This is a genomic window from Streptomyces sp. NPDC040589 (assembly GCF_055594445.1).
In genome coordinates this window covers 438,250-494,666 of record NZ_JBVIWP010000003.1, presented here as the reverse complement: position 1 = coordinate 494,666, position 56,417 = coordinate 438,250, and the positions used below count along the sequence as shown (strand labels likewise).

The 56,417-nt window shown below is 70.9% G+C and carries 48 protein-coding genes (2 of these 48 only partly in view); 22 read left to right on the top strand and 26 right to left on the bottom strand.

Translation table 11 applies throughout. The annotated features are described in order from the left end of the window. The 7 genes from ACZ58V_RS14765 to ACZ58V_RS14735 all read right to left on the bottom strand — a co-directional run. A protein-coding gene (locus ACZ58V_RS14765) for a DUF6508 domain-containing protein (RefSeq protein WP_471290267.1) crosses the window boundary here: on the bottom strand, positions 1-1,053 show its 5' portion. 147 nt of this gene lie to the left of the window's left edge; only the first 1,053 of its 1,200 coding nucleotides appear in the window; the start codon lies at positions 1,051-1,053; its stop codon lies beyond the left edge, outside the window. Positions 1,054-1,079: 26 nt separating this feature from the next. Further along, positions 1,080-1,478 (bottom strand): hypothetical protein, encoded by a 399-nt coding sequence (locus tag ACZ58V_RS14760; protein WP_471290265.1) that lies wholly within the window; start codon positions 1,476-1,478, stop codon positions 1,080-1,082. A gap of 55 nt (positions 1,479-1,533) precedes the next feature. Beyond that, on the bottom strand, positions 1,534-4,164 hold the full coding sequence (locus tag ACZ58V_RS14755; RefSeq protein ID WP_471290264.1) for an ADP-ribosyltransferase: 2,631 nt from the start codon (positions 4,162-4,164) through the stop codon (positions 1,534-1,536). Next, positions 4,161-4,550 carry a DUF6507 family protein gene (locus ACZ58V_RS14750; RefSeq protein WP_391097534.1) on the bottom strand — a complete coding sequence of 130 codons (390 nt, stop codon included), beginning with the start codon at positions 4,548-4,550 and terminating at the stop codon, positions 4,161-4,163. Before ACZ58V_RS14750 ends, ACZ58V_RS14755 begins: the two co-directional genes overlap by 4 nt. 65 nt (positions 4,551-4,615) lie before the next feature. Beyond that, positions 4,616-4,930 carry a pore-forming ESAT-6 family protein gene (locus ACZ58V_RS14745; RefSeq protein WP_328413977.1) on the bottom strand — a complete coding sequence of 105 codons (315 nt, stop codon included), beginning with the start codon at positions 4,928-4,930 and terminating at the stop codon, positions 4,616-4,618. Positions 4,931-4,988: 58 nt separating this feature from the next. Further along, positions 4,989-5,315 carry a hypothetical protein gene (locus ACZ58V_RS14740; RefSeq protein ID WP_471290262.1) on the bottom strand — a complete coding sequence of 109 codons (327 nt, stop codon included), beginning with the start codon at positions 5,313-5,315 and terminating at the stop codon, positions 4,989-4,991. Positions 5,316-5,482: 167 nt separating this feature from the next. Then, positions 5,483-6,661, bottom strand: coding sequence for a SpoIIE family protein phosphatase (locus ACZ58V_RS14735; protein WP_471290260.1), 1,179 nt, complete (start codon positions 6,659-6,661; stop codon positions 5,483-5,485). Between the two features lie 162 nt (positions 6,662-6,823). On the opposite strand from ACZ58V_RS14735, the gene ACZ58V_RS14730 reads away from it, so the two are divergent. After that, positions 6,824-8,086, top strand: a complete 1,263-nt coding sequence (locus ACZ58V_RS14730) for a GNAT family N-acetyltransferase (protein WP_471290259.1) — start codon at positions 6,824-6,826, stop codon at positions 8,084-8,086. A gap of 33 nt (positions 8,087-8,119) precedes the next feature. Here ACZ58V_RS14730 and ACZ58V_RS14725 read toward each other — a convergent pair whose 3' ends face one another. Both ACZ58V_RS14725 and ACZ58V_RS14720 read right to left on the bottom strand, forming a co-directional pair. Next, positions 8,120-8,932, bottom strand: coding sequence for an Fpg/Nei family DNA glycosylase (locus tag ACZ58V_RS14725; RefSeq protein WP_471290258.1), 813 nt, complete (start codon positions 8,930-8,932; stop codon positions 8,120-8,122). A 720-nt stretch (positions 8,933-9,652) separates the two neighbouring features. After that, positions 9,653-10,150, bottom strand: a complete 498-nt coding sequence (locus tag ACZ58V_RS14720; RefSeq protein ID WP_468189748.1) for a ribose-5-phosphate isomerase — start codon at positions 10,148-10,150, stop codon at positions 9,653-9,655. Between the two features lie 279 nt (positions 10,151-10,429). On the opposite strand from ACZ58V_RS14720, the gene ACZ58V_RS14715 reads away from it, so the two are divergent. Next, positions 10,430-11,929, top strand: a complete 1,500-nt coding sequence (locus ACZ58V_RS14715; RefSeq protein ID WP_468189751.1) for an amino acid permease — start codon at positions 10,430-10,432, stop codon at positions 11,927-11,929. A gap of 95 nt (positions 11,930-12,024) precedes the next feature. Here the strand turns inward: ACZ58V_RS14715 and ACZ58V_RS14710 are convergent, their stop codons facing one another. Beyond that, complete coding sequence (locus tag ACZ58V_RS14710) at positions 12,025-14,238, bottom strand: serine/threonine-protein kinase (RefSeq protein WP_471290256.1); 2,214 nt, start codon at positions 14,236-14,238, stop codon at positions 12,025-12,027. Positions 14,239-14,478: 240 nt separating this feature from the next. Here ACZ58V_RS14710 and ACZ58V_RS14705 point away from each other — a divergent pair, with 240 nt between their 5' ends. Next, complete coding sequence (locus ACZ58V_RS14705) at positions 14,479-15,201, top strand: hypothetical protein (protein ID WP_471290254.1); 723 nt, start codon at positions 14,479-14,481, stop codon at positions 15,199-15,201. A gap of 125 nt (positions 15,202-15,326) precedes the next feature. Here the strand turns inward: ACZ58V_RS14705 and ACZ58V_RS14700 are convergent, their stop codons facing one another. Next, entirely contained in the window at positions 15,327-15,941 is a 615-nt protein-coding gene (locus tag ACZ58V_RS14700) for a biotin transporter BioY (protein ID WP_471290253.1), read from the bottom strand. A 403-nt stretch (positions 15,942-16,344) separates the two neighbouring features. Between ACZ58V_RS14700 and ACZ58V_RS14695 the strand changes: the two genes are divergently transcribed. Together ACZ58V_RS14695 and ACZ58V_RS14690 are read left to right on the top strand one after the other, a co-directional pair. Next, the gene (locus tag ACZ58V_RS14695) at positions 16,345-17,724 is read left to right on the top strand and encodes an amino acid permease (RefSeq protein WP_468189761.1); all 1,380 of its coding nucleotides are present in this window, start codon (positions 16,345-16,347) and stop codon (positions 17,722-17,724) included. Positions 17,725-17,855: 131 nt separating this feature from the next. Beyond that, on the top strand, positions 17,856-18,503 hold the full coding sequence (locus ACZ58V_RS14690) for a superoxide dismutase (protein WP_468189763.1): 648 nt from the start codon (positions 17,856-17,858) through the stop codon (positions 18,501-18,503). 116 nt (positions 18,504-18,619) lie between these two features. On the opposite strand, the gene ACZ58V_RS14685 is transcribed toward ACZ58V_RS14690, so the two are convergent. The 3 genes from ACZ58V_RS14685 to ACZ58V_RS14675 all read right to left on the bottom strand — a co-directional run bounded on the left by ACZ58V_RS14685 (position 18,620) and on the right by ACZ58V_RS14675 (position 22,035). Beyond that, positions 18,620-19,396: an SAM-dependent methyltransferase gene (locus ACZ58V_RS14685; protein ID WP_471290251.1), complete on the bottom strand. Its 777-nt coding sequence runs from the start codon at positions 19,394-19,396 to the stop codon at positions 18,620-18,622. Positions 19,397-19,408: 12 nt separating this feature from the next. Further along, positions 19,409-20,032, bottom strand: a complete 624-nt coding sequence (locus ACZ58V_RS14680; protein ID WP_471290249.1) for a histidine phosphatase family protein — start codon at positions 20,030-20,032, stop codon at positions 19,409-19,411. A gap of 509 nt (positions 20,033-20,541) precedes the next feature. Beyond that, complete coding sequence (locus tag ACZ58V_RS14675) at positions 20,542-22,035, bottom strand: FGGY-family carbohydrate kinase (protein WP_471290248.1); 1,494 nt, start codon at positions 22,033-22,035, stop codon at positions 20,542-20,544. A gap of 156 nt (positions 22,036-22,191) precedes the next feature. On the opposite strand from ACZ58V_RS14675, the gene ACZ58V_RS14670 reads away from it, so the two are divergent. From ACZ58V_RS14670 to ACZ58V_RS14625, 10 genes are read left to right on the top strand one after another with little or no spacing between them, the layout of a single operon-like run. Further along, positions 22,192-23,613: an ABC transporter substrate-binding protein gene (locus ACZ58V_RS14670; protein WP_471290246.1), complete on the top strand. Its 1,422-nt coding sequence runs from the start codon at positions 22,192-22,194 to the stop codon at positions 23,611-23,613. A 3-nt stretch (positions 23,614-23,616) separates the two neighbouring features. After that, positions 23,617-24,495, top strand: coding sequence for a carbohydrate ABC transporter permease (locus ACZ58V_RS14665; RefSeq protein ID WP_468189773.1), 879 nt, complete (start codon positions 23,617-23,619; stop codon positions 24,493-24,495). After that, a complete protein-coding gene (locus tag ACZ58V_RS14660; RefSeq protein ID WP_468189775.1) occupies positions 24,492-25,316 on the top strand; it encodes a carbohydrate ABC transporter permease in 825 nt (274 codons plus the stop codon). The genes ACZ58V_RS14665 and ACZ58V_RS14660 overlap by 4 nt, the downstream gene beginning before the upstream one ends. Then, on the top strand, positions 25,313-26,401 hold the full coding sequence (locus ACZ58V_RS14655; protein WP_471290244.1) for an ABC transporter ATP-binding protein: 1,089 nt from the start codon (positions 25,313-25,315) through the stop codon (positions 26,399-26,401). The genes ACZ58V_RS14660 and ACZ58V_RS14655 overlap by 4 nt, the downstream gene beginning before the upstream one ends. Then, a complete protein-coding gene (locus ACZ58V_RS14650; RefSeq protein WP_468189785.1) occupies positions 26,398-27,237 on the top strand; it encodes a DeoR/GlpR family DNA-binding transcription regulator in 840 nt (279 codons plus the stop codon). Before ACZ58V_RS14655 ends, ACZ58V_RS14650 begins: the two co-directional genes overlap by 4 nt. Then, positions 27,209-28,303 (top strand): ABC transporter ATP-binding protein, encoded by a 1,095-nt coding sequence (locus ACZ58V_RS14645; protein ID WP_471290242.1) that lies wholly within the window; start codon positions 27,209-27,211, stop codon positions 28,301-28,303. The genes ACZ58V_RS14650 and ACZ58V_RS14645 overlap by 29 nt, the downstream gene beginning before the upstream one ends. Beyond that, positions 28,300-29,331 (top strand): 2-hydroxyacid dehydrogenase, encoded by a 1,032-nt coding sequence (locus tag ACZ58V_RS14640; protein WP_468189789.1) that lies wholly within the window; start codon positions 28,300-28,302, stop codon positions 29,329-29,331. The genes ACZ58V_RS14645 and ACZ58V_RS14640 overlap by 4 nt, the downstream gene beginning before the upstream one ends. Before the next feature lie 19 nt (positions 29,332-29,350). Beyond that, a complete protein-coding gene (locus ACZ58V_RS14635) occupies positions 29,351-30,775 on the top strand; it encodes an FGGY family carbohydrate kinase (RefSeq protein WP_468189791.1) in 1,425 nt (474 codons plus the stop codon). Between the two features lie 26 nt (positions 30,776-30,801). Next, complete coding sequence (locus ACZ58V_RS14630; protein WP_471290241.1) at positions 30,802-31,830, top strand: glycerophosphodiester phosphodiesterase family protein; 1,029 nt, start codon at positions 30,802-30,804, stop codon at positions 31,828-31,830. After that, a complete protein-coding gene (locus ACZ58V_RS14625) occupies positions 31,830-32,051 on the top strand; it encodes a hypothetical protein (RefSeq protein WP_468189795.1) in 222 nt (73 codons plus the stop codon). Before ACZ58V_RS14630 ends, ACZ58V_RS14625 begins: the two co-directional genes overlap by 1 nt. Before the next feature lie 3 nt (positions 32,052-32,054). Here ACZ58V_RS14625 and ACZ58V_RS14620 read toward each other — a convergent pair whose 3' ends face one another. Continuing rightward, positions 32,055-32,693, bottom strand: coding sequence for a mycothiol-dependent nitroreductase Rv2466c family protein (locus ACZ58V_RS14620; protein WP_471290239.1), 639 nt, complete (start codon positions 32,691-32,693; stop codon positions 32,055-32,057). A 137-nt stretch (positions 32,694-32,830) separates the two neighbouring features. On the opposite strand from ACZ58V_RS14620, the gene pepN reads away from it, so the two are divergent. The 4 genes from pepN to ACZ58V_RS14600 all read left to right on the top strand — a co-directional run bounded on the left by pepN (position 32,831) and on the right by ACZ58V_RS14600 (position 38,270). Continuing rightward, positions 32,831-35,407 (top strand): aminopeptidase N, encoded by a 2,577-nt coding sequence (gene pepN, locus ACZ58V_RS14615; RefSeq protein ID WP_471290237.1) that lies wholly within the window; start codon positions 32,831-32,833, stop codon positions 35,405-35,407. 210 nt (positions 35,408-35,617) lie between these two features. Next, a complete protein-coding gene (locus ACZ58V_RS14610; protein ID WP_468189801.1) occupies positions 35,618-36,658 on the top strand; it encodes a hypothetical protein in 1,041 nt (346 codons plus the stop codon). A gap of 266 nt (positions 36,659-36,924) precedes the next feature. Then, positions 36,925-37,536: an ECF RNA polymerase sigma factor SigK gene (sigK, locus tag ACZ58V_RS14605; RefSeq protein ID WP_468189803.1), complete on the top strand. Its 612-nt coding sequence runs from the start codon at positions 36,925-36,927 to the stop codon at positions 37,534-37,536. Then, positions 37,533-38,270, top strand: a complete 738-nt coding sequence (locus tag ACZ58V_RS14600) for an anti-sigma factor (protein ID WP_471290235.1) — start codon at positions 37,533-37,535, stop codon at positions 38,268-38,270. Before sigK ends, ACZ58V_RS14600 begins: the two co-directional genes overlap by 4 nt. A gap of 20 nt (positions 38,271-38,290) precedes the next feature. Here the strand turns inward: ACZ58V_RS14600 and ACZ58V_RS14595 are convergent, their stop codons facing one another. The 7 genes from ACZ58V_RS14595 to ACZ58V_RS14565 all read right to left on the bottom strand — a co-directional run bounded on the left by ACZ58V_RS14595 (position 38,291) and on the right by ACZ58V_RS14565 (position 47,727). Further along, positions 38,291-39,013, bottom strand: coding sequence for a 4'-phosphopantetheinyl transferase family protein (locus tag ACZ58V_RS14595; RefSeq protein ID WP_471290233.1), 723 nt, complete (start codon positions 39,011-39,013; stop codon positions 38,291-38,293). A gap of 17 nt (positions 39,014-39,030) precedes the next feature. Next, positions 39,031-40,014: a 2,3-diaminopropionate biosynthesis protein SbnA gene (sbnA, locus tag ACZ58V_RS14590; protein WP_468189810.1), complete on the bottom strand. Its 984-nt coding sequence runs from the start codon at positions 40,012-40,014 to the stop codon at positions 39,031-39,033. 44 nt (positions 40,015-40,058) lie between these two features. Then, positions 40,059-41,135 carry a 2,3-diaminopropionate biosynthesis protein SbnB gene (gene sbnB, locus ACZ58V_RS14585; RefSeq protein WP_471290232.1) on the bottom strand — a complete coding sequence of 359 codons (1,077 nt, stop codon included), beginning with the start codon at positions 41,133-41,135 and terminating at the stop codon, positions 40,059-40,061. Further along, the gene (locus tag ACZ58V_RS14580; RefSeq protein ID WP_468189814.1) at positions 41,132-42,157 is read right to left on the bottom strand and encodes a TauD/TfdA family dioxygenase; all 1,026 of its coding nucleotides are present in this window, start codon (positions 42,155-42,157) and stop codon (positions 41,132-41,134) included. Before ACZ58V_RS14580 ends, sbnB begins: the two co-directional genes overlap by 4 nt. Before the next feature lie 38 nt (positions 42,158-42,195). Further along, complete coding sequence (locus tag ACZ58V_RS14575) at positions 42,196-44,679, bottom strand: non-ribosomal peptide synthetase (RefSeq protein WP_471290230.1); 2,484 nt, start codon at positions 44,677-44,679, stop codon at positions 42,196-42,198. Further along, a complete protein-coding gene (locus ACZ58V_RS14570; protein WP_471290228.1) occupies positions 44,679-47,225 on the bottom strand; it encodes a Pls/PosA family non-ribosomal peptide synthetase in 2,547 nt (848 codons plus the stop codon). The genes ACZ58V_RS14575 and ACZ58V_RS14570 overlap by 1 nt, the downstream gene beginning before the upstream one ends. 244 nt (positions 47,226-47,469) lie before the next feature. Further along, a complete protein-coding gene (locus ACZ58V_RS14565; protein WP_468189820.1) occupies positions 47,470-47,727 on the bottom strand; it encodes an ATP-binding protein in 258 nt (85 codons plus the stop codon). On the opposite strand from ACZ58V_RS14565, the gene ACZ58V_RS14560 reads away from it, so the two are divergent. Both ACZ58V_RS14560 and ACZ58V_RS14555 read left to right on the top strand, forming a co-directional pair. Beyond that, positions 47,696-48,586: a helix-turn-helix domain-containing protein gene (locus ACZ58V_RS14560; RefSeq protein ID WP_471290227.1), complete on the top strand. Its 891-nt coding sequence runs from the start codon at positions 47,696-47,698 to the stop codon at positions 48,584-48,586. The two genes, ACZ58V_RS14565 and ACZ58V_RS14560, sit on opposite strands and share 32 nt — an antisense overlap. Positions 48,587-48,589: 3 nt before the next feature. Continuing rightward, positions 48,590-48,811 (top strand): DUF397 domain-containing protein, encoded by a 222-nt coding sequence (locus ACZ58V_RS14555; RefSeq protein ID WP_471290226.1) that lies wholly within the window; start codon positions 48,590-48,592, stop codon positions 48,809-48,811. Between the two features lie 6 nt (positions 48,812-48,817). Here the strand turns inward: ACZ58V_RS14555 and ACZ58V_RS14550 are convergent, their stop codons facing one another. From ACZ58V_RS14550 to ACZ58V_RS14540, 3 genes are all read right to left on the bottom strand, one after another. Continuing rightward, the gene (locus ACZ58V_RS14550) at positions 48,818-49,966 is read right to left on the bottom strand and encodes a serine hydrolase domain-containing protein (protein WP_471290224.1); all 1,149 of its coding nucleotides are present in this window, start codon (positions 49,964-49,966) and stop codon (positions 48,818-48,820) included. A gap of 94 nt (positions 49,967-50,060) precedes the next feature. Continuing rightward, complete coding sequence (locus ACZ58V_RS14545; RefSeq protein ID WP_468189828.1) at positions 50,061-51,824, bottom strand: TIGR03767 family metallophosphoesterase; 1,764 nt, start codon at positions 51,822-51,824, stop codon at positions 50,061-50,063. A gap of 231 nt (positions 51,825-52,055) precedes the next feature. Then, the gene (locus ACZ58V_RS14540) at positions 52,056-52,514 is read right to left on the bottom strand and encodes an NUDIX hydrolase (protein ID WP_468189830.1); all 459 of its coding nucleotides are present in this window, start codon (positions 52,512-52,514) and stop codon (positions 52,056-52,058) included. A 219-nt stretch (positions 52,515-52,733) separates the two neighbouring features. Here ACZ58V_RS14540 and ACZ58V_RS14535 point away from each other — a divergent pair, with 219 nt between their 5' ends. Continuing rightward, positions 52,734-56,027: a S8 family serine peptidase gene (locus tag ACZ58V_RS14535; protein WP_471290223.1), complete on the top strand. Its 3,294-nt coding sequence runs from the start codon at positions 52,734-52,736 to the stop codon at positions 56,025-56,027. Between the two features lie 62 nt (positions 56,028-56,089). On the opposite strand, the gene ACZ58V_RS14530 is transcribed toward ACZ58V_RS14535, so the two are convergent. Continuing rightward, positions 56,090-56,417: the final stretch of a hypothetical protein gene (locus tag ACZ58V_RS14530; RefSeq protein WP_471290222.1), read on the bottom strand. 707 nt of this gene lie beyond the right edge of the window; the window shows 328 of its 1,035 coding nt (coding positions 708-1,035); the start codon falls outside the window, past its right edge — the gene reads right to left on this strand; the stop codon is at positions 56,090-56,092.

Here is a 56,417-nt window from a genome sequence, read left to right as displayed (position 1 = left end):
TCGCACCTTGCGTACGGCCAGGACGTTGCGGATCAGCGTCAACGGTGCGAAGACGAAGAGGGACAGGGGGCTCCACCAGCCCCAGGCGAGGGTGTGGGTGGTCAGCGCGCGGTACACGGCCAGCCCGCAGGTCAGGCACATCGGACCGTCCGTCTTGCGGAATCCCATGACGACGAGGAGGCCCCGGTGCGCGCGGAACGCGATGTCCGCGGCGGGAGAACCTCCGCAGAACCTGCACATGAGGGAGGACGGATCCGGGGGTTCCGGGAGGTCCTGATCAGGGAGGCGGCGGGCCTGGCCGTTGTCGGGTCGGGCGTCGGCCGGCGCATATGGGGGCTGCACGGCGGAAGGGTCGGCGTACCAGGCACGGAGTGATGCGACGACGGCGTCCAGGAGGCCGCTCTTCAGAGCATTGCCGATGGACCCGTCGCAGAACTTCTCCCCACGGATCACGGCGGTGGCGGCCCGGACGGCGTCGGCGGGCCGCAGCGTCCCCTCCGGCGAGGGCGTCGGCATGGGGTTGTCCATCCACCGGTGCTCGGGCGTGACGGCACCGACGCGGCGGAGGGCGTCGACGGCCCGGTGCACCCCCTTGCTGTACATGGGGAACGGTACGTGGATGACCCCGCTCGGCGACTTCTGCCCACCGCCCCACCGCACGTCCCGGTCCTCGTCCGTGAGCCCGTCGAAGGCTTCGGCGAGCTCTCGCCACGCCTCGGGGTTGTCACGGTCGAGCTGGTCGAGGAGACGCTGGTCGTCGGCCGGGGTGACGATACGGGCGAGTTCCTCGACGGCATCGGCGCCGATGGCCTCGGTGACGGGGCCGACACCGGGTTCGTGGCTGAGCAGGTGGAGGACGCCGAGAGGGGTGAGGCCACGGTCGCGGGCTTCACGTATCCGGCTGTACCACGCCGTGCTCGCCTTGTAGGCGCTGACGCTGCTCGCCTTCCGCTGGATCCACTCGACGTCATCGGAGTTGGCCTCCGCCCAGGCGTATCCGATCACCTCGCCGTCGGGGGCGGTGACGGTGATGTAGTGCACGGGGTTGGTCATGCTGACGGCGTCCTCAGCAGCCGGACTCAGCCACCAGACGCCCGCTCCTTGAGAACAGCAAGCGTCGGCGCCTCAGCGAGAGAGCTTGGAACTGCGTGGCTCTGCTTGCCGTCGTTCACGCCGCGCGCCAGCTCGGCAAGGAGGGCAGTGGGAGCGAGCTGCCGGTCCTTCCCTGAGCGCAGAGCCCGTACCCACCTACCGCCGGCGTTCACGGCGTTGGCCGACAGACCTGGCGGCACGACCCAGCCAGCCGCATCGTCCTCGTCGTTCGCCCATACGTAACCGATGACGGTGCCTGTTTGGTCGGCGACGCTCAAGTACATGACGGGCCTGTCCGTGGTGACGCTGTACGTCTCCGGGCCTGCCACCTGCTTGAATTGCAGGTTCTCCTCGAAGCGTGACGTGATCGGCTTCTCACTGCTCATGAAGTTCATTCTCCTGTGTTTCGGCACGGCGACAACGTCTCTCCGGAGGCGGGCGCTAAGGCCGCCTCGGCATGACCTCTGCATAGACGTGCCACTTGTCGGCCGTGTCCTGGAAGACGCGCGTCACCTTGTACTGCGAACCGCGAGCGAGCAACAACTCCCGCTCACCCTTGTTGAGGGAGATGTGGTCGATCCAGAGGGCCGGTGTGCCCTTCGGTACGCGGAGGTGCATGATCATCGGCTGGTGCTCGAAGGCTGCGGTCTTGCCGAGCGACGTGGAGGTGAACCCGTCGTCCGTGAACGTTCTGCCCTCCATGTCCAGTACCGAATTCACTTCCTTGAGGATGTGGTCGTATTCCGTCCCTCGGACGACCATGACGTCCTCGGGGACTGGGCGGCCACCCATGACCCGGTCCATATCGTCGACGAGCTCCCGCACCTGTGGTTTCAGGGGCTCGTCGATGTTCCGCAACTGGCCATTGATGCTCTTGTAGTAGAAGCTGCTGTACCTCTCCAGCGCCCCCTTGGCCTTGGGGTCGAGGTTGTCCAGGAAGTCGTTCCAGTGCGTGTCGCCGTACGCCTTACCCGCTTCGTCGCTGCTGCTGGGGTAGGGGTTGGTGCCCCGCTCCAGCTCCGCTGTGGCCACCGCATGCCGCTCCGCGTCGGTGGCCAGGTCGTCGAAGTCGTCCGCCGACATGATCGGCTTGTACTCGAACGGCTGAGCAGCCGTGCTGCCCGGCACATCCGCGCCCTGACCGCCCGGAGCGATCGGGGCGTCGTTGCCGTGATGTGCGGCGGCATCCGCCAGACCATGTCCGAGGTCCGCATGCCCACCGGCGTGCGCGGCATCGTCCACGTGGTGACCGGCATCGGCGTCACCGGGTCCGGCACTGTGAGAGGCATCGTCGGCATGCCCAGCTCCCGGGAAGCCGTCGCCCGGGGCATGGGGCATGCCAGGACCATGCTCTCCGTGGTGCGGCATGGTCGGCGCATCGTGGACCGGGTTGGACCCCGCGCCCTGGCTGTACCACGGTGTCCCGGAGCCGGGATGTCCGCCAGCGTGGGGCGCGGTGGGCGGGGCCGTATCGTGCGCCGACGGCGACGGCGCGTGGTCGTAGGCCGACGGCGTCGGTGCATGCCCGTAGGGAGAGCCGGCAGGCGCATGTCCGTACGGAGACCCCAGCGGAGGGTGCCCGTACGAGTCCGGTGATGACGGCACCTGGCCATACGGGGACGGGGCCGGAGTCGGGTCGAAGGCGCCCCCCGGGGTGTGGATCGGGGCTGTGGGCGGCGTGTTGTAGTGCCCACCACCGGCCGCGTTGTCGACCGTGTGCGCGGCACCGTCGACGCCTGCGTGCGCCCCGGCGTACGACGGTGTGGAAGCACCTTGCGTCGTCCAGTGGGCGGGCAGGGTCGGAGTGGTGCCGTGCGGGGCGGTCGGGCCCGCGCCGTGCGGCACCGGCGTCGCGTCGATGGTGCCGGTGGGCGCGACGAGGTTGCCGTTCGGGGCCAGTTGGTGGCCGTCGGGGAGGTGGACCGAGCCGTCGGGAAGGGTGGGGATGTCGATGTTGCCGACGCCCTTCAGGCCCTTGGTGATGTCGCCGATCTTCGACAGGCCCGCGCCCGCGCCCTTGGCGATGTAGGTCATCGGGTCGATGACCCGGCCCGCCTTGCCCGCCACCGAGAGGGCCTTGGCGACCGCGCCCGCCTTGCCCGCACCCGCCGCCGCACCACCCGCACCACCGGTGAAGACAGTGGTCAGCACATTGAAGGTGACCGCACCGGCCGCACGGGCGGGGTTCTTGCCCCACTCGTCCCACGCCACCAGCGCCTTGCCGGTCTCCTTCATCGCCGTGCGCGAGTCACGCAGCCAGGACGGCAGCTCCTTGTCCGACGCCGTCCAGAAGGCGGCGTTCGCCCCGGGGATCGCGGTGATGACCAGGCCGGTCGCAAGCTGCGCCAGGCCCTTCCAGGCCTGCTTCATCGCATCCCAGCCGCCGAAGCCGACCAGTGTGCCCAAGCCCTTGATCGTGCCCCAGACACCGTCGACGATCAGGCCGTCCCACACGAAGGACTTCACCCAGTGGCCGACGTCGTACCAGTGGTGCTTCTCCTCCACCGGGTCGCCCCAGGGAAGCTTCGCGTTCTTCATGTCCCCGGCGTTGAAGCCGTACTGGTTCTTCTTCTTCGAACCGTCCCCGGCCACCATCTGCGTCCCGCCCCACAGGGCGGTGATCTTGTTGTGGCAGGTCCGCTCCGCCGTCCAGAACGCCGCCACCGTGGCGGTGATGTCGTCGCGCAGCTGATTGTGCTCGTCGACCTTGTCCTCGTCGTACTCCCACTCGTCGTCGTCCTTCACCGAGGCGACGAAGGCCGCGGCGTCCGTCTTCAACCGCTTCAGCTTCGCCACCAGCGGCCGGACTTCCGTGGCGTACGACGACAGCGCGCCCGACACGGTCTCCAGATCGTCGGCGAACGCGTCCGCCTTCTCCTTCACCGGCTTCGTCGTGGCGAACAGCCGCTCCGCCTCCGGAGCCGTGTAGAACGCCGACAGGCCCTGGAACCGGGAATGGACGTCGGCACCGGTATCCCGGATATGACCCGCGTCCTTCTTCAGATCCGCGTAATCCGTCTCCAGCTGCTCCAAGTTTCCCGTGAACTGCGGGATCTTCTCCGGCTGAATCACTTCTTACCGACTCCCGGCAGATCCACCGGGGGCGCCTTCAGCGTGTTGCGCTGCGCCTCCGCCGCCATCTCCTCGTCACCGTTCAGATATGCCGTGGTCGCATCCACCGCGCCCTGCAACGACTTACCCGTCCGTGCCGCGACGAACTTCAGATCCTTCGCCGCGTGTTCCGCGAACTGCGACAACGCGAGAGCCACCAGCCCGCCCTGCGCCTTCTCGCCGCCCTCACCGCCGCCCTCGGCGGAAACCGTGCCCGCGCTGGACGCCGCCGACGTCAGATGCTCCCCGAACGACGTTGCGTACTTCTCCAGCTTCGACGCCGCGTCACCCGTCGTCGTCAGCACATGAGAAATCCCCTGCGGCTTCAAATCCCAGCCGGGCACCACAAACCCCCGTCACACACCACTACCGACTACACCGAACAGAAAACGGACACGAAACCAGCGGCGCTTCAGCCGATGTTGTCCACGGCCGCCTTCGCCCGCTGAATCGTCGACTGCGCCGTGCCGTCGTTCTTCTCCAGCGTCGACTTCAGCAGATGAATGATGTTCTTCACCTCTTGCGAGGCGTTGTTCCACCGCTTTTCCTTGCCGTGGTACTCATCCGCCACACCATCCGCCGTGAAGTCCGCCATCGCCGCCTTCACCTGCTTGTCACGCTGGGCGATCAACGATTCCAGACGGCCGATCACCACCTGAATGTTGGACTGTGCATCCGTCGACGCACCCAGGTCATACGACCGACGATCCGAACCCGCGCCTGCCATCACAGACCACTCCCCGAAAAACGAACAGACAGAACCAAGCAGAGAAAGAAGAGACGGGTCAGCGGAAGCGCGCGGCGTCGAAGTTCGCCGCCGACATCTGCTGACGCGCGTTGTCCCCCTGCTCCTGGTCACCCGAGGAGAACGCCGAGTCCATGCCGGACTGACCGCCCAGAATCGCCGACAGCGACGAGTTCAGATCCGACGCGATCCGGTCCGCCCTCGTCTTGAACTGGTCGAACGTCACCCGACCAGCACCGTTGAACTTGCCCTCCAGCGGCTGCGCCGCCGCCACCAACTGCCGGACCAGACCACCCAGGTCATCCGTCGAACCACGTGTGTCACGCTGCAACGACGACAGTGTCTGCGCACCCATGTCGAACTTCATCCTGCTGGCTCGCCTCCCCCGTATGGGCCCCAACGGCAGCCCTCAAAGCCACCTCAAGTCTCTCTGTAATCTCTATCAACACGACAGTTGCCAATGCAATCTGGGTCCGAGCCGCTCACAGAAGCGGCACGGAACCATGACCAAGTGTTGGTTTGCAGTGCCGGGCGTCAGCGGGCGGACGCCGCCGTCGGGCCCTCTCGGCAGATCAGCAGGAGGGCGCGGTCGTCGTTGACGTCCTTGGCGACCGCTTCGATGAGGTGCCAGGCCGCGCCGTGGAAGCCGCCGGCGACGTAGCGGTCGGCCTCGCCGGTGAGGCGGTCGATGCCCTCGACGATGTCGCGGTCGGAGGTCTCCACCAGGCCGTCCGTGAACAGCATCAGTACGTCGCCCGGGCGCAGCGAGCCCTTCACGGGGTCGAACTGGGCGCCGTCGTACACACCGAGGAGCGGGCCCTCGGCGGCCTTCTCCTCCCAGCGTCCGGTGCCCGCGCTGAGCTGCAGGCCCGGCGGATGGCCTGCGGAGTAGAGCTCGTAGTCGCCGGAGTCCAGGTCGAGGACCAGGTGGATGGAGGTGGCGAAGCCCTCGTCCCAGTCCTGGCGGAGCAGATAGCCGTTCGCGGCGGGGAGGAAGGCGTGCGGCGGGAGGGAGCCCAGCAGGCCGCCGAACGCGCCGGACAGCAGCAGGGCACGGGAGCCCGCGTCCATGCCCTTGCCGGAGACGTCGGTGAGGACGACCTCGAGCGTACGGCCGCCGTTGGTGCGGGCCGCGACGACGAAGTCGCCCGAGAAGGACTGGCCGCCCGCCGGGCGCAGCGCCATCTCCTGGTGCCAGCCGCCCGGCAGGTCGGGCAGCTGGCTCTGCACCCGGATGCGTTCGCGCAGGTCGAAGAGCATGGTGCCGCCGCGCCGCCAGGGCACACCGACCCGGCTGCGGAACTGGGCCAGCAGCAGCCCGAAGAAACCGCAGGCCGCGACCACCAGCACGATGCCCGGAGTGACCCTGGAGGGCCCCTCCGTGTACGGGCCCAGTTGCACCGACTCCACGATCAGCGCCGTGGCCGCCGCCGCGTACAGGCCGAGCAGGCTGGCCGGGCGCAGCACCAGGCCGCCCACGACGACGGGCAGGACGAGCGCGGCCGGCGAGAACCACACCGAGTTCCCCAGCGTCGCCGCCGCGATCAGCGGGACGGTCAGGAGCAGACCGGCCAGGGCGATCCAGTCCGAGCCGTCACCGCGGAAGTAGTCCACGGCGGCTCGGCGCACGCCGACGCGGGCCCGGTGCCACTGCTTCTTCAACCGGGCCGTGAACGTGTCGGCTTCCGCGCGCCGCTCTCGTCCTGATGCCATTAGTTCGGGACCCTATCCATCGGACCAGCCGCTTGGCACGGGAGGTCCCACTTGTCCCCCGTCCGAGGGCCGACTTCACAGTGAACTTCACCGCGCGCCGCCCCGCCGCCACCTGAGAGAAATTTGCTCGCTCGTCCCGCATTGCCCTGGTAGGCATGGTCCATGGCGACTGACGCGACCGGCTCCGCGACCGAACTGCGGGTGCTGCGGCGGGATGATTGGGACAAGTGGTACGACACCCTGATCCGGGGCTTCGGCGGGGTGCCGGAGTCCGCGGAGGAACGGGAGTTGTGGAACTCGCTGACCGAGCTCGACCGTTCGCTGGGTGTCTGGGACGGGGACGAGTGCGTGGGGACGGCCGGGGCGTTCAGCTTCCGGCTCACGGTGCCCGGCGGCGCCTCGGTGCCGGCCGCGGGCGTCACCATGGTCAGCGTGGCCGCGACGCATCGCCGGCGCGGGGTTCTGACGTCGATGATGCGGCGGCAACTGGACGACGTCCGTGCCTGGGGTGAGCCGCTGGCCGTTCTCACGGCCTCCGAGCCGGCGATCTACGGCCGGTTCGGATACGGAAGCGCCACCTTCCAGTTGAACGCCGAGATCGACACGACCCGGGTGCGGCTCACGTCGCTGCCGGCGGGCACGGATGACGTACGCGTGCGGTACGCCGTTCCGGCCGATGTCCTCGACGCGTGCGAGGCGGTCTACGCCCGGCTGGTTCCGTCGCGGCCCGGGATGCTCGCCCGGCAGCCCGGCTGGGAGCGGCTCTCGCTGCTCGATCCGGAGGGCGAGCGGGAGGGGGCGTCGCCGCTGCAGTGCGTCCTCGCCGAGCGGGACGGCGAGACGGTCGGGTACGCGCGGTATCGCGTCAAGCCGAGCTGGGAGACCGCCGGGCCCGACGGCACGGTGATTCTGGAGGACTCGGCCGCGCTGGACCCCGCGGCGGACGCGGCGCTGTGGCGGTTCCTGTTCGGCATCGACCTGACGTCGTCGCTGGTGGTGCGGGGGCGGGGGCGGCCGGTGGACGACGCGTGGCGGCACTGGGTGTCCGACATCCGGCGGTGTCGGCCGCGGTTGGGGGATTCGCTGTACCTACGGCCCGTGGAGCTGGGGGCCGCGCTGGAGGCGCGGACGTATCAGGCGCCGGTGGATGTGGTGTTCGAGGTGGAGGACGCGTTCTGCCCCTGGAACGCCGGGCGTTGGCGGCTCAGCGGGGATGCGAAGGGGGCGTCCTGCGAGCGTACGGCGGATGCGGCGGATGTCGCCCTGTCCGTACGGGAGTTGAGTTCCGCGTATCTCGGGGGCGTGTCGCTGGCCTCGTTGGGGGCGGCGGGGCGGGTGCGGGAGATACGGCGGGGGGCGTTGGCGGAGGCCTCGCTGGGGTTCGGGGCGGCCGGTCTGGCGCCGTGGTTGCCGTACGGCTTCTGAGGCCGGGGTTGCCGTACGGCTTCCGGGGGTTCCTCAGGGGCGGACTTGGCAGGTCGGGCACCAGAAGAGGTTGCGGGCGGCGAGGTCGGCGGTGCGGATCTCGGTGCCGCAGAGGTGGCAGGGCTGGTTGGCCCTGCGGTAGACGTACACCTCGCCGCCGTGGTCGTCCACGCGGGGTGGGCGGCCCATCGCCTCCGGGGTGTGTTCCGGGCGGACGGTGTCGATGCGGTTGTTGCGGACGCCCTCGTGCATGAGCTCGACCAGATCGGTCCAGATCGCGTGCCACTCGGGTGGGGTGAGGTCCTTGCCGGGGCGGTACGGGTCGATGCGGTGCCGGAAGAGGACCTCCGCGCGGTAGACGTTTCCTACGCCTGCGATGATCTTCTGGTCCATGAGGAGGGCGGCGATCGTCGTACGGCTGCGGGCGATACGGCGGTACGCGGTGTCCGGGTCGGCGTCCTCGCGGAGGGGGTCGGGGCCGAGGCGGTCGTGTATCGCCTGCTTCTCCGGGGGTGTGATCAGGGCGCAGGTGGTGGGGCCTCGGAGGTCTACGTACGCGGTGTTGTTCGCGAGGCGGAGGCGGACGGTGTCGGTGGGTGGGGGTGCGGGGGCCGGGCCGAAGGTGACCTTGCCGAAGAGGCCGAGGTGGATGTGGATCCAGTCGGTGTCGCGGAAGCCGAGGAAGAGGTGCTTGCCGTGGGCTTCCGTGTGGGTGAGTTCCGTGCCGGTGAGGATTGTGGCGGCGTCGGTGAACTTGCCCTGGGGGCTGGTGGTTTCGGGGGTTGTGCCGAGGAAGGCGGCGGCGTAGTCCTGGGCCAGGCGGTGGATGGTGTGGCCTTCTGGCACGGGTTCTCCCTGTGATCGTTGCCTTTGCCCACCCACCCGCCCGACTCGGCCGGTCAAGAGGCCGGACTCGAACAGCCTCGGGGCTCCGCCTCGGACGGGGCTTTCCCACCCACCCACCCGAAGCAGTTCGTTGAGGGGTTGCGGTCGAAGTGGTCAGTCGGGGACCAGGGCCGCATCGGTTCGGTCAGAGGACTGGAGCGAGACCCTCGGGGCTCCGCCCCAGACCCCGGCAGGGAGTGCGTCCCCCGCACCCCTCGCGGGGCTCCGCCCCCACACCCCGCCAGGGGCTGCGCCCCTTGGACCCCCTGGGCCGGGGCTCGGACACTGGGCCCGCGTCCGACTCGGCACTGGGCCGACTCCAACTCACCGCTGACCTGGGTCCGACTCTTCTACTGGCCTGCGCCAGACTCGGCACTGGCCCGACGGTGGGCCCGGCGCTGGACCCTCGGCGGGCTCGGGCCCCGGATCTGCGGCCGACTCGGCCCTGAACCTGCGGCGGGCTCGGACACTGAGCCTGCGTCCGACTCGACCCTGAACCCGTAGCGGGCTTGGGCCGTGTCCGGGTCGGGGCGGGGTGGAGCCGTGGGGCTTGGCCGAAGGCGCGGGGCGGGCGCTGGGTCCGCGGCGGGCTCGGGCTGAACCCCGCTGGGGCGTTGCGCCCTCGTGCCCGTGTGCCGCGAGCCCGGCCCCGGCCCGGCTCACATGGTCGGTCTCAGCAGCTCAGGCGTCCGGGCCCTGCTGGGGGTGGTGCGGCGGGATCGGGGGGAGGGCCGACGTCGTTTCGTACTCGTTGAGCATGTCGATGCGGCGCATGTGACGTTCGTCACCGGAGAACGGTGTCGCGAGGAACGTCTCGATGAAGGCCGTCGCCTCGTCCCGCGAGTGCATGCGCGCGCCCACGGCGACGACGTTGGCGTTGTTGTGCTGGCGGCCGAGAGCCGCCGTCTCCTCGCTCCAGGCGAGGGCCGCGCGGACGCCCTTGACCTTGTTCGCGGCGATCTGCTCGCCGTTGCCTGAACCGCCGATGACGATGCCGAGGGCGTCGGGATCCGCGGCCGTGCGCTCCGCCGCGCGGAGGCAGAAGGGCGGGTAGTCGTCCTGGGCGTCGTAGATGTGCGGGCCACAGTCGACGGGGTCGTGACCCGCCGCCTTCAGCCAGTCGACGAGGTGGTTCTTGAGTTCGTAGCCGGCATGGTCCGAGCCGAGGTACACGCGCATGGGATGAGTGTGACACGGGTGTTTCGGGGAAGGCGCGCGGGGTGGCGCTCATGAAAACGTGAGGCGAATGTGAGCCGCATTACGGAACCTCAGGAAAATCTCAAGTAACAATCCGGATTCAAAGGTTCTCGAAAACGTTCGCCTCCGATTCACTGGACCGGCTCGTACACCCGCTCGTACGAGGACCCGTACACCGTCATGCCGCGACACACCCCGTTCGTACGGCTGGTGCGGCCCCGTACGGAAGAACAACTCCCCGGCGCAAAGGAAATCCGTTCCATGACCTCGCAGCCGACACTGAAGACGACCGGAAACGACCCCGGAGGCCCCGGAGAACCCAGCGGGCCGGAGGGCAACTCCGGACTGCAGGCCGGGCTCAAGAACCGGCATCTGTCGATGATCGCCATCGGTGGCGTCATCGGAGCCGGGCTCTTCGTGGGGTCCAGTTCCGGTATCGCCACCGCAGGCCCCGGCATTCTCCTGTCGTACGCCCTCGTCGGCACGCTCGTGGTGCTGGTGATGCGGATGCTCGGTGAGATGTCGGCCGCCAACCCGACCTCGGGTTCCTTCTCCGCGCACGCCGACCGGGCGCTCGGCCCCTGGGCCGGTTTCTCCATCGGCTGGCTGTACTGGTTCTTCTGGGTCGTGGTGCTCGCGGTCGAGGCCACCGCCGGTGCCGTGATCCTGGAGGGCTGGATCCCGGCCGTGCCGCAATGGGCCTGGGCCCTGATCGTGATGCTGGTGCTCACCGCGACCAACCTGGTGTCCGTCGGGTCGTACGGCGAGTTCGAGTTCTGGTTCGCCGGGATCAAGGTCGTCGCGATCGCCGCGTTCATCGTCATCGGTGGGCTTGCCGTCTTCGGGCTGCTGCCCGGCGTGGACAGTGAGCAGGCCGGGCTGAGCAACCTCACCCAGCACGGCGGCTTCCTTCCCCATGGCGCGGGCGCCATCCTCACCGGTGTGCTCCTGGTCGTCTTCTCCTTCATGGGCAGCGAGATCGCCACCCTGGCCGCCGGTGAGTCCGAGAACCCGCAGCAGGCCGTCACCAAGGCCACCAACAGCATCATCTGGCGAGTCGGCGTCTTCTACCTCGGTTCGATCTTCGTCGTGGTGGCCCTGCTGCCGTGGGACAGCAAGTCCATCACCGACGACGGCTCCTACGTCGCCGCGCTCGACTCCCTGGGCATTCCGCACGCCGGTCAGATCATGAACTTCATCGTGCTGACCTCGGTGCTGTCCTGTCTCAACTCCGGTCTCTACACCGCCTCCCGCATGGCCTTCTCCCTCGGCCGGCGCGGCGACGCGCCGAAGTCCTTCGCCCGCACGACCGGCAACGGCGTGCCGCGGACCGCGATCCTCGCGTCCGTCGCGTTCGGCTTCGTCGCCGTCTTCTTCAACTACAAGTTCCCGGACTCCGTCTTCCTCTTCCTCGTGAACTCCAGTGGCGCGGTCGCCCTGTTCGTGTGGCTGGTGATCTGCTTCTCCCAGCTGCGGATGCGGAAGATCATCCAGGCGGAGGCGCCGGAGAAGCTCGTCGTCAAGATGTGGCTGTACCCGTATCTGACCTGGGCGACGGCCGGACTGATCGTGTTCATCCTCGGTTACATGCTCACCGACACCGAGCACGACGGGCGCCAGACCATCCTGCTGTCGCTGCTCGTCGCGGCCGTGGTGCTCGTCATCGCCTTCGTGAAGCAGAGGGGCCGCGGTCGGCGGGGCGCCGACGCCGCGCGGGTCGAGGTTCCGGACGAGGGCCGGGACGAGGTCTCGGCCGGCTGACGCTGACCGGCGGGCTCTCGCCTCTTGATCGTGTGAGGCCTGCGGTGCGTGTTCTGGCTTTCAGGACGCGCACCGCAGGCCTCTTTTTGCGCCCTCTACAGCACTGTGAAGCTGTCCTTGACCTTCTCGTACGTGCTCAGGGCCTCCTCCTCGATCCCTGCCTGGTACCAGGTGTTGACCTGGTACGACTTGCCGCCCACGTTGAAGCCGAGCAGACGGGCGTGCCAGCGGACGCCCTCCAGCGTGAAGGTGTACTCCCAGACCACCGCCGGGTGGCCGCGGAACGTCGTCTCCTCCAGGCGGATCTTGCTGTAGTCCTGGCCCTGGTGGGCGTTGCGTTCCGAGGTCTGCCAGGTCTCCAGGAGGTCGCCGTGCGCCAGGGCGGACTTGCCGACCAGTTCCTGGGTGCCGTCCGGGGAGGTGTAGTGCACCTCCGCGCCCGTCTTCACGTCCCGCCGCCAGCCCTCCGGTGTCGCCCAGGCGAACCCACCGGCCTCCCGGTGCGTACCCGGCGGCAGGCTCTGCGGCCGGGCTGTGCCCTCGACGGTGGATGTGGATGTGGGTGTGGCCGTGGGTGTCGGGGTGGGGCCTGTGGTGGGGGGTGCGGAGGCCGAGGAGCCTGCTCGGGGGGCGTCGTCGCCCGGTGAGCCGGACGATGTCGCCAGGATGATTCCCGCGACGGCACCGGCCGTCGCGACCGTGGCCGCCGCGGCGGCGAGCATCCTACGGCGGTGGCCTGCGCGGGGGCGGGACAGGGCCGGGACCGCGGGGCCGGGGAGTTCGCCCGGCGGCATCGGGGAGGGTGGCGGCGTGGGGCGGGGGCGGCACTCGGTTGCTGCCTGTGCGCGGGTGAGGGAGACGGGGCTCGGGCGGGGGGTGGTGGTGGCACGGCTGTCGGGAAGGGGCGTGTTCGGCTGCGCCTTCGCGGCGGCTGCCGTGGTGGGAGCGGTGGTGGCCGTGGCCGAGGGGTGGTGGTCGAGGGTCGGGAGTGGTGTCGCGTCCAGGACGGGGGCGGGTTGGCGGGGGTCCTGGGGCGCGGCTTGCGCGTGGGCCGGGGTGGGTGGTTGCTGTGGGGTGAGGGCTGTGAGGGGTGGCGGCGCCGTCGTAAGGGCCGGTGTCCGGGGTTCCGGTTCAGGGGTGGGTTGCTGGTTCTTCTCGGGGGCCGGTTCCGGAGCGCGTTGCTTTTCCGGGTCCGGGATGCGTTGCGGTTCCCTGTCCGTGTCCAGGTCCGGCCTCGGTCCCGGTCCCGGCTCCCCCTCGGTGTCCAAGTCCGGCCTCGGTCCCGGTCCCGGCTCCCCCTCCGTGTCCAAGTCCGGCCTCGCTCCCGGTCCCGGCTCCGGTTCCAGGTCCGGGGTACGTTGCCGATCCGGTTCCGGTTCCGGTTGCGTGTGTAGGTCCGGCTCCGGCCGTCCCTCCTCAAATCCCCCTCCCCCCAGGGTTTCCTCGAGGCCGACCGCCCCCCACCCCACCGACACCGTCGGCGTGGGAACCGGGAACGCCACCGCTTCCAGGGCCGTTTCCAGGTCCTCCAGGTTCGGGCGGGTCGACGGGTCCTTTTCCAGGAGGGATGTGAGGATGTCGCGCAACGGGCCGGAGGCGGCGGGGAGTTCGGGTTCCTCGTAGAGGACCGCGTGCAGGGTCGCCAGCGTGGTGTCGCGGGCGAAGGGGGAGCGGCCGCCCAGGGCCGCGCAGAGGGTCGCGCCGAGGGACCAGTTGTCGGAGGGCGGGCCCTGTGGGCGGCCGGAGATGCGCTCGGGGGCCATGTAGTCGGGCGAGCCGACCAGCATCCCGACCATCGTGAGGGCCTTGGCGTCCTGGATCGCGGCGATGCCGAAGTCCGTGAGGACGACGCGCCGTTCAGGGGAGCCGGGTCCCGGGCGCCGGCCGGAACCCGGGCCGCCGCGGCGTCCTGATCCGGCCGGCCCGGCCGCGTTCTCCACCAGGACGTTCCCGGGCTTGATGTCCCGGTGCAGGACGCCCCGCGCATGCACCTGCCGTAGCGCCGCGACCAGGCCGAGCCCGATCCGGGCCGTCTCGCCGGGGCTCAGGGGGCCGTCCTCCGCGAGGATCCGTTCCAGGGAGCGGCCGGCCACCAACTCCATGACGATCCACAGGCGTTCGCCCTCGTCGACCACGTCGTAGACCCGTACGACGTTGGGGTGGTCGATCCGGGCCGTGGCCCTGGCCTCGCGCAGGGTGCGTTCGCGGCGCGTCCTGTTGTCCTCCGCGTCGATACCGTCGATCCGCATTTCCTTGACGGCGACCGGCCGGTCGAGCATTTCGTCGGCGGCTCGCCACACCCGCCCCATTCCCCCCTGGCCGATACTTTCGACCAACCGATAGCGCCCCGTCACCAATATCCCTGGAACACCGCCGCTATTCACATTCCCCGGCAATCCGCTGCACCCCCTCCACGACGCCGCGACCGCCTCCAGTGAAACACAACGGTCACACTTCACGCCGTACCAGGATAGTGCGACGAAATCTTGTGGTACCTCTTTCAGTGCTGCGAATTCAGGCGCAGCCAGGGGGACGCAAGGGGGGCGAACATGAGTTCTCGTCGTACGGCCGTGGTCGTGGGGCCGCTGGTCGCGGCATCATTCTCGGCGGTGCTGATCCTTTCCGGCACTGCCGGCGCGGAGGACGGAGGGCCCGCAAGCGGCAAGGGAGGAAAGGCAGTCGACGAAGCACCGGCCGGGGTGAAGCTCACCACGCTGCTGCCCGAGAAGATCTCGGTCGACAACGGTTCGAAAAAGACGGCGATTACCGCCACCGTGAAGAACGAGGGGAGCAAGGACAGCGGGAAGATCAGGCTGCTGGTCGTCGGATTCGACGGGCTTGTGGTCAAGAGCGTCGAGGGCTGTTCCGCGATACCCGAGAACGGCCTTCCGGAGGGTTCGAACAGCGGTTTCGCCTGCGCCGTCGACAATCTCGCGGCCGGTAAGTCGAAGTCCTATGCCGTGGACGCGACGTACGACCTGAGCAAGGCCGGAAAGATCTGTCTGCCCGTCCAGACCGCCGACGGGAAGAAGACGTTCTGGCAGCAGGGCCCGGTGCCGTTCGGCACGACCAACCCGTCGCCGGACGCCCCGGCCACTCCCCTGCTGCTCGGTACCGACAACAAGCCGGTGTCCCCGGGCGGCAAGGAGCTGGCGGAGACCGGTCCGGTACGTGATCTGCTGCCGTTGGGCGCGGCCGGGGCCTCGCTGCTCGCGGCGGGCGCGGCCGGAATGTGGTGGTCCAGGCGGCAGTCGGGGCCGCAGGCGGACTGAGACCCCGGCCTCAGGCGGTCTGAACCCGCCGCGCAGCGCCACGACGCACGAGAGGCTCGCCGGGCTGAGGGAAACCCCCGGCGAGCCTCTCGTGCGCGACCGATACGTCAGCCGCGACCGTCGCGTCAGCGCTTGTCGGCGAGCTTCCAGGCCATCGGCAGCGCACCCATCGCCAGCGCCGCCTTCAGCGCGTCGCCGATCAGGAACGGCGTGAGGCCGGCCGCGATGGCGGCGGTGGCGGACATGCCGGTGGCCAGGGCCAGGTAGGGCACGCCGACGGCGTAAATGATGGCCTCGCCCACCAGCATCGTGCCCGCCATGCGCAGCATCGAGCGGTCGGCACCGCGGCGGGCCAGGGCGCCCACGACGGTGGAGGCGAGGATCATGCCGAGGATGTAGCCGAAGGAGGGGAGGATGCCCGAGGTGCCCTGCGCGAACCACGGCACGCCCGCGATGCCCGCCACGGCGTACAGCGCGAGCGCGATGAGGCCGCGGCCGGCGCCGAGGGACGTGCCGACGAGCAGCGCGGCGAAGGTCTGGCCGGTCACCGGCACCGGGGAGCCCGGCACGGGCACCGAGATCTGGGCGGCGAGGCCGGTGAGCGCGGCGCCGCCGAGCACGAGGGCCGCGTCCCGGACACGAGAGGCGGGGAGCAGGTCGGCGAGGACCTGTCCGATGGGGGTCCCCCCGCTCGAGCCCTTTCGAGAGTGGGGGAGGGCGGGGACGGCAGCGGTGCTCATGGGGACTCCGCGAGGGTGAGGGTGGGTCGGGACACGGTGACGCTATCCCAGCGTCCTCGCCCTGATCACCGTCAGCGCTCGACAAAGGGGCGAACGCGCGGTTGGTTGGCTCCGGACAAAAGGTGGGCGTTACACCAAGCATGACGTGATGCCGGTCACGGTGGCAGCGAGGCTTCGGTCACGGACCCGGCGGAGAAGCGGACTGTAGGGTTTCGCCAAATAGCCTCCAGGACGGGTGCCCGTGGCTTCCGCGACGGGCGTCCACCCTCCGTTCCCGGGGCCTCACGGCGTGCGTTCCATATGTCCGCATGCTGGACACCCCTCCCTCCTGGGCGAAGGGACCACCCAGACTGGCGGCGTTTTTGCCCTCTCTCGCCTCTCACGCATTGGACGAGCCGCGCCCATGCCCAGCACCACCACCGGGACGCCGCCCAGCACGGACGACGCCTCCCTCTCCCATGGCCTGAAACAGCGACACCTGTCGATGATCGCCCTCGGCGGGGTGATCGGCGCCGGTCTGTTCGTCGGCTCCGGCGCGGGTATCGCCGCGGCCGGTCCGTCGATCGTGGTCGCCTACGCCCTCTCCGGTCTCCTCGTGATGCTGGTGATGCGGATGCTCGGCGAGATGTCGGCCGCGTATCCCTCGTCGGGGTCGTTCTCGGCCCACGCGGAGCGGGCGATCGGCCCCTGGGCCGGGTTCACCGCCGGGTGGGCGTTCTGGGTCCTGCTCTGTACGGCCGTCGGCCTGGAGGGCATCGGGGCCGCGAAGATCGTCAGCGGCTGGCTGCCGGGCACCCCGGAGTGGGCGTGGGTGGCGCTGTTCATGGTCGTCTTCTGCGGCACGAACCTCGCGGCCGTGAAGAACTTCGGCGAGTTCGAGTTCTGGTTCGCGGCTCTGAAGGTCGGTGCGATCACCCTGTTCCTGGCGCTCGGCGTCCTGGCGATCCTCGGCGTCCTGCCCGGCACGGACTCGCCGGGCACGAGCCACCTCACCGACTTCATGCCGAACGGCGGTGAGGGCCTCGTCATCGGCCTGCTCGCCTCGGTCTTCGCCTACGGCGGCCTGGAGACGGTCACCATCGCGGCGGCCGAGTCGGAGAACCCCGTCAAGGGCGTGGCGAGCGCGGTCCGTACGGCGATGTGGCGCATCGCGCTGTTCTACGTCGGCTCGATGGCCGTCATCGTCACCCTGGTGCCGTGGGACTCCAAGGAGGTCGTCGAGAAGGGCCCGTACGTCGCCGCCCTGGACGAGCTGGGCATCCCCGGCGCCGGGCAGCTGATGAACGTGGTCGTGCTGGTCGCCCTGTTGTCCGCCATGAACGCCAACGTCTACGGCGCCTCGCGCATCGGCTACTCGCTCGTGCAGCGCGGCCAGGGCCCGAAGGTGCTGGGCCGGGTCTCGGGCGGGGTGCCGCGGATCGCCGTACTGGCGTCCTCCGTCTTCGGGTTCCTGTGCGTGCTGCTGAGCTACTGGCGGCCGAACGACGTCTTCGCCTGGCTGCTGAACATGATCGGCGCGGTGATCCTGGTCGTCTGGATCTTCATCGCCGTCTCGCAACTGCGCCTGCGCCGCCGCCTGGAGCGCGAGACGCCGGAGAAGCTGGCCGTACGGATGTGGGCGTACCCCTGGCTGACCTGGGTCGCCCTGGCCGGCATGGCCGCGGTCTTCGTCCTGATGGCCCGGGAGCCGGACACGCGGGTGCAGTTGTACTCGACGGGCGGGATGACACTGGTGCTGGCGGCTGTCGGGTACGCGTGGCAGAAGGCGCGCGCCAGGCAGTAGGAATCTCATCGTGAAGGCCCCCGCGACACACGCGGGGGCCTTTTCGTGCGCCCGGGCACCCACCGTCGCCATCCTGCTGCTAGCGTGCAGTTGCAAGCTAATTGCAATAAGAGGTTCGAAGGGGTCCCGCCTTGCCCGTCTACACGTTGCCCGAGCTCCCGTACGACTACTCCGCGCTCGCCCCCGTGATCAGTCCCGAGATCATCGAGCTGCACCACGACAAGCACCACGCGGCCTATGTGAAGGGTGCCAACGACACGCTGGAGCAGCTCGCGGAGGCGCGGGACAAGGAGACGTGGGGGGCGATCAACGGGCTGGAGAAGAATCTGGCCTTCCATCTGTCCGGGCACATCCTGCACAGCATCTACTGGCAGAACATGACCGGCCCGAAGGACGGTGGCGGGGAGCCGCTGGCCGCCGACGGTGTGGGGGAACTCGCGGACGCGATCGCCGAGTCCTTCGGTTCCTACGCGAACTTCAAGGCGCAGCTGACCAAGGCCTCCGCGACCACGCAGGGCTCGGGCTGGGGTGTGCTCGCCTATGAGCCGCTGAGCGGGCGGCTGATCGTGGAGCAGGTCTACGACCATCAGGGCAACGTCGGCCAGGGCGCCACCCCGATCCTCGTGTTCGACGCCTGGGAGCACGCCTTCTACCTGCAGTACAAGAACCAGAAGGTCGACTTCATCGAGGCCATGTGGCAGGTCGTCAACTGGCAGGATGTGGCCCGGCGTTACGAGGCCGCCAAGTCCCGCGCGGACGTGCTGCTGCTGGCGCCCTGACGGCGTGCCGTCGAGTCGTCCTGCCTCGTGATCGTCTTCTCACCCTTCACGGCGGCAGGCGGAAAGAAGGAAGCCCCCGCGAGGACCTGACTCGCGGGGGCTTTCCCGTGCGTGGGCTACGGCTTGCGGCCCAGGCCGCCGTGCTGGCCGATCGCCTCCGTGGACGCGCCCGGCTCGGGGCGCCACAGCGGTACCGAGACCACGCCCGGTTCCACCAGCTCCAGGCCCTCGAAGAAGGCCTCGATCCGCTCGACCGGCCGCAGGAAGTAGGGGACCGCGCCGGTCTCGTTGTAGGCGTCCTGGGCCTGTTCGTAGGCCGGGTCGGTGCCGCGGGAGCCCTCGTTCAGGGAGAGGTGGCTGCCTGCGGGCAGGCCGGCCAGGAGGCGGCAGACGAGGTCGCGGGCCTGTTCGTAGTCGGCCACGTGCCCCAGGATGCCGCTGAGGATCAGGGCGGTGGGGCGGGTGAGGTCGAGGGTCTTCCCGGCCGCCTCGATGATGCGCTCCGGCTCGTAGAGGCTGATGGGCTCGTACGCCGTCGCGCCCTCGGGCGTGGAGGTGAGCAGGGCGCGGGCGTGCGCGAGGACCAGGGGGTCGTTGTCGACGTAGACGACGCGCGACTCGGGGGCGAGGCGCTGGGCCACCTCGTGGGTGTTGTCGACGGTCGGCAGGCCGGTGCCGACGTCGAGGAACTGCCGTACGCCCGCCTCCTGGACGAGGTGGCGGATGGTGCGGCCGAGGAAGGCGCGGCTGCCGCGGGCGATGGTGACGATGCCGGGGAACACGGCGGTGTAGGCGTCACCGGCCGCCTCGTCCACCGGGTAGTTGTCCTTGCCGCCCAGCCAGTAGTTCCAGATCCGGGCCGAGTGCGGCACCGAGGTGTCGATCTGCGTCATGGGCCCATAGTGCTACGGCACTTCCGCCTCACAGGGCACATTGAGTGAGAGGAGTGCGGCGGAACCGTCGGAGTTCATGCGCAGTTCGCTGATCGCCGCGTTCCGCAACCGCGGGAGCACTCTGCGGTACTCCCGGGGCGGGATCGACAGCAGCGTGCACAGCACCAGCCGCAGCAGGGTGTTGTGGGCGACGACCAGGACGCGTCCGCCGGGGTGGGCGGCGGCGATGTCCCGCAGGGCACGGGTACCCCGGGCCGCTGCCGCCAGCGGATCCTCGGCGCCGGGGAAGGAGTGGGCCACCGGGTCGGCACGGTAGGCCGCGGCCCACTCCGGGTCCTCCGCCTCGAACTCGGCGAGTGTGCGGCCCTCCACCACCCCGAAGTCGCACTCGATGAGGCCGGGTTCGCGCTGCGGGGTGAGGCCCAGGGCGCGGCAGGCGGGCTCGGCGGTGGCGCCGGCCCGGGACAGCGGGGACGTCCAGATCGCGTCGACGGGGTGGGCGGCGGCCCACCGGCCGAGGGCCTCGGCCTGGGCGCGTCCGGTGTCGGTCAGCTCGATGTCGCTGACCCCGGCGTACCGGTTCTCGGCGTGCCAGACGGTCTGCCCGTGGCGGGCCAGCAGGAGGGTCGTGGTCATGGGCCGGTCCGTTCGTACGTGGTCGGGCCACCGACGCGGGTCGGCAGCCAGGTGGTCGGAGCGCCGATGCCGGGCGGCGCCAAGGTGCTCGGGCCGCCGGGGCGAGGCCGCGCCAGGCCACTCCGGCCGGCGGGGCCAGGCGGCGCCACGACGGCCGGGGCGCCCGCTCGGGGCCATGTCAGGGCCGTCAAGACGCGGGGCAGCAGCCAAGTGGCCCGAGCACCCATGCCGGTCGACGCCAAGGTGCTCGGGCCGCCAGGGCGAGACAGCACCAGGCCGATCCGGCCGGCGGGGCCAGGCGGCGCCACGACGGCCGGGGCGCCCGCTCGGGGCCATGTCCAGGGCCGTCAAGACGCGGGGCAGCAGCCAAGTGGCCCGAGCACCCATGCCGGTCGACGCCAGGGGGATCGGGCCACCGGGGCGAGGCCACACCAGCCCGCTCCGGCCACCGGGGCGAGACGGCGCCACGATGGCCGGGGCGCCCGTGCGGGGCCGTGTGAGGGCCGTCGTCATGACTGCGCCGGGTTCAGGTGCAGGCGGGCGCGGGCGTGTTCCGCGACGGATGGGGGCAGCCAGCCGCGGGCCTCCAGCGTGTTCACGAGCCGAGCGTACGGCTCGGCGAAGCGGGCCGTGCGCTCGGCGCGGGGTTCGAGCACCGTGCGGACGCGGACCATGCGCTCTGCGACGTCCGCGAGATCCCCGGCCCCCGACACCCCGTACGCCGCCAACGCCGCCATACCCAGGGCCGGTTCCGTCTGCTCCGGGATGCGGGCCGGGCGGCCGAGGATGTCGGCGCGCAGCTGGTTCCAGTACGGGCTTCGGGCGCCGCCGCCGGTGAAGGTGAGCGGGCCGTCGAGGGGGGCGCCGAGGTGGTGCAGGTAGTCCAGGCACAGGCGTTCCGCGAAGCCCACACCCTGGAGCAGCGCGGCCCACAGCTCGGCGTCGTCCCCGGGGTCGCCGAGGACGAACCCGGTGGCCTCCGGCGCCAGGAACGGGAACCGCTCCCCCGGCGACACCAGCGGGTACGCGACCGCGCGGGACGGCTCGAAAGCCGCCGCCCGCTCGTCCATCGCGGCCGGGTCGGCCTCCGGGAAGTGCGCCGCGAGTGCCCCGGCGCCCACGCTCGACGCCCCGCCGGGCAGCCAGGTGCCGTCGGGGGCGCGGTGGTTGTAGACCACTCCGGTGGGGTCCCGGACCGGGTCCCGGGCGGCTCCCTTGAGCACGAGCGTGGTGCCGAGCACCGAGTTCCAGGAGCCGGGCCGCAGCGCGCCCGAGGCGATCTGGGCCGCGCAGCCGTCGGTCATGCCGGCGAGCACCGGGGTACCGGCGGGGATGCCGGTGGCCTCGGCGGCCTGCGCGCAGACCTCGCCGAGGCGGGTGCCCGGGCGTACGACGTCGGGCAACAGGCGGTCGGGAAAGCCCAGTTGGGCCAGGGCCGCCTCCGGCCATGCCTCGCGACGGAGGTCGTAGCCCGTCTTGAGGGCGTGGCTGGAGTCGGCCGGGGGCGGTTCGCCGGTGAGGCGGGTGACCATCAGGTCGGGCTGGTGGGCGAGCCGCAGGCCGGGGCCGTACTCCCCCACCAGCCACAGCGCCTTCGGCAGCGCCCAGGTGTCCTGCACCGCGAGCCCCGCGTCCCGGGCCCGTGCCGCCTCCGAGGCCGCCCGTCCGTCGTCGTACATCAGCGCGGGGCTCACCGGCCGGCCCGAGCCGTCCGTGAGCAGGACCGTGCCGGACGTGCCGCACACCGCGAGTCCGCCGATCGGCAGGCCCGGCGGGGCGGAGCCGAGTGCCGCCCGGGACGCCGTGCACAGCGCCTGCCACCAGCGCACCGGGTCCTGCTCGTGCCGCACTCCATCGCGGCGCCCGGTCAGCGGGGCCGAGCCGCTGCCGAGGACCGTGCCGTCGGCGGTGACGAGCAGCACCCGGACGCTCTGTGTGCCCAGGTCGATCCCCAGCCAGCCCGCGCCCCTGCCCTCCCCCTCGCCCGCACCCTCGTCCACCATCCGGAACCTCCCACGCCGTCGCAGCCGGATCTGTGAACTTCTCACTGTGCCCCGATATTTTCCCGTGCGCGAGGGATTGACGCCCAACTTCAGCCGTTCCACCCTCTGTTAACGAGTCGACTCGACGTGTTAACCAGGCTCCACGTGGAGGTACGGATGGACACGCACGTGCACGACCGCCGGCGCTTCCTCGCCCTCGCCGCCGGGGCTGCCGCGGCCCCGCTGCTCACGGCCTGCGGCTCCGGTTTCGGCGGGAACGACAGCAAGAGCGACGGGTCGGCGGCGGACGACATCACCGGTTCCTTCGACTGGAAGCGCGAGAAGGGCACCACCGTCAAGGCGTTGCTCAACAAGCACCCGTACACGGACGCCCTGATAGCCGACCTGAAGTCCTTCACCGAGAAGACCGGCATCAAGGTCGAGTACGACGTCTTCCCCGAGGACAACTACTTCGACAAGCTCACCGTGGACCTGTCCAGCGGGCGTGCCTCCTACGACGTGTTCATGCTCGGCGCGTACATGGTGTGGCAGTACGGGCCGCCGAACTGGCTGGAGGACCTCGGCCCCTGGATGCGCAACTCCTCGGCGACGGGCGCCGAGTGGGACCAGGGGGACTTCTTCCCGAACCTGCTCCAGGCCGACCAGTGGTCGCTGAAGGCGGGCGCGCCGCTCGGCCAGGGCGGGCAGTACGCGCTGCCGTGGGGCTGGGAGACGAACGTCGTCGCCTACAACACCGAGGTGTTCAAGAAGCTCGGTGTGAAGCCCGCCGAGTCGTTCGACGAGCTGGCCGAACTGGCCGGGACCATCAAGCGGAAGGCGCCGGGCGCCGGTTTCGACGGGATGTACGGGATCGCCGTACGCGGATCCAGGAGCTGGGCCACCATCCACCCCGGCTTCATGACGATGTACGCCCGCAACGGGCTGAAGGACTTCACGGTCGACGGCGGGAAGCTCACGCCCGCCATGAACAGTCCCGAGGCCGTCGCCTTCACCGAGGACTGGGCCCGGATGGTCAAGCGGGGCGGGCCGCCGTCCTGGACGTCGTACACCTGGTACCAGTGCTCAAGCGACCTGGGCGCCAAGAAGGCCGGGATGCTGTTCGACGCCGACACGGCCGCCTACTTCCAGGCGGTGAAGGGCGCCAGCCCAGCCTCCGGGAAGATCGCCTTCCACCCGGGGCCGAAGGGGCCGGACGGGTCGCTGGCCACCAACATGTGGATCTGGTCGCTCGGCATGAACGCCAAGAGCAAGAAGAAGAGCGCCAGTTGGCTGTTCCTGCAGTGGGCGACCGGCAAGGAGCACCTGCGCAAGAGCGCGATCACGCACAACCACATCGACCCGGTGCGCAAGTCGGTCGCCGACGACGCCGCGTACAAGGACAAGATGCGGCATCTGCCGGGCTTCCTGGAGACCTTCGAGACGGTCGTCGACCAGACGAAGATCCAGTTCACCCCGCAGGCGCAGTTCTTCGACGCGACGACCAGCTGGGCGGCGGCCCTCCAGGAGATCTACGGCGGCGAGGGCGCGAAGTCGGTCCTGGACGGGCTGGCGGACGACCTCGCCGGCAAGGTGGGGTAGCGCATGCGCCTGGCCCTGCGCCCGTACCTCCTGATCGTCCCGGCCCTGCTGCTGACCTGCGGGATCCTCTACCCCTTCGGGCTCGGGCTGTACTACACGCTGTTCGACTTCTCGGCGAGCAAACCGCAGCCGGACATGGTGCGGTTCGAGAACTACAGCGCCGTCTTCACGCAGGAGGCGTTCTGGAACTCGGCGTGGGTGACGGTGCTGTACGCGGTCGGGGCGGCCCTCGTCGAGACCGTGCTCGGGGTGGCCGTCGCCCTGCTGCTGCACCGCTCGACGCTGCTGGGCCGGGTCCTGGAGAAGATCCTGATCCTGCCGCTGATGATCGCCCCGGTCATCGCGGCGATCATCTGGAAGCTGATGCTCCAGCCGTCGGTCGGGGTGGTCAACCACCTGCTGAGGCCCTTCGGCCTGGGCGGGGTGCAGTGGACCGACACCCCGACGGGCGCGCTGCTGTCGTCGATCGCCGTGGACGTGTGGGTGTACACCCCGTTCGTGGCGATCCTCGCCCTCGCCGGTCTGCGGTCGCTGCCCGCCTCCCCGTTCGAGGCGGCGGCCGTGGACGGCGCGGGGTGGTGGTACACCTTCCGGCGGCTGACGCTGCCGATGCTGTGGCCGTATGTGCTGGTCGCGGTGATCTTCCGGTTCATGGACTCGCTGAAGGTGTTCGACATCATCTACGCCCTGACGGAGGGCGGGCCGGGTGACTCGACGGTGGTGCTCCAGATCCGGGCGTACCTCGAGGCCATCCGCTTCCAGCGGTACTCCTTCGGGATCAGCTACACGATCGTGCTGTGGGCCGTGGTGTATCTGGCCGCGATGGTGCTGGTGAAGCACCTGGGGAAGATCCAGCGGAAGGCCGCGGAGGTGACCACATGAGGAAACGCCTGGTGGGGTGGGTGTGCGACACCGCCCTCGTCCTCTACTTCGTCTTCGCGCTGTTCCCGATCGCCTGGATGGTGATCCTGTCGCTGAAGCCGACCGACCAGCTCTTCTCCACCTACTTCTCCTTCTCCCCCACCCTCGACGGCTACCGGACGGTCCTCGGCGACAGCGAGGGCATCCCGTTCGTGCGGTTCTTCGTCAACAGCCTGGTGGTGTCGGTGGGAGCGGTCGCGCTGTCGCTGGTGGTGGGGCTGCCGGCGGCGTACGCCTCGGCGCGGTGGCGGTTCAAGGGCTCCGAGAACCTGATGTTCACGCTGCTGTCGTTCCGCTTCGCGCCCGAACTCACCGTGATCATCCCGCTGTTCGTGCTGTACCAGAAGCTCGGCCTGTTCGACACGTACGTCGGCATGGTGTGGGTGCTGCAACTGGTGACACTGCCGCTGATCGTGTGGATCATGCGGTCCTACTTCGCCGATCTGACACCGGAGCTGGAACAGGCGGCCCTGCTGGACGGCTACACCCGCAAGCAGGCCTTCTTCCGCGTCGCCCTGCCGCTGGTCAAGCCGGGCATCGCGGCCGTGTCGCTGCTGGCCTTCATCTTCGCCTGGAACAACTTCGTCTTCCCGCTGATCCTCACCTCCAACGAGGCCCAGACGGTGACCGTGGGCGCGCTGTCCTTCCTGGGCGGGGACCGGCCCAAGTACAACCTGACGGCCGCCGCCGCGCTGGTCTCCGTCGTACCGCCGCTGCTGCTGGCGCTGACGATCCAGCGGTATCTGGTGCGCGGTCTGTCGTTCGGGGCGGTGAAATCGTGATCACGCTGAGCGGGATACGGAAGGCGTACGGCAAGACCGTCGCGCTCGACGAACTCGAACTGGAGGTCAGGGAGGGCGAGTTCTTCTGTCTGCTGGGCCCGTCGGGGGCCGGTAAGACGACGACGCTCAAGACGATCGCCGGGCTCGAACCGCCCGACTCCGGCACGGTCGTGCTCGACGGCGAGGACATGCGGGGCGTGGAGCCGTACGACCGGGGCGTGGCCATGTGCTTCGAGAGCTACGCGCTCTACCCGCACCGCTCGGCCTACGACAACCTGGCCTCGCCGCTGCGCTCCCCCCGGCACCGGCTGCCCGCCGACGAGGCCCGGCAGCGGATCGGCGCGGTCGCCGAGCTGCTCGGCATCTCCGCCCTGCTCGACCGGCCCGTGGGCCAGTTGTCCAACGGACAGCGGCAGCGGGTCGCCCTCGGGCGGGTGCTGGTGCGGCCGGCCCGGGCCTTCCTGCTCGACGAGCCGCTGTCCCACCTGGACGCCAAGCTGCGCCAGCAGATGCGGGCCGAGCTGAAGGCGATCGGGGCCGTGCAGCACACCACCACGCTGTACGTCACGCACGACTCCGTCGAGGCGCTGGCGCTCGGCGACCGGATCGGGGTCATCCGTCAGGGGCGGATCGTGCAGACGGGCACGCGGGAGGAGATCTGGTACACGCCGTACGACACGGAGGTCGCGCGGGCCTTCGGGCGGCCCCGGATCAATCTGCTGCCGGGGGTGGTGACGGAGAGCGGGGTGCGTGCGGACGGCGGGGTGGAGCTTCCGGTCCGGGCCCAGGCCGCGCCGGGCACGGACGTGCTGGTCGGTCTGCGGCCCCGGGACATCGCCCTGCACGGCGACGGGCACGAGCTCACCGGGACCGTGTACGTCACGGAGGTGCTCGGACGGTCCGTCGAGGTCACCGTCCGGCTGGGGACCGGGGAGCAGCGGGTGTCGCTGGTGGCGCCCCGGGCGGACGCGGCACGCCTTCGTGCGGACGAACCGGTACGGCTCGCGGTCCGGCCTGAGAACCTGCTGCTGTTCGAGGCCGACCGGCCGGAGCGACCGGGACGACGGATAGAGACACGATCATGAGCAGCAGCAGTGGTGGACAGCAGGGGCCCGCGGCGCGGCAGGCCGCCATGGCCGAGCAGGTGCTGGCCGACGGTTCGGCGACGGCGGCGGAGCTGGCCGAGCGGTTCGGGGTGAGCCTGATGACCATCCACCGCGACCTCGACGAGCTCGAACGACAGGGCATCGTACGCAAGTCCCGGGGCGGGGTGACCGCGCAGCCGTCGGGGGTCTTCGAGTCGAACGTGCAGTACCGGCTGAAGACCATGCGGGCCGAGAAGGCCGCCGTCGCCGAGCACGCGCTGCGGATGGTGGAGCCCGGCATGGCGATCCTGCTGGACGACTCCACGTCCACCCTGGAGATAGCCAGGCGGCTGCGCACGGGCGAGGTCACGCCGCTGACGGTCGTCACCAACTTCCTGGAGGCCATCAACCTGCTGTCCGACCAGCGGGGCATCCACCTGATGGCGCTCGGCGGCGACTACGATCCGCTGCACTCCTCCTTCCTGGGGGTGTCCTGCGTGGAGGCGGTCGAGCAGCTGCGCGTGGACGTGTGCTTCGCGTCGACGTCGGCCGTGCACGGGGGTTACGCCTACCACCAGGAGCAGCACATCGTGTCCGTGAAGCGGGCGATGCTCGACGCGGCGGCACGGAACGTCCTGCTGATCGACCACACCAAGCTCGGCCGGGTCGCCCTGCACCGGGTCGTCCCGCTGTCCCGCTTCGACACGCTCCTGGTGGACGACGGGGCGTCGGCGGAGGCGCTGCGGGATCTGGACGAGCACAAGGTCCGTTACGAGGTTTGCCCGACGCCCGGAAAAGGGGACGGCCATGACGGGAACCGGACTGGAGCTACGTGAGCTGCGTAAGACGTATCAGTCGCGGGGGCGGCCATCGGTGGATGCCGTTCGCGGGATCGACCTGAGCCTGCGATCCGGGGAACTGCTCGGGCTGCTCGGGCCGTCCGGGTGCGGCAAGTCGACCACCCTGCGCATGATCGCCGGGCTGGAGTCGGTCACCGGCGGGGACATCCTGGTCGGCGGGGACTCGGTGGTCGAACGGCCCGCCCAGCAGCGGAACATCGGGGTCGCGTTCGAGAACTACGCGCTGTATCCGCCGCTGTCGGTCGCGGAGAACCTGGCGTTCGGGCTCAAGGCGCGCAAGAAAGCCGCCCGCGGTTCCCGGGGTGACGTCGACCGCAAGGTGAAGGAGATCGCCGAGCGGGTCGGGCTGACCGACCTCCTGGACGCCCGCCCGGCAGGCCTCTCCAGCGGCCAGAAGCAGCGCGTGTCGCTCGCCCGGGCCCTGATCCGCGAGCCGGACGTGCTGCTCCTCGACGAGCCGCTGTCCCACCTGGACGCGGCCCAGCGCGACACCACCCGCCGGGAACTCAAGCGCATCCAGAAGGATTTGGGCCACACCACGATCCTGGTCACCCACGACCAGGAGGAGGCCCTCTCGCTCGCCGACCGGATCGCCGTGATGAAGGACGGCGTGATCCAGCAGCTCGGCACCCCGTACGAGATCTACGACAGCCCGGCCAACCTGTTCGTCGCGGACTTCGTCGGCGAGCCCGCGATCACCCTGCTGCCCGGCATCGCCACCGGCGACGGCGAGGCCCGCCTCTCCGGCTCGGTGCGGATCGCGCTGCCCGTGCCGGTGGAGCAGGGGCGGGAGGTGGTGGTCGGGATCCGCCCCGAGGACGTCTCGCTCACCGCCGAAGGCGGCCTGCCCGCCCGGGTCGTCGCGCACGAACCGCTCCTGGAGTCGGGCCTGGCGACCCTCGCCCTCGACGGGGTCGAACGGCATCTGGTCGTCCTCACCGACCCCGAGGTGCGGCTCGCCCACGACGATCGGGTCCGGGTCGCCGCCGATCCCCAGCACACCCATGTCTTCGACGCCGAGACAGGAGCCTCACTGCGATGACCTCCGAAGAGAACGTGCGTGTCGTGGCCGCCGGTGACCACTTCGTCCTGCCGTCGCTGATCACCCGGGCGGTGGAACACGAGGTGGAGCGGGCGCGGATCAGGGAGCTGGAACTCGGCTGGCCGCTGGAGCCGTTCGGGCCGGTCGCCGAGGTGCAGGAGGCCAGTGACGCCGAGGACGAGCTGATCGAGGCGCTGGCCGGGGCGGAGGTCCTGGTCACGCAGATGGGGCCGGTGACGGAGCGGGTTCTCGCCGCCTGTCCGGACCTGAAGCTGGTCGTGGTGTGCCGGGGCGGGCCGGTGAACGTCAACCTGGACGCGGCGAAGAACCGGGACGTGCGGGTGTGCTTCGCGCCGGGCCGCAACGCCGCCGCCACCGCCGAGTTCACCGTCGGCCTGATGCTGTCGGCCCTGCGCCGCATCCCCCAGGCCCATGACCCGCTGGCCCGGCAGGGCAGCTGGGAGGGCGCGACCTACTACACGTACGAGCAGAGCGGTCTGGAGCTGGAGGACCTGCCCGTCGGGCTGGTCGGATACGGGGCCGTCGGCAGCCGGGTCGCCCGGGTGCTGTGCGCGTTCGGGGCGCGGGTGATGGTGTACGACCCGTATGTGCACGGGGAGATCCACGGACTGCGCGTGAACTCCCTCGACGACCTGCTGCGCGACTCCCGGGTGATCACCCTGCACGCCCGGCTCACGCCCGAGACCCGGGGGCTGATCGGCGCCCGGGAGCTGGGGCTGCTGCCGCCCGGCGCGGTGGTGGTGAACGTGGCCCGGGGCCCGCTGCTGGACGAGGGCGCGCTGTGCGACGCGCTGGAGAGCGGTCGGCTGTCGTCGGCGGCGCTCGACACCTACGAGCGGGAGCCGCTGCCTGCGGAGTCCCGGTTGCTGGGGCTGGGTGACCGTGTCGTGCTGACCCCGCACCTGGGCGGGGCGTCGCGCGCGGTGGCGGAGAAGGCCGCGCGGATCGCCGCCGAAGAGGTGGGCCGCTGGGTGCGCGGGGAGCCGCTCGCGCACTGCCTGACCTGAGGACCGGGAGGAGAGCCGCATGTACGTCGGTATCGATGTGGGCACGTCCATGGTCAAGGCGGCGGCCTTCGACGCGGCGGGCCGCCAACTGGCCGTGGAATCACGGTCGGTGGCCCTCTCGCTGCGCGGCGGGGTCGTCGAGCAGGACATGGAGGAGGTGTACGGGGCGGTCGTGGCCGTCCTCCGTGAGGTCACCGAACGTGTCCCGGAACCGGTCGAGCTGGCCGGGCTCACCGGGCAGGGCGACGGGGTGTGGCTGGTCGACGGCGAGGGGCGGCCCGTGCGGCCGGCGGCCTCCTGGATGGACGGCCGGGCGCACGAACTGGTCGACCGGTGGCTGGCCGACGGCACCTTCGAGACGGTGTTCCGGCGGACGGGCAGCGCGATGTTCCCCGGGTGTCCGGGGCCGCTGCTGGCCTGGCTCGACAGCAGCGAACCGAAGACGCTGGATGCCGCGAAGGCCGCCCTGTACTGCAAGGACATGGTGTTCCAGCGGCTGACGGGGGCCGGTCCGACGACGGATGTGTCGGATGCCTCGATGCCCTTTCTGGATCCGCGGACCCGGACCTACGACAACCGGGTCGTCGAGCTGCTGGGGCTGGCCCACCGCCGCGGTCTGCTCGCCCCGGTGAGCGACCCGGTCGCGACGGCCGAGGCGCTCGGTGAGGGCCTGCCGTCCGGCACCCGGGTCGCGAACGGCCCGTACGATCTGCCGGCCTGCGCGCTGGGCGCCGGGGTGACGTCCCCCGGCGACGGGCTGCTGATCGTCGGCACCTGTCTGGCGAGCCTCGTCGCCACGACCGAGCTGGACCTGACCGGCGAGCCGGCGGGCCTGTACATCTCCACGGACCGGCCCGGTCACTGGCTGCGCGCCATGCCCGCGATGGTCGGCACGGCGGCGCTGGACTGGGTGCTGTCGACGACGGGGGTGCGGCACGACGAGGTGGACGGCCTGCTGGCCGAGACCCCGCCGGGCGCGAACGGCGTCCGGGTGCTGCCGTACTTCGCGCCCTCCGGTGAACGCGCCCCCTTCGTGGAGCCGCGGCTGCGGGCCGAACTCCTCGGTGTCTCCCTGGAGTCGACCCGGGGCGATCTGGTCCGCGCGACCTGCGAGGGCATCGGGTACGCGGCCCGGCACTGCCTGGAGGCGGCGGGCCTCGACGGGAACCTGGCCGTCTGCGGCGGCGGCACCCGCAGCCCCGCCTGGATGCGGCTGCTCGCCGATGTGCTCGGAAGGCCCCTGCGGGTCGTCGAGGGCGAGGTGGGCGCGCGGGGCGCGGTCCTCGCGGCGGCCGAGCGGTACGGGGTGCCGCTGGAGGCGGAGGTGTGGACGCGGCCGACGGAGGTCGTCGAGCCGGATCCGGGGCGGGCCGCGTTCCACACGCGGGGCTATGAGGAGCACCTGGGCCGGCTCGCCGAGGCACGGACCCGCGCGAGGACCTGAACACCCTTATGACGAGAGGGACTTGGATGCACCTGAGACGCCGATCTCTCCTGCTCGCGGCCGCCGCCACGCCGGCGGTCGCGGCCGTACCCGCCCACTCGGCCCCCGCCGAGCGGCGCCCGGTGGTCATCGGCCATCGCGGCGCGGCCGGCTGGCGCCCCGAGCACACGGCCGCCTCGTACACGTACGCCGTGCAGACGGGCGCGGACTGGATCGAACCCGACCTGGTGCCGACGAAGGACCATGTGCTCGTCGTCCGGCACGAGAACGAGATCTCCCAGACGACCGACGTGGCGGGCCGCCCCGAGTTCGCGGACCGCCGTACGACGAAGACGGTCGACGGCCGTGCCGTGACGGGATGGTTCACGGAGGACTTCACCCTCGCCGAGCTGAAGACGCTGCGGGCGGTGGAGCGGCTGCCGCAGGTCCGCGACCGCAACACGGTCTTCGACGGCCGTGAGGAGGTGATGACCTTCCAGGAGGTCGTGGAGCTGGCGCGGCGGCTGTCGCGGACCCACGGCCGGACGATCGCCGTCTTCCCGGAGACCAAGCATCCGACGTACTTCCGGTCCATCGGGCTGCCGTTGGAGCCGAAGCTCGCGGCCGTGATCCGCCGCAACCGGCTCGGCCGGCGCGAGTGCGTCGTGCAGTCCTTCGAGCCGACGAGCCTCGAGCGCATGACGGGCCTGGGTGTGCCGCTGTGGCAGGCGCTGGGGACGACGGGCGGGCCGTACGACCTGCCCGGGAGGACCTACAAGGAGATGATGACGCCCGCGGGCCTGGCGGAGATCGCGCAGTACGCGGACTGGATCGGTCCTGACAAGTCGTCGGTCGCCGCCACTTCCCTCGTCGCGGACGCGCACGCGGCGGGGCTGCGGATCGGGCCGTACACCTTCCGCGCGGAGAACCAGTTCCTGCCGGCGGAGTTCCGGCGCGGGAGCGGAGCGAACGATTTCGGGGACGCGTTCGCCGAATACGCGCTGTACTACCGCATGGGAGTCGACGCGGTCGTGACCGACTTCCCTGACCTGGCGGTGATGGCTAGGAGGGGTTGATGTTCTTCAAGGACAAGCACTGCCCGACCTGTGGCGGCAGCGGCACGCAGGTGTTCACGCAGCTCAAGCCCGAGGAGAGGAAGGCGCTCGGGACGCACCGCACGGACCTGTGGCGCTGCACCGCTCCGGGGTGCCGGTGGTATCAGCCCTGGGGTCATACGGGCGGCGGGGGACGGCTCCCGGAGGAACTGCAGAACCCGGGAGCCGACGCCGCGGTGTGAGCCCTACAGGTTGGAGAAGTCGGGACCCTTGGTGCGCGTGCGCTTGATCTCGTAGAAGCCGGGGACCGAGGCCACCGCGAGGGTGCCGTCCCAGAGGCGGCCGGCCTCGTCGCCCAGCGGGGTGGGCGTGACGACCGGGCCGAAGAAGGCGATCTGCTCGCCGTCGGAGCCGGGCACGGCGATGACCGGGGTGCCGACGTCCTGGCCGACCTTGTCGATGCCCTCCTTGTGGGAGGCGCGCAGCTCGGCCTCGTACGGGGTGGAGCCCCAGTGCTCCAGGAGGGACTCGGGCAGGCCCACGTCCTTCAGGGCGGCGGCGACGGTCTCCTTGCCGGGGCCCTCCTCCCGGTTGTGGATGCGGGTGCCGAGCGCGGTGTAGAGGTCGCCGAGCACCTCGGGACCGTGCTCCTGCTGCGCGGCTATGACGACCCGGACGGGGCCCCACGCCTTGGTCTCCAGCAGCTCGCGGTACTCCTCGGGCAGCTCGTCCAGCTTGGGCTCGTTGAGGACGGCGAGACTCATGACGTGCCAGCGCACCTCGATGTCCCTGACCTTCTCGACCTCCAGCACCCAACGGGAGGTCATCCATGCCCAGGGGCACAGCGGGTCGAACCAGAAGTCGACGGGGGTCTTGTCCGACATGTCTCTCCTCATGAGGAAACCGTTTCCTCCGGGAACGCCGGTGCTCGCTCCGGTCATTCCCGGCCCCTGGTGTCAGGGGCACGTGGCAGGATCGGTGCTGTTCAGCAGTACCCCACGACATATGAGGAGTGCCGCCCGTGCCCGGTGAGAATCTGTCCCGCGACGAGGCCCGGGAGCGGGCCGCCCTGCTGAGCGTCGACGGGTACGAGGTGTCCCTCGACCTGCGGTCCGCGGTCGGCGAGGACGACGGCGCCGGGCCCCGCACCTTCCGCTCGGTGACGACGCTGCGCTTCCGCTGCAACGAGCCGGGCGCGAGCAGCTTCGCCGACCTGATCGCGCCGAGTGTGACGGCCGTCTCACTCAACGGCCGTGATCTGGACCCCGGTGAGGTCTTCGACGGCTCCCGGATCACGCTGGAGGACCTGGCCGCCGACAACGAGCTGGTCGTCGACGCCCAGTGCGCCTACTCCCGCACCGGCGAGGGCCTGCACCGCTTCGTCGACCCCCAGGACGGCGAGGTGTACCTGTACACGCAGTACGAGCCGGCCGACTCCCGCCGGGTCTTCGCGAACTTCGAGCAGCCCGACCTCAAGGCCCCGTTCCGCTTCGAGGTGCGGGCGCCGGAGGGCTGGACGGTGTGGAGCAACGGTGTCGGTGAACTCGGCGACGGGGTCTGGCGGTTCGCCGAGACCAAGCCGATCTCGACGTACATCACGTGTGTGGTGGCGGGCCCGTACCACTACGTGACGGACTCCTACACGCGTACCTTCGCGGACGGCACGACGCTGGAGATCCCGCTCGGCGCGCTGTGCCGCAAGGGCCTCGCGCCCCACTTCGACTCCGACGACGTCTTCCTGGTCACCAAGCAGGGCCTGGACTTCTTCCACGACCACTTCGACTACCCGTACCCGTTCGGGAAGTACGACCAGGCGTTCGTGCCCGAGTACAACCTGGGCGCGATGGAGAACCCCGGTCTGGTGACGTTCCGGGAGGAGTTCATCTTCCGCGGGAAGGTGACGCAGGCGTCCTACGAGGGCCGGGCCAATGTCATCCTGCACGAGATGGCGCACATGTGGTTCGGCGACCTGGTCACCATGGAGTGGTGGGACGACCTGTGGCTGAAGGAGTCCTTCGCGGACTTCATGGGCGCGTTCTCGCTCGTCGGCGCGACCCGCTTCGTCAACGGCTGGATCACCTTCGCCAACCGCCGCAAGGCCTGGGCCTACCGCGCCGACCAGCTGCCCTCCACCCACCCGGTCACGGCGGACATCCGCGATCTGCAGGACGCCAAGCTGAACTTCGACGGCATCACGTACGCCAAGGGCGCGTCGGTGCTGAAGCAGCTCGTGGCCTACGTCGGGCAGGACGCGTTCCTGGAGGGCGCCCGGCGCTACTTCAAGCGGCACGCGTACGGCAACACACGCCTGGGTGACCTGCTGTCGGTGCTGGAGGAGACCAGCGGCCGGGACATGAGCGCGTGGGCGCGGTCCTGGCTGCAGACGGCCGGGGTCAACTCGCTGACGCCGCAGGTGCTGCTCGGCCCGGAGGGCCGTGTCGAGGAGCTGGCGGTGGTGCAGGAGGCCGCCGAGTCGTATCCGGAACTGCGGCCGCACCGGGTGGCGGTGGGTCTGTACCGGGTGACGGACGGCGGCACGCTGGAGCGGTACGCGCGTGCCGAGACCGATGTCGACGGCGCGCGGACGGTGGTGGCGGACCTGGCGGGTGCCGACGCCCCCGACCTGGTGCTGGTCAACGACGACGACCTCACGTACTGCAAGATCCGCTTCGACGCGACCTCGCTGGCGACGCTGCGCGAGCACCTGGGGTCGGTGACCGATCCGCTGGCGCGTGCCCTGTGCTGGTCGGCGCTGTGGAACATGACGCGGGACGCGCTGCTCCCGGCGCGGGACTTCGTGGATCTGGCGCTGCGGTTCGCGGGGCGCGAGTCCGAGATCGGCGTGCTCCAGATGCTGCACGCGTGGGCCGAGTCGGCCGTCACGCACTACACGGCGCCCGCCCGGCGGGAGGCGGCCGGGCTGCTGCTCTCCGAGGGCGCGCGGCGTGAGCTGTACGCGGCCGGGCCGGGCAGCGAGCACCAGCTCGCGTGGGCGCGGTTCTTCGCCCGGGTGGCCGCCGCCGACGCCGACTTCGAGCTGCTTCGGGACCTGCTGACGGGCGCGGTGGCGGTCGAGGGCCTCGACCTGGACCAGGAGCTGCGCTGGGCGTTCCTGGAGCCGCTGGCCGCGCACGGGGTGGTGGACGAGAAGGTGCTGGCCGAGGAGCTGGCCCGGGACGACACCGCCTCCGGCAAGCGTCACCAGGTGCGCTGTCTTGCCGCCCGCCCGTCGGAGGCGGTCAAGGCGCAGGCGTGGGCGCAGGTCGTGGAGTCGGACGCGCTGTCCAACGCCATGGTCGAGGCGACCATCTCGGGCTTCGAGCAGGGCTCGCAGCGGGAGTTGCTCGCGCCGTACACGGAGAAGTACTTCGCGGCGATCGAGCGGGTGTGGGCCGAGCGGTCGATCCAGATCGGGATGCACGTGGTGCAGGGCCTGTTCCCGTCGCTCCAGCAGTCCCAGGAGACCCTCGACGCCACGGACGCCTGGCTGGAGTCCCACCGGGACGCGGCCCCGGCCCTGCGCCGGCTGGTCCTGGAGGCCCGGGACGATCTGGCGCGGGCCCTGCGGGGGCAGGCGTGCGACGCTGCGGCCGGATAGCCGGGGCCATGACACCTTTGGCCTGAGATTCGGGGTTCCGTGACCGTTACGGAATACAGGCAATCACAGCCGTAACCCCTGGTCCGCACCCGAACGGACCAGGGGGTTTCGGCATCCGAACATCCGTCCTTTAGTGCCGGATTGTCCGTATGTGTCGACGGGCCTGTAACAGGGGTTAAAAGGCGGGCCGGGCGCGGGAAATTGCCGGTCATGACGCACAACACCCCGCTCTCCCCCCGCCCCCTCCACGACCTGTCCGGCCGCGGCCGGCTCCGGGTGATGACGGTCGCGCAGCTCCGCGCGCACGGTGTCTCGACGGCCCAGGTGAACGAGCAGTGCACCCCCGGCGGCCCCTGGCAGCAGCTCCTCCCCGGCGTCGTCCTGCTCCACCCGGGCCCGCCGACCAGCGAGGAGCGGCTGCACGCGGTGCTGAGGTACGCGGCGCGGGAGCGCGCCACGGGTGTTCCCGCCCAGCCCGGCGCGGACGGCTCCGGCGCCCCCGCCCAGCCCGAGGCGATGATCACGGGCCTGGCCGCGCTGACGCTGCACGGCTTCTCCTCCACTCCCTCGCTGCCGGCCCTGGACGCGATCGACGTCCTGGTCCCGCGGATGCGCCGGCTGCGCTCGACGGGCTGTGCGCGCATCGTCCGGGGTGTGGCGCTGCCGGCCCCCGAGCAGGTCACCGGCCTGCCCGTCGCGCCGGTCGCCCGTGCGCTGGCCGACGCGGTGGCGGGCCTCACGGACGCCGTCGTCGTGCGCCGGCTGATGACGGAGGCGGTGCGCGGCGCGTACTGCGAGCCGGCCGCGGTGGTGCGGGAGCTGAACCAGGCCCGGCTGCTGAGCCGCCCGCACGTGGTGGACGCGGTGGATTCCCTGCTGGCCGAGGGCCGGGCGATCGCGGAGGACCGCCTGTACCGGATGGTGCGCGAGTACGGCCTGCCCGACCCGGTGTGGAACGTGGACCTGCGCCTGCCCGGCGGCCCCTACCTCGGCGGCCTGGACGCGTACTGGCCGGACCAGGCGGTGGCCCTGGAGCTGGACACCCGGGCGCCCCGGCAGAACGACGAGGCGCAGTGGTCGGAGTACGCCCGCAAGCGCGAGCACCTGGAGCGGCTCGGCATCACGGTCGTGCACATCACGCCCAGGAAGCTCCGCGACTCGGTGGAGCAGCAGGCGACGGTGGTCCGCACGGCCCTGATGGCGGCGGCCGACCGCGAACCGGCCGCGTATGTCGTGGTGCTGCCCCGGTAGGGACGGGCCCGGGGGGGCGGGGCCAGGAGGGGGAGGAGGGGTCGCCGGAGTCGCCGGCGGCCCCTCCTCGTGTTCCGGCGGCCCCTGATCTTGATCTGTCGGGCCGACAGCCACGAACCAGCAGTGGAATACGCGCCGCCTCGCCGCGCGTGAGACCGGCCGGACGTCTGCTGCGGCAGACAGGTGAATCTGTCAGACGTACGGGTTCGGACCGGATGCGCCACCCGTGGAAGAGGGCCAGTGTCGAGCTGAGCCGAGGAGGCGCGATGGACCGAGGAGCCGGAGCCCAGAGGGAAGGTGACACACAAGGGGGACGAGCGGGGGCCGCGGACGACCCCGGCCTGGACCGGCTGCTCATCCGCGCCGCCGACGGCGACGAAGGGGCCTTCGCCGAACTGTACGACGCCCTGGCTCACACGGTGCTGGGACTGGCCACCCGCGTGGTCAGGGACAAGGCGCAGGCGGAGGAGGTGACCCAGGACGTGATGGTGGAGGTGTGGCGGACCGCCGACCGGTTCCGGCCGGCGCGCGGAGCCGCCCGGAACTGGGTGCTCACCCTCGCGCACCGCCGCGCGGTGGACCGGGTACGGTCCGTCGCCGCGGGCCGCGCCCGCGAGCTGCGCGCCGCGGTCCGGGAGCAGGAGCGGTCCTTCGACACCGTCGCCGAAGAGGTCGAGACGCGGGAGGAGCAGCGGGTGGTCTTCCGCTGCCTGACCCGGCTGACCCGCGAGCTGAGACTGCCCCTGGTGCTGGCCTACTACGAGGGGCTGACGTACGCGGAGGTCGCCGAGGCGCTCTCGATGCCGGCGGGCACCGTCAAGTCGCGGATGCGTCAGGGGCTGCGGCGCCTGCACGACTGTCTGGAGGCCGGCTCGTGAACCTCACCGACGACCCCCACCTCGATGTCGGCGCGTACGTGCTGCACGCGCTGCCGGCCGAGGAGGAAGCCGCCTTCGAGGAGCACCTGGCCGGTTGCGCCGCCTGCCGTGCGGAGGTCGATCAGCTTTCCGGGGCGGCCTTCGAAATGGGGGCGGCCGAGACGGACACGCCCTCGGCGGACCTGCGCCGCCGGGTGCTGGAGCGGATCGCGGCCGTACCTCAGGACCGGTCCGGCTCAGCCGAGGCCCGGCGCCGGCCGCAGCGGGGGCTCCAGCTGGCGCTGGCGGCGTCCGTGGCGGCAGCAGCGGCTCTCGGAGGTGTCGCCTGGTGGCAGAGCTCCGAAGCCGACAACGCGCGTGAGCAGTCCGCCGAGGAGAGCGCCGAGTACCGGCAACTCGCCGACGTCCTGACCGCCCCCGACGCCACGATCAGCACCAAGGAGCTCACGCACGGCGGGACCGCGAGCGTGGTCGCCTCCCGGACGGAGAACCGGTCCGCGGTGTTCACGTCGAGGCTGCCGCCGCTCGCCGACGACCGGGTCTACCAGCTCTGGTACGCCCAATCTGGGCAGTTCCGGCCGGCCGGACTGCTGTCCACAGCGGACGGAGGTCATGCGGATGTGCTGGACGGGCGCCTCGGCGGGGCCACCGCCGTCTGTCTCACGGTGGAACCGGCCGGCGGCTCCCGGCAGCCCACCACCCGCCCCGTCGGCGTCATCTCCGTCCCCGCGTGACGATCACCGCCGCGTGACGATCACCGCTCGGCCACCGCGACGGCGGCCGCGTGCCCCCTGCCCACCGCCACGTCGTCGACCGTCCAGCCCGGCATCCGGCGGGGCCCGCGCGCGGAGGCGCCGAGGTGGTCGGAGCGGAGGTCACGTCCGAGTCCGGTGCCGAGCCCTTTCAGATACGCCTCCTTGCGGGTCCACACCCGGGCGAAGGCGGCCGGGCGCCCCTGCGGCGGACACGCGGCGAGCTCGGCGGCCTCCCCGGGGTGCAGCGTGTCCGTGAGGGCTGCGACGACGTCCGAGCCGGGCAGCCGCTCGATGTCCGCGCCGACCGCCGTGTCCGCGAAGGCGAGAAGGCAGAGGCCTTCGGTGCGGGAGAGCGAGAAGCACAGGGGCACGCCGGGCACGTCGGGACGCCCGTGCGGGCCCCGGCACACCGGGCAGGGGCGCCGTACGAACGTCACGTCCGACGGCTCGACCCCGAGGTAGGCGCCGAGGAGCAGGCGCAGGCACACATGGGCGACCCGGTAGCCGTCCCTGTCCGCCGCCCGGCGCAGTGCCGCGGCCCGCGCCCGTTCCCCGCTGTCCAGCAGCGTGCCGGCGAGCGGGGCCACGGCGTCGCGGAGGCCCTCCACCCGGGCCAGCCACACGCGGGGCCGGCCGGCGCGAGGCGGCTCCGGAGGCCGGGTCCAGGCCGCGGACGTCAGCCGCTCCGGACGCAGGACCGGTCTCGCGGGGAGGAGACACATGGCACAGCCGTCCTCGGTCAGTCGGAGGACGCCCGCACGGCGCGAGGGTCAGCGATGGCGTCGCCGCCGTACAGGGCCTGCACCCAGTTGCTCTGGTAGATCGTGTCGAGATAGCGCTCCCCGAGGTCCGGGGCGATCGCGACGGGCGTGATGCCCGGCGTACCGTGCCGGGCGAGCCAGCTCGTCGCCCCGCTGACGACCGTGCCGGTCGACCCGCCGAACAGGAAGCCCCGCCTCGCCATGTTCCGGCAGGTACGGATGGCATCGGCCTCCTCGACGCGGACCGCCTCGTCGACGTAACTGTCGTCGAGCAGCGGAGGCCTCAGGCTCATGCCGAGGCCGGGGATCATCCGCCGTCCGGGCGGGTCGCCGAAGATGGCGGAGCCGACGCTGTCCACCGCGACGATCCGCACCGGCCGGTGCCAGGAGCGGAACCAGCGGGCGCAGCCCATCAGGGTGCCGGTCGTGCCGACGCCAATGAACAGGACGTCCAGGCGCGGGAACCAGCGGGCGATGGCCGGGGCCGTCCTGAAGTAGTGCGCCCTCCAGTTGTCGGGGTTGGTGTACTGACTCAGCCACACATAGCGGTCGTCCGAGGCGCACAGGGCGCGCAGGTGCGCCAGCCGCGCGCCCAGCAGACCGCCGGTGGCGTGCTCGTCGGAGACGACGTGGACCTGGCTGCCCAGGGCCTCCATCATCAGCCGGGTGGCGAGGTTGCACCGGGAGTCCGTCACGCAGACGAAGCGGTAGCCCTTGCTCGCGGCGATCATGCTCAGCGCGACGCCGAGATTGCCGGAGGAGGACTCGACCAGGATCGAGTCCGGCCTGAGGGTTCCGCCACGCTCGGCGGACTCCACCATCTCGGTCGCTGCCTTCAGTTTGATCGAACCGGCGAAGTTGAAGCCCTCGCACTTGAGGAAGAGCCGGTGTCCCGTCATCGGCCCGAGGTCGACGTACAGGTCCTCCTCGTTGAAGGCGTGGGGGACGGATATGACTGGCACGATGGTCTCCTCGTACAGGGCCGGGTGGTGGACGGAAGCCGTCCTCAGCCGTGCCGGCTCAGTTCGTGAAAGAAGTGGTCGATGACCCGCAGTCCGCCGGACCGGGCCACCTCGTCGTAGACGTAGCCGCCGACCGCGAGGTCCAGTACGCCCAGGCCGAACGGTGAGAAGACCGCCGGGCGGTCGGCGGGGACCGTCACACGGCCGGCCATCACGTCGTCGAGCGTGCCGAGCAGGAAGTCGCGGTTGCCGGTGAGGCGTTCGGTGAGGTGCGGTGAGGTGGCGGCCCGGAGGCAGTGGTCGATGTCGTCGACGACGTTGGTGGCGCCGAGCAGCACCTCGGGTGCGAGGTCGCGCAGCGACACGTGCAGCACCACCGGGTTGTGCCGGAACCACGACGGCTCGGTGATGTGCGGCCGGTCGGCGACCGTGGCGAAGACGATCAGGTCGCTGAGGCGGATCAGTTCCTCGGCGCTGCCGTGCACGGTGACGCGTCCGACGGCCCCGGACTGCTCCAGGTAGGTGCGGAAACCGGCGGCGCTGTCGGGGGACAGGTCGTGCACGCCGATGGCGTCGAAGGACCAGCCGGTGCCCTCCAGATAGGTGTGGATGTAACGGGCGATCAGACCCGCCCCGACGAACCCCAGCCGGGCCGGGCGCGGCCGTCCCCTGCTGAGCCGGTCGGCCGCCGACGCGGCGGACGCGGCGGTCCTGGCGGCGCTGATGATCGAGCTCTCCATGCAGGCGAAGGGGTAGCCCGTGACGGGGTCGTTGAGGATGAGGACGGCGGACGCCCGGGGGATGCCCGAGGCGACGTTGGCGGGGCAGCTGGAGATCCACTTCAGGCCGTCCACCCCGCCCTCGCCGCCCTCGCCGCCGAGCGAGGCGGGCAGGGCGATGATCCGTGCCGTCGGCCGGTCAGGGAAGCGCAGGAAGGAGGACGGCGGATTGACCGTACGGCCGGCGCCGTGCAGGCGGTACGTGGCCTCGACGACCTCCACCACGGTCTTCTCACGGCCCTGGAGCACCTCCTTGACCTGGTTTCCGGGGATGACGGCGAAGGACGGCACCACCGGGGCGTCCGCCCGGGTGGTCCGCGGGACGGTGTGCACGGTGGTCATGCCGCTTCACTCCCCCTCTGCGGTCCGGGAAGGCCGGGACGCACGGGGTCGGCCATCGCCACCACGACGTTCCGCGGCCCCCGGTACGCCTCCCGGCTGTGGGCGGTGCGGATGTTGTCCACGAGCATCAGGTCCCCGCGCTGCCAGGCCCGGCGTACGGTGTGGGCCTCGTAGGTCTTGTTGATCTGCTCGACGACGTCCGGGGGCACCGGATCGCCGTTGCCGTACAGGGTGTTGAAGGGCAGGCCGTTCGGCCCGTACTCCTCGATCAGGAACTCCCTGACCTCGGGCGCCATCGTCCACTCGTTCAGGAACGCGATCTGGTTGAACCAGCAGGGCCGGCCGGAGACCGGGTGCCGCAGAACGGCGTGCCGGTGCTGCCAGGTCCGCAGCGAACCGTCCGGCTGCCAGGACCAGTCGATCGCGTGGGCGCGGCAGTAGGCCTCGACCTCGCCGCGGTCGTCGGTGCCGAAGGACTGGCCGAGTGTCGCGCCGATCCCCTCGTTGTAGGCCCTGGTGAGCAGCCAGCCCTCCCGGGCGAAGCGGTCGACGAGGTCGGCGGGCAGCGCGTGCAGCACGGCGGTCGCGTCGGCCAGGGCGGTGGCACCGCCTTCGACGGGCGGCTCCAGGCACGCGAACAGCAGCAGGCCGGGACACTCGAGGGCGTAGCTGAGTTCGTGGTGCATGCACATGGGCTGGCTGGGCGGCCAGGCCGACGACGAGTAGACGCCGTCCGCGTGGCGGTCGCGGGCGGCGAAGGCCTCGCGTTCGGCCAGGGGGCGCTCGGCGACCCGGCGGAGGACCGACTCGACGTCGGCCGGGGTGCGCAGGCCGAGGCCCCGGACGGTGACCGCCCCGTGCTCGGCGACGAGTTCGCGCAGCGCGCCGCGCCGGGCAGCCGCCCAGGCCGCCGCGTCGACGGCGTCCGTGGTGTCCACGGTGTCTTCCGCGTCGAGTACCGGAAGGCTGCCCGGGGCCTCTGTCGTGGTGGCCCTGTTCTTGCGGAAGAGTGCCGACAGCATGTCGATCTCCCTCTCGTGTCTCGTCCTGCTCGTGTCTGTCACGGTCGTCCCGGTTCTCCGCCGGTGCGGGTGTCGATCAGGTGGGCCAGGTCGGCCAGTACGGGGCGGCCGGCGAGGTCGCGCGGGGAGATCACCCGGTCCAGCGAGACCGCGAGCCGTACCGCCGAGAGGGACGTTCCGCCCAGATCGAAGAAGTTGTCGTCGCGGCGGATCCGTCCGGGCGGCAGGCCGAGTTCCGTGGCCCACTCCGCCGCGAGCCGCCGTTCGGACGGTGTCCGCGGGGCGCCGTGGGAGTCCCGGGCCGGGCCGAGGTCCTCGGCGAGTGCCGCGAGCACCCTGCGGTCGGTCTTGCCGTTGGCGGTGAGCGGCAGGCGCTCCAGCCGGTGGAAGGACGCCGGGACCATGTACGCGGGGAGCAGGTCCGCGAGCCGCTCCCGCAGGTCCTCGGCGGTCACCGCGCCCTCGCTCGTGCAGAAGGCGGCCAGTTGGCGGCCGTGCCCTTCCGCGCCGGTCACCACGACCGCGCAGTCCGTGACGCCGGGCACCCGCAGCAGCGTGTTCTCGACCTCGCCGATCTCGACCCGGAACCCCCGGATCTTGACCTGCGCGTCCCGGCGGCCGAGGAACTCCAGCTTTCCGTCGGGCCGCCAGCGGCCGAAGTCGCCTCCCCGGTACAGCCGTTGGCCGGGACGGTGGGGGTCCTCCAGGTAGGCGAGCGCGGTGCGCTCGGCGTCGTTGACGTAGCCGCGGCCGACGCACACCCCGGAGAAGACGATGGCGCCGGGCGCGCCGAGCGGCACGGGGAGCAGGTTCTCGTCGACGACGTACTGGTGGACGTTGGCGATGGGCCGGCCGAGCGGGATCCGGTCGGTGGCGGGCGACCGGTCGATCACCTCGTGGTGGGTGTCGTCGGACGTCTCGGTCAGCCCGTAGGCGTTGACCAGGCGTACGGCGGGTCCGCCGGCGAACCACCGCTGGACCAGCTCACCGCGCAGCGCCTCGCCGGTGACGGAGACGCACCGCAGGTCCGGCAGGTCCCGGGGGACGCGTTCCAGCGCGGACAGGATGACGTCGAGATAGGACGGCACCACCTGCAGGACGTTGACGCGTCCCTCGGCGATCCGGTCCAGGAACCGGTCCGCGTCGACGATGGCGTCCTGCTCGACCAGCAGGGTCCGCCCGCCTGTCAGCAGCCCGGCGAGCAGCTGCCACAGCGAGATGTCGAAGCACTGCGAGGCCGTCTGCGCCACCACGGTGCCCTCGCCGATGCCCAGATCGTCGATCTTGGCGTACAGGTGGTTGAGCAGACCGGCGTGCTCGCACAGCGCGCCCTTGGGCTCCCCGGTGGAGCCGGAGGTGAAGAAGACGTACGCGAGCCGGTCCGCCGGTATGTCCAGGCCGAGGTCCGTTCCGTCGGCGGACCCCTCGGTGAGGTCCGGGACGAGCAGCCGCCGGGTTCCGGGCAGCGTCGCGAGCGCCCGGTCCAGCCGAGAGGTGCTGCCGGGTTCGGTGAGGACGTACGAGCAGTCGGCGCGGGTCAGCATCGCGCCGATGCGGCCGGGCGGGTGACGCGGGTCGACGGGCAGGTACACGCCGCCGGCCTTGAGGACGCCGAGCACGCCGGCCGCCCAGTGGAGGTCGCGCTCGGTCACCACGGCGACCGTGTCCTCCGGGCCGAGCCCCTCGGCCAGCAGGGACCGGGCCACCCGGTTGGCCCGGGTGTCGAGGTCCGCGTACGTCAGGCCGCTGCCCTGGTGGACCACGGCGACGGCGTCCGGATTCCGACGCACCCGTTCCTCGAACAGCTCGTGGAACCGGCGGTCCGGCAGCGCACGGCGCGGCCCCGCCGCCAGCCCGTGGAGCTGGAACCGGAGTTCGTCCGCGGACAGCAGGCTGCCCCGGTCGTGGCGGGCGTCGGGGTCGGTGGCGATCGCCTCCAGCGCGGCGCGGTGGTATCCCCCGATCCGGGCGGCACAGTCCGCGTCCAGCAGGTCCGTCCGGTGCCGCAGGCGCAGCACGAGCCGGCCGTCCTCCTCGCCCGCCGCAACGCCGAGCAGCACACCGCCGTCGTTTCTTGGCGGGACGTCGCCCTCGTGCCCCGCGGGGGCGAACACCGCCTCGGGGCCGCCGGCCGGGGACGGTGAGCCGGTCCCGGGCGACAGCGCCGCCGCCTCGGCCCGCCGGGCGTCCAGCACCAGTCGGCGCCAGGTGCCGGGCCCGACCGCCATCTCGAAGGGCAGCGGCGCGGTCCGGCCCGGGGCCAGGTAGCCGCTGCGCACCTCGGGGTCGCCGGAGAGCAGGGCGAGCACCTTCGCGTGGGCCGCGAGGAGGGTCGCGGTGAGCGGCACGCCGAGTTCACGGGCCCGTGCCCGCAGGGCCGCCGTCACCTCGCCGGGGACGCGGCTGATGTGCTCCCCCGTGCCGGGCATCGGATCCCGCGCCCATCGGGGTACGGCAGTGAAACCGCCGTCGGCACGGCTGTCGCTTCCGGGGACGCGGGCCTCGGTCGCTGTCGCTGCCATCACCGCGCACCTCCCCTTTCCCTTTCGTCCCGTTCGTCGAGGGCCGGGCGGGCCGGATTGCCCGCCCAGCGGGTGTGCTCGGGGAGCGTCTCGCCCTTCATGAGGAAGGAGTCCGCCGCCAGCACGGCGCCGTCCCCGACGCTCACGCCGTAGTGCACGAACGCTCCGACGCCGAGGGTGCAGCCGGCACCGAGCGCGCTGCGGTCCGACTTGAACGTGCCGTCCTCCTGCGAGTGGCACTGCAGGACGCTGCCCGAGTTGAGGGTGCAGTCGTCCCCGATCCGGACCATGGGGCGCTCGGTCACAGCGCAGCCGTCGTCGAAGACCCGCGCCCCGATCCGGACGCCGAGCAGCCGCCATACGACACTCTTGAACGGCGTGCCGTCGAGGATGTGCATGTATGTCTCGGAGGGGACCTTCCAGTACCGCTCACGACGCCAGAAGCGGCGGTCGTAGATCGAGCAGAACAGCGGCTCCGGTGGGTGCACGGCCGTGACGGCCCGCTCGAGGAGGACGAAGTACAGCAGCGTGAACGGCAGCACGACGGCGTTGGCGAGCGCCAGGACCGCCGTGCCCCACACCGGGTACTGGCTCGCGGCGAGCGCGAAGAGCAGGACGACGCAGAAGAAGAACAGCCATGTCGTGAGCAGGTGCCATGCCATGGTCACGACGTTGTGCCGGTTCTTGGCCGCGAGACGGCGGCCGAAACCGTTCCCCTCCTTGAGCTCGTCGAAGGTGCTGTCCCGCGCCACCGACCGCGGGATCTCGAAGCAGGGCGAGCCGAGAAGTCCCACATCGTGCCGGAGCGGCCCGCTGACGGGGACCGCCACCTTGGTACCGAGCAGGCAGTTGTCGCCGGTCCGGCCGCCGACCGGGTAGGCGATCCGGTTTCCGAGGAAGTTGTGCGCCCCGATCGCGGTCTGCGACAGCCGGAAGGAGGTGCTGGAGTACTCGGCGTTCATCAGGGACAGCCCGTCCGCGACCATGGTCCCGGTGCCGACCCTGCTCAGGAAGGGACTCTCGTGCTTGACCCCTGTGCCGAAGTTGGAGCCGGTCTGCTCCACCGGGGAGAGCCGATAGCCGATCCAGCGCAGGTAATGCACGATGCAGCTGCTGTCGCCGAACAGCCGGGTCAGGGACTTCCTGTTGGTCATCAGGACGATCGTCCGGTGCACGGTGTGGCGGAAGCCGAAGAGCGGGTACGTCCGGCCGGGCGGGACGAGCCTGCCCAGCAGCCGGGGGACGGTGGCCAGGACCACCAGAGCGGCGAGGACCCCGCCGAAGAAGAGGACGACCGTGACGACCAGCAGGTCGACCCAGAGCACCGTCGCCCCGCCCTTCAGTACGGCGGATCCCTCCAGCATCCGGGAGAGCAGCACGTCCAGGCAGCCCACCGCCAGCGGCAGATACACCAGCAGCGCCGTGAGCAGCGTCAGGAAGCCGTGCACCGCTCGCCGTGGAGTGCCGCACCGGGCGGGCTCCACCTCCGGGAACGCCCCGTCCGCGGGCTGGGCCGGAGAGCCGTGCCAGTGCTCGCCGTCGGGAACCGTCTGGCCGGTGTGCAGGGAGGACGCGTGCCCTAGCCGGGACCCCTCCCCCAGCCGGGTCCCGATGTCCAGCACCGTCACCTCGCTGACGACCGCGCCCCGGCCCAGGGTGACCGGCCCCGTCTCGATCACACCGTCGACCGCGCGGTAGCAGCTGAGCAGCGCGTCCTTGCGGACGAGTGCGCCGTCACCGACGGTCAGCAGATCGGTGCAGACGGGGGCGCTGCGCGAAAGGATCGTCACCCCCGTGCCGATCCGCGCGCCCAGGGCCCTCAGATAGAGCGGGTAGAGCGGCGATCCGGCGAACAGGACCAGCGGGCTCGACCGGATCAGCGTCTTGACCAGCCAGAACCGGAAGTAGGTGAGGCTCCAGACGCGGAACCGCCGTGGCGTGAACCGGCCGATCAGCACCCACTTGGCGACCACGGGCAGGGCGCACAGCACGACGAACAGCGCGGCGCCGAAGACGACGCTCCGCAGATAGGCGTCGAGCAGGTGTCCTTGCGCGGAGATCCATTCGTAGCCCCGGGCGGCGACGGCCGCGAGGAGGAAGGCATAGCCGAGGAAGGCCAGCAGCTGGAGTGCCCCGCAGAGCACCCGGTGCGGGCGGCCGGTCGGCGGCGCCGGTGCCGGTACCGGGGCCGCGGGCAGTCCCGATGGGCTGCGCGCCCCGGATTCGGGTGGTGGCGGGGTGCTGTCGACCAGCGCGGCCGCCAGTCCGCCTGCGGTCGGATGCCGGTAGACATCGCGCATCGACACCGCCGGCAGCTCCGGCCGGTTCCTCACCCGCGCGCAGAAGTGCGCCATCACCAGGGAGTCGGCACCGAGATCATCGAAGAAGTCGCTGTCGACCCGCACCTCGTCCAGGTGCGCGACCTCCGCCAGCAGCGCGGCGAACCGCTCCGCGGCAGCGGATGTCGCTGGATCCGGCGGCGCCGCGCAGGGCCGGGCTTCCTCCACGAGGCCCTTGACCGCCTCCTGGAGCCGCTGTCCCGTCATGAGGACCCCCTCGACTGCCGACTGTCGCGTGCTCTGCCTCACCAGGGATTCGTAGCCAGGCAGCCGAGGTATGGAAGGTCCGGCCCACTTCTCGAAACGTGAGCGGGTGTCTCACCAGCCGGATGCCGCACGGCCCGGCGATCGGGGCACATCGGCCACCAGCGACTCGGCCCGCCTGGGGTCATGCTCTTCGAGAGCGCCCAGACGCTCCGATCACGCTCCGGGGGCGGCCCCGACAGTTGTGTCACCTACCGGCCGCAAGGCGTGCCCGCACCGTCTTGCCGACCTCCGCGCGCAGGAACCAGTCCAGTTCCTCGGCGATGCGGGACACCACCACCAGACCCCGGCCGGTCTCTCCTCCCGCCCACTCCCTGACCTCCGGAAACACCCGTACCGGGTCCGAGACCTCGATGGACAGCCGGCCGTCCTCCAGCACGGCCTGCCGCAACCACAGTTCGTGTCCCACGACCTTGCCGTGCAGCACCGCGTTCGCGACGAGCAACGGCACAGCGGGCGGACTGGGATTGCAACTGCGCCAGTTACGGGAGAGCTGCGGCCTCGGTGATCGAGGGGGCGGGCTCACCCGTAAGCAAGCGGTGCAAGGGCTGCGTATCTCCGAGGCCTCGCTGCTGCGGATCGAGCAGGGCGCGCTGAACTTCCGGAACATCGGTGATCTACGGAAGCTGCTGGACAAGTACGGGGTCTCCGACGAGGACGTCATCGAGTCGCTGATGAGCCTCAACAAGGAGTCCAATCAGCAGGACTGGCTGACCCAGTACCGAGGGCTCATGCCCGCCGGGATGCCTGCGTTCGTCGGGCTCGAGCCCGAATCCCGCAGCATGAAGGTGTATCACCCGACCCTGGTCTACGGCCTGCTCCAGACGCAACCGTATGCAAGCGCTCTCCTGGAGGCTCACAAGCCGATCGAGGACACCACAGCGGAGTTCGTACGCAGTAGCGTTGAGCTACGGATGAAGCGCCAGGAAGTACTCACCCGTGAAAGCCCCGTCAAGCTGCACGTCATCCTCGGGGAAGCCGCTCTTCGGTACCCGGTCGGAGGGTGCGAGGTGATGAGCGAGCAGTACACGAGGATCGAGAAGATGTCGGGCTGGGAGCACATCACGATCCAGGTACTGCCCTTCCGCCCCGGCTATCGCTCGACGAACGACTTCGCGATCCTCGACCTCGGGGACGAACTGCCGCCGCGCGTCCAGATCGACAGTCCGTGGGGGGCCACCCACACCTCGGACAAGCGGCGCGTGGTCGACCGTTTCATCCGTCGGTTTGAGGCCATGACAGCATCAGCCCTGCCGCCCGAGGACACTCCCGACTTCCTGCACCGACTACCACGAGAGCTGTAGACCATGCCCACGCACCCTGCCGCGCATGAACTCGCCTCCGCCCAGTCCTGGTTCAAGTCTTCGTACAGCGACCCCGGCCAGAACTGCCTGGAAGCAGCCCACCTCACCCCCTCCCCCTCCATAGCCATCCGCGACTCCAAAACCCCCACCGGCCCGGCCCTGCTCCTCCCCCCGGCCGCGTGGAAGGCGTTCCTCACCCACGTCGGCCGGGAAGAGCAGGCGTAGCGGCGGCTAATTGCCGCAGAACTCCGCCTCGATGATCGCGTCGGTGCTGCCCGACCAGTCGCCGTTGAAGTTGACGGCCAGGGAGTGCCGGCCGTCGTCGGACGTCACCGCGTCCGAGTTCGAGCCGAAGGAGCCGCCGTCGTGACCCCAGACGTGGACGCCACATTTCAGCTCGCGGTGGCTGAGCCCCAGGCCGTAGCGGCTGGACTCCCCGCCGGAGGGGACCGTGGTCTTCATCTCCTTCAGCTGCTCGGGCGAGAGCAGCCGGCCCCGCAGCAGGGCCGAGTAGAAGCGGGTCAGGTCGGCCGAGCTGGAGACCATCTGGCCGGAGCCGTAGGCCACGCGCGGATTCAGTTCCGTGACGTCGTACGTCGGGCCCGTTTTCGTCTTGGCCAGCTTGGAGTAGGCGCGGCTGCTGGGCCGGGGCAGGGTGACCCGGGTGGTGGGGACCGAAGTCGAGGTCAGGTGCAGGGGGGCGATGATCCGGCGCTCGATCTCGTCGCCGTAGTCGTCGCTGCCCGTGGCCTTCTCGATCACCCGCGCGGCCAGGACGTAGTTGGTGTTGGAGTAGTTGAACGGCTCGCCCTCGCCCGACTCGGGATACGGCTCGTTCGCCATGGCGAAGGCGAGCAGCTCCTCGGGCGTCGCCTCGTCGAAACGGTGCTTCATGAAGCCGTCCGCGGTCATGTACTTCTGCTGGAAACCAGTGTCCTCCACGTAGTCGTAGATGCGGCTGGTGTGGTTCAGGAGCTGGCGCAGGGTGACCTTCCGGCCGTCGTAACCGTTGCCCCGGACCAGGCCCGGCAGCCACTTCTCCACCGTGTCGTCGAGAGAGAGCTTCCCCTCCGCCTCCAGTTGCAGGACGACGGTCGCGACGAACGTCTTCGTGATGCTGCCGACGCGGTAGTGGTCCGCCGTCGAACGCGGCTTGCCCGTCTGGGTGTTGCCGACTCCGGCCGTGGCAGCCCAGGTGCCGTGCCCCCGCCGCACGGTCATGGTCACGCCCGGCACGCCGTCGGCGACCGCGGCCCGTACCGCCTGCCGGGTCGCGTCATGACCCCCGTCGGACGGGGCGGCGAGCGCCGGGGCGGCCAGCGCCGCCGTCAGGGCCACGGCCGTCGCCGCCGTCAGGGCTGTACGCAGGTGTCTCTTCATGTCCCCGTTTCCCCCTGTCACATCGATCTCTGTCAGGGGGTGGGACCTCGGCCCCGCGGCCCGGGTTGACCGGGTCCGGACGGTTGAGCGGTAATCAGCCCTTCTTGAGCACCAGCTCGGTGTTGCGGTCCTCCGGGTCGCCGCCGAGGTTCGCGTTCGCGCCGGGGGCGTTGAGGGACAGCTCGCGGTAGAGGGCCGCCAGGCCGGTCTGGGAGAGGTCGGAGAAGTCCGTGCGGTGCGGGGCCGAGGACTCCACCAGCGTGGTGAACAGCGAGATCGTGCCGTCCTTGTTGTCGGTCAGCTCGATGACCCGGGCGAGCTGGGGGAAGTCGACGTGGGAGGCGGTGGAGATCTCCCAGAAGGTGCCGCCGCCGGACATCGAGTGCGGGGTGATGACGTTCTTGTGGATGTGGCCGTTGACCCAGGCGAGCACGTTGCGGTGGCCTCCGAGGAGGGCGAGGACCTCCTGGCCGTCGTGCCGGCGCTCGTCGGGCCGGGCCGGGTCGCTGCGGAGGTTCGTCATCGTCTTGCTGGTGTGATGGCTGAAGATCACCGCGTGGGAGTCCTTGTTCTCCCGCAGGGTCTTCTCCAGCCACTTCATCTGGGTCGTGCCGAGGGAGCCCTCGTAGTGGCCGCCCGCGTCGGTGGTGTCCAGGCTGATGCCGATGACGTCGTCGGAGATGCGGAAGGCGTAGTACTGGGTGCCCGAGTCGAGGTTGGCGGAGGAGTAGCCGTGACCGGCCGGGCCGATGCCGCGGTGGGCCGGGTCCAGGTGGGCCTGGAGGTACTCGGCCTGGGTGAAGGGGGCGCGGCTCTCGTCCGGCGTGACCGAGCGCATGGAGCGGGCGTGGGACTTGAGGAAGTCGTGGTAGCGGACGCCCTGGGGGTCCCGGGCCTTCTTGATCTGCGCCTGGAGCTGCTGCGCCTCCGCCGCGGACACGTCCATCAGCTTCTTGCCGCCGACGGCGAGTTCGGTGAGGTAGGAGTCGCCGTGCGAGGCGTAGCAGCCCATCGGCAGGGAGTCGTGGTTGCCGACGGTGGAGTACCAGGGCAGGTTGAGGCCGGGGCTGCGGACCTCACGGACGGCGGCCTTCAAGAAGCCGTCGAGCTTCGGGAAGCCGACCTGCTTGTCGCTGTCGCGGACCGCGGCGTCCGGCTGCCAGTACTGCTTGAGGCCGCTGTTCTGGACGCCCTCGTACTGGCGCGGGTCCCCGGTGTTGGGCGTGATGCGCCCACCGCTCATGATCTTCAGGAACCAGTCCAGCTCGGACTTGGCGTTGTTGTCCGTGTTGTCGCCGGTGGTCATGGCGAAGTGCAGCGGGGCGCCGGTGACGGGGGCGCCCCGGAGCGCGTTGATCCGCTCCACCAGCGCGATGGCGCCCTGCACGGTCAGCGCCTCGTGCGGCCGCCAGGCGTGGATGTCGGCGGAGCGGAGGTACTCCAGGCGCAGCGGGTGCTGGGCGTCGATGATGTGCAGGTCGGTGAGCTGCACGAACGCAGCGAGCGGGGTACGCCGCCCGGCGCGGCCGGACTTGGGCGCGGCCAGGTCGGAGCGCACGACCCGCTGCCAGCCGGGCCCGTCACCAAGGCGCCGATAGCCGGAGCCACCGCTGCCGCGCGGGGCGGCGACGGAGGCGAGGGTGGTGCCCTTGGTGTAGGGGGCCAGCGGCGCGGCCGGCGCCTGGCGCGAGGAGGCCGCTACCGCCTCGGTCGCCTCCTTGGCCGTGGCGGCCTGGCTGTCGCTGGGCCGCAGGGCGTAGCCGACGCCCGCGGAGAGGGCGACCGCGCCGCCGGCGGCAAGGACGGAACGACGGTGGATGCCCTGGCCGGAGCCTGCGACTGAGCGTGTGCGCGACATGCGCTTCTCTCCCCGAGTACGAACGCGTCGGCAGTGGTCGCGGGGCGTTCGTCAGACGAACACCCCGCTCACACTGGATCGTTGGCTCGGGGAATGACCTGCGCGTAAACGCGGTGGCAACGGGCAGCGCCGATCACCGTACGTGGATCTTGGACTACCCCGCGCGTCGACGACCGCTCCGGGAACGGCCCGGAGTCGGTCACTCGGCGTTCATCTTCCTGGGTACTGCAGCTACTCCACGGCCTCTGCCAGCCGTCCGGTGACGGGCCGCTCGCGCCACATCCGCAGCGCCGTGTCGACCAGCCCGATGCGGGCCAGTCCGGGCACCGCGTCCAGGTCCTGCCAGGCGGCGAGGTCGGTGGAGCCGCCCACCTCGTTGCGCAGTTCGCCGCCGGTGATACGGCCCTCGTAGACGAACCGGACGCCGTGATGGTCGACGGGGCGTCCGAAGCCGTCACGGAAGACGCGGTGGGAGGAGTCCACGCCGAGCAGTCCGGTCACTTCTATCCGGTACCCGGTCTCCTCCTCCACCTCCCGTCGCACGGTGTCGTAGGGATCCTCGCCGTGCTCCATGCCGCCGCCCGGCATGACCCACTCGGGGGTGCCGTCCTGGGCGGGTGAGCGGGCGAGCAGGATCTGTCCGTCGCGGACGCATACGGCGTAGGCCGCCACCCTCAACTTCTCTCGCACTCCGGGACGTTAACCGATTTCGCCGTCTTCAGGACTCATGCCCGCAAAACGCATCGCGGGTTTTCCCCATACATCCATCTCGTTTCGGTCAACAGTCCCCAAAGAGCGTGCCCTTACGCAAAGCTGTGCGATCGTCCGGGCTCGCGTTCGGACCGTTGCGACCAGGGTCGATCGGTCCTGGTCGTTCCCGCTCGTTCCTTTACCCAACAAGGGATGCCGATGACCCTCACCCCCCAGCGCGACCCGATATCGGGCCCGAGACGCGTGGCGCGCATAGCCGTGGCCGCCGGTCTCGTCGCCGCGCTCTCCGCGGCCGGGCCGATCCCCCTGGCCTTCGCCGCCGACGGCCCGGGCGCCTCCGCCCCCGCCGACCCGGACGTCAAGTCCGCGCCCGACAAGCTCGGTTCGGACGACGCGGACCTCCTCGCGGAGGCCAAGGCCGACGGCGACAAGTCCGTCACGATGATGATCGCCACCGCGCCCGGGAAGACCGAGCAGGTCGCCGGGCAGCTGGACGCGGTCAAGGGCGGCACGGTGGGCCGGGCCGACGACAAGCTGGGCTACGTCCGCGCCACCGTCCCGACCTCCCGGGCGGACTCGGCCATCGCCGCCGCCGCCAAGCTCTCCTCCGTGCACGGCATCGACCTGCGCGAGGAGATCCCGCTGGACGACCCGACGCCGAGCGCGGACGCCGCCAAGGGCGCCGAGGCCGCGAAGGGGACGTACCCGGCGCCCGGGAAGAAGACCCCCGCCGAGAACCCGTACAACCCGTCCTTCGAGACGGGGGCGGTCGACTTCGTCGAGGACCACCCGAAGGCGGACGGCCGCGGCATCACCATCGGCATCCTGGACTCCGGCGTGGACCTCGGCCACCCGGCGCTGCAGAAGACCACCACCGGCGAGCGGAAGATCGTCGACTGGGTGACGGCGACGGACCCGGTCGTCGACGGCGACCGCACCTGGCGCCCGATGACCACCTCCGTGTCCGGGCCCACCTTCACCTACGGCGGGAAGACCTGGACGGCCCCGGCGGGCTCCTACCGGGTCAGCACCTTCCTGGAGTCGTACACGACCGGCGGCGACGCGGCGGGCGACGCCAACCGGGACGGCGACGCCACCGACGCCTGGGGCGTGCTGTACGACGCCGCGTCCGGCACGGTCCGCGTCGACCTGAACAACAACAACGACTTCGGTGACGACACCGCGATGAAGCCGTACAAGGACGGCTTCCAGATCGGGTACTTCGGCGCCGACAACCCGGCCACCGACATCGCCGAGCGGCAGCCGTTCGTCGTCGAGATCCGCAAGGACGTCGTCACCGCGTCGGGCGCGAAGGCCGACTTCGTCAACATCGGTGTCATCGAGTCCGAGCACGGCACGCACGTCGCCGGCATCACCGCCGCGAACGGCCTGTTCGGCGGGAAGATGGACGGCGCGGCTCCGGGCGCCAAGCTGGTCTCCTCTCGCGCCTGCACCTGGTCGGGCGGCTGCACCAACGTCGCGCTCACCGAGGGCATGATCGACCTCGTCACCAAGCGCGGCGTCGACATCGTCAACATGTCCATCGGCGGCCTGCCGGCGCTGAACGACGGCAACAACGCGCGCGCCGAGCTGTACACGCGCCTGATCGACGAGTACGGCGTCCAGCTGGTGATCTCCGCGGGCAACTCCGGCCCCGGCACCAACACCATCGGCGACCCGGCCCTGGCCGACAAGGTCATCTCGGTCGGCGCGTCCGTCTCCAAGGAGACCTGGGCCGCCAACTACGGCTCGGTCGTGGAGAAGAAGTACGCGCTGATGCCGTTCTCCTCGCGCGGCCCGCGTGAGGACGGCGGCTTCACGCCGACCCTGGTCGCCCCGGGTGCCGCGATCAACACCATCCAGACCTGGATGCCGGGCGCCCCGGTCGCCGAGGCGGGCTACACCCTGCCGGCCGGCTACGGCATGCTCCAGGGCACCTCGATGGCCTCCCCGCAGGCCGCCGGTGCCGCCGCGCTGCTGCTGTCGGCCGCGAAGCAGAAGGACATCGACCTCACGCCGGCGACCCTGCGCACGGCCCTCACCTCGACCGCCGACCACATCAAGGGTGTGCAGGCGTACGAGGAGGGCGCGGGCCTCATGAACATCGAGGACGCCTGGGACTCGATCCGCGACGACGCCACCTCCCACGCCTACACGGTGAAGGCACCGGTCGACACCGCGATCGACCAGTTCCTGAAGACCCCGGGCTTCGGCACGGGCCTCTACGACCGTGAGGGCGGCCTGAAGGCCGGCCAGAAGAAGACCTACGAGGTCACCGTCACCCGTACGTCCGGCGCCGACAAGGCGATCCGGCACGAGCTGCACTTCGAGAACAACGCGGGCGGCACGTTCCGCATCGTCGGCTCCGACGAGGTGAGGCTGCCGCTGAACCAGCCGGTGACCGTCAAGGTCCAGGCCGCGCCGAAGTCCGCCGGGATCAAGAGCGCGATCCTGGAGGTCGACGACCCGAAGACCGAGGGCATCGACAGGCAGGTCCTGAACACGGTCGTCGCCGCCGAGCCGCTGAAGTACACGTACTCCGCCTCCGGTTCGGTGCAGCGCAACAGCTCGCGGCACTACTACGTCACCGTGCCCGAGGGCGCGAAGACGCTCGAGGTCGCGATGAGCGGGCTGAAGGACAAGAGCCAGACCCGGTTCATCTCCATCCACCCGTACGGCGTCCCGTCCGACCCGACGTCGACGATCAACTGCTACCCGAACTACGCCAACCCGGCCAACACCTGCCGCCCCGACCTGCGTTCGTACGCGAACCCGCAGCCGGGCGTGTGGGAGATCGAGGTCGAGTCCCGCCGTACGTCGCCGCTGCTCGACAACCCGTACAAGCTGGATGTCGCCGTGCTCGGCGCGGCCTTCGACCCGGAGACCGTGACCGTGCCCGAGGCGAAGGTCGGCACTCCGGCCGCCGCCTCCTGGAAGGTGACGAACGGCTTCGCCGCGCTGGAGGGCAAGCTGGTGGGCGGCCCGCTCGGCTCGGCGAAGACGACCCGTCCGTCGATCAAGCAGAGTGAGACGCAGACCACGACGGTCGAGGTGCCCGCGGGCGCGAAGTCCCTGGACGTCGCCATCGGCGGTGTCTCGGACACGGCCGCGGACCTGGACCTCGCGGTCTACAACGCCGCCGGCACGCAGGTCGGCAGCTCCGCCGACGGCGACTCGGAGGAGTCGGTCTCCATCCCCTCCCCGGCCGCCGGCAAGTACACCGTCGAGGTCGTCGGCTACTCGGTGCCCGCCGGCGCCACCGCCTACGACTACCAGGACGTGTTCTTCTCCCCGTCCCTCGGCAGCGTCGGCGTCGACGGTTCGGCGCCGGTGAAGCTCGGCACGGGCGCGTCGGCCACGGTCTCGGGCAGCGTCACCGCCGCGGCGGCCGCTCCCGAGGGGCGTGAGTTCTTCGGGCAGGTCCAGCTGGTCAACGCGCGCGGCACGGTCGCGGGCCTGGGCAGCGTGAAGATCGAGAAGGTCGTGCCGTAACAGCGGCTGACGGTCTTTGTGGGCGGGCGTCCGTACGGGCGCCCGCCCTTCTTCATGCGCCTCTACGGGCAGGGGATCGTGCGCGACTCGGGCAGGGCGGCGGTGATCCACGCCCGTTCGCGGGCGATCTCCCTCTCTCCGACGCTCCACAGGTCCGGTGCGGCCTGCCCGCCCGTGATCCCTACGAGGACGTGATCGCCCGGCCGCAGCCGGGGGTCGACGTCCTCGCCCATCGGGAAGACGACCCGCTGCTGGCCCTTGGCGGGCTTGTAGGAGCGCTCCACGTCGAGGGTGACGCGGTCCTGCCCGGTGCCGGCGACCGGTTCGACCTCGGCGACGGTGCCCTCGACGACGATCCGGGCGCAGGCGAGATAGCCGGCGTGACCGAGC

What these genes read in the sequence shown, in the direction of transcription:
- ACZ58V_RS14575 (WP_471290230.1), bottom strand. Translation starts at nt 44,679, where the DNA reads ATGGCAGCGACAGCGACCGAGGCCCGCGTCCCCGGAAGCGACAGCCGT.
- ACZ58V_RS14550 (WP_471290224.1), bottom strand. Translation starts at nt 49,966, where the DNA reads ATGAAGAGACACCTGCGTACAGCCCTGACGGCGGCGACGGCCGTGGCC.
- ACZ58V_RS14545 (WP_468189828.1), bottom strand. Translation starts at nt 51,824, where the DNA reads ATGTCGCGCACACGCTCAGTCGCAGGCTCCGGCCAGGGCATCCACCGT.
- ACZ58V_RS14695 (WP_468189761.1), top strand. Translation starts at nt 16,345, where the DNA reads ATGCCCAGCACCACCACCGGGACGCCGCCCAGCACGGACGACGCCTCC.
- ACZ58V_RS14685 (WP_471290251.1), bottom strand. Translation starts at nt 19,396, where the DNA reads ATGACGCAGATCGACACCTCGGTGCCGCACTCGGCCCGGATCTGGAAC.
- ACZ58V_RS14595 (WP_471290233.1), bottom strand. Translation starts at nt 39,013, where the DNA reads ATGTGTCTCCTCCCCGCGAGACCGGTCCTGCGTCCGGAGCGGCTGACG.
- ACZ58V_RS14745 (WP_328413977.1), bottom strand. Translation starts at nt 4,930, where the DNA reads ATGGCAGGCGCGGGTTCGGATCGTCGGTCGTATGACCTGGGTGCGTCG.
- ACZ58V_RS14650 (WP_468189785.1), top strand. Translation starts at nt 26,398, where the DNA reads ATGAGCAGCAGCAGTGGTGGACAGCAGGGGCCCGCGGCGCGGCAGGCC.
- ACZ58V_RS14625 (WP_468189795.1), top strand. Translation starts at nt 31,830, where the DNA reads ATGTTCTTCAAGGACAAGCACTGCCCGACCTGTGGCGGCAGCGGCACG.
- ACZ58V_RS14555 (WP_471290226.1), top strand. Translation starts at nt 48,590, where the DNA reads ATGCCCACGCACCCTGCCGCGCATGAACTCGCCTCCGCCCAGTCCTGG.
- ACZ58V_RS14710 (WP_471290256.1), bottom strand. Translation starts at nt 14,238, where the DNA reads ATGGGGCGGGTGTGGCGAGCCGCCGACGAAATGCTCGACCGGCCGGTC.
- ACZ58V_RS14675 (WP_471290248.1), bottom strand. Translation starts at nt 22,035, where the DNA reads ATGGTGGACGAGGGTGCGGGCGAGGGGGAGGGCAGGGGCGCGGGCTGG.
- ACZ58V_RS14665 (WP_468189773.1), top strand. Translation starts at nt 23,617, where the DNA reads ATGCGCCTGGCCCTGCGCCCGTACCTCCTGATCGTCCCGGCCCTGCTG.
- ACZ58V_RS14730 (WP_471290259.1), top strand. Translation starts at nt 6,824, where the DNA reads ATGGCGACTGACGCGACCGGCTCCGCGACCGAACTGCGGGTGCTGCGG.
- ACZ58V_RS14635 (WP_468189791.1), top strand. Translation starts at nt 29,351, where the DNA reads ATGTACGTCGGTATCGATGTGGGCACGTCCATGGTCAAGGCGGCGGCC.
- ACZ58V_RS14645 (WP_471290242.1), top strand. Translation starts at nt 27,209, where the DNA reads ATGACGGGAACCGGACTGGAGCTACGTGAGCTGCGTAAGACGTATCAG.
- ACZ58V_RS14630 (WP_471290241.1), top strand. Translation starts at nt 30,802, where the DNA reads ATGCACCTGAGACGCCGATCTCTCCTGCTCGCGGCCGCCGCCACGCCG.
- ACZ58V_RS14760 (WP_471290265.1), bottom strand. Translation starts at nt 1,478, where the DNA reads ATGAGCAGTGAGAAGCCGATCACGTCACGCTTCGAGGAGAACCTGCAA.
- ACZ58V_RS14720 (WP_468189748.1), bottom strand. Translation starts at nt 10,150, where the DNA reads ATGCGCGTGTACCTCGGCTCGGACCATGCCGGCTACGAACTCAAGAAC.
- ACZ58V_RS14640 (WP_468189789.1), top strand. Translation starts at nt 28,300, where the DNA reads ATGACCTCCGAAGAGAACGTGCGTGTCGTGGCCGCCGGTGACCACTTC.
- ACZ58V_RS14735 (WP_471290260.1), bottom strand. Translation starts at nt 6,661, where the DNA reads ATGGCATCAGGACGAGAGCGGCGCGCGGAAGCCGACACGTTCACGGCC.
- ACZ58V_RS14535 (WP_471290223.1), top strand. Translation starts at nt 52,734, where the DNA reads ATGACCCTCACCCCCCAGCGCGACCCGATATCGGGCCCGAGACGCGTG.
- ACZ58V_RS14705 (WP_471290254.1), top strand. Translation starts at nt 14,479, where the DNA reads ATGAGTTCTCGTCGTACGGCCGTGGTCGTGGGGCCGCTGGTCGCGGCA.
- ACZ58V_RS14580 (WP_468189814.1), bottom strand. Translation starts at nt 42,157, where the DNA reads ATGCTGTCGGCACTCTTCCGCAAGAACAGGGCCACCACGACAGAGGCC.
- sbnB (WP_471290232.1), bottom strand. Translation starts at nt 41,135, where the DNA reads ATGACCACCGTGCACACCGTCCCGCGGACCACCCGGGCGGACGCCCCG.
- ACZ58V_RS14700 (WP_471290253.1), bottom strand. Translation starts at nt 15,941, where the DNA reads ATGAGCACCGCTGCCGTCCCCGCCCTCCCCCACTCTCGAAAGGGCTCG.
- sigK (WP_468189803.1), top strand. Translation starts at nt 36,925, where the DNA reads ATGGACCGAGGAGCCGGAGCCCAGAGGGAAGGTGACACACAAGGGGGA.
- ACZ58V_RS14740 (WP_471290262.1), bottom strand. Translation starts at nt 5,315, where the DNA reads ATGAAGTTCGACATGGGTGCGCAGACACTGTCGTCGTTGCAGCGTGAC.
- ACZ58V_RS14715 (WP_468189751.1), top strand. Translation starts at nt 10,430, where the DNA reads ATGACCTCGCAGCCGACACTGAAGACGACCGGAAACGACCCCGGAGGC.
- ACZ58V_RS14620 (WP_471290239.1), bottom strand. Translation starts at nt 32,693, where the DNA reads ATGTCGGACAAGACCCCCGTCGACTTCTGGTTCGACCCGCTGTGCCCC.
- ACZ58V_RS14670 (WP_471290246.1), top strand. Translation starts at nt 22,192, where the DNA reads ATGGACACGCACGTGCACGACCGCCGGCGCTTCCTCGCCCTCGCCGCC.
- ACZ58V_RS14610 (WP_468189801.1), top strand. Translation starts at nt 35,618, where the DNA reads ATGACGCACAACACCCCGCTCTCCCCCCGCCCCCTCCACGACCTGTCC.
- ACZ58V_RS14680 (WP_471290249.1), bottom strand. Translation starts at nt 20,032, where the DNA reads ATGACCACGACCCTCCTGCTGGCCCGCCACGGGCAGACCGTCTGGCAC.
- ACZ58V_RS14570 (WP_471290228.1), bottom strand. Translation starts at nt 47,225, where the DNA reads ATGACGGGACAGCGGCTCCAGGAGGCGGTCAAGGGCCTCGTGGAGGAA.
- ACZ58V_RS14660 (WP_468189775.1), top strand. Translation starts at nt 24,492, where the DNA reads ATGAGGAAACGCCTGGTGGGGTGGGTGTGCGACACCGCCCTCGTCCTC.